63 protein-coding genes and 2 tRNA genes (2 of these 65 only partly in view) are annotated in these 57,134 nt (G+C 45.5%); 16 read left to right on the top strand and 49 right to left on the bottom strand.

Annotated features, from left to right (window positions below; all coding sequences use genetic code 11):
- Positions 1–1,550, top strand: partial view of a transglycosylase domain-containing protein gene (locus ACR1R9_RS05875; protein WP_433921524.1) — the end only. It extends 1,570 nt beyond the left edge of the window; 1,550 of the gene's 3,120 nt are visible here — the last part of the coding sequence; its start codon lies beyond the left edge, outside the window; the stop codon is at positions 1,548–1,550.
- A gap of 172 nt (positions 1,551–1,722) precedes the next feature.
- Here the strand turns inward: ACR1R9_RS05875 and acsA are convergent, their stop codons facing one another.
- On the bottom strand, positions 1,723–3,447 hold the full coding sequence (acsA, locus tag ACR1R9_RS05870) for an acetate--CoA ligase (RefSeq protein WP_099858262.1): 1,725 nt from the start codon (positions 3,445–3,447) through the stop codon (positions 1,723–1,725).
- 272 nt (positions 3,448–3,719) lie between these two features.
- On the opposite strand from acsA, the gene ACR1R9_RS05865 reads away from it, so the two are divergent.
- Entirely contained in the window at positions 3,720–4,352 is a 633-nt protein-coding gene (locus tag ACR1R9_RS05865; RefSeq protein ID WP_076288211.1) for a GNAT family N-acetyltransferase, read from the top strand.
- Positions 4,353–4,501: 149 nt separating this feature from the next.
- Here ACR1R9_RS05865 and ACR1R9_RS05860 read toward each other — a convergent pair whose 3' ends face one another.
- From ACR1R9_RS05860 to ACR1R9_RS05845, 4 genes are all read right to left on the bottom strand, one after another.
- Positions 4,502–5,197, bottom strand: a complete 696-nt coding sequence (locus ACR1R9_RS05860) for a 5'-methylthioadenosine/adenosylhomocysteine nucleosidase (protein WP_099858263.1) — start codon at positions 5,195–5,197, stop codon at positions 4,502–4,504.
- Between the two features lie 214 nt (positions 5,198–5,411).
- Positions 5,412–6,425, bottom strand: a complete 1,014-nt coding sequence (gene ccpA, locus ACR1R9_RS05855) for a catabolite control protein A (protein ID WP_024631149.1) — start codon at positions 6,423–6,425, stop codon at positions 5,412–5,414.
- A 92-nt stretch (positions 6,426–6,517) separates the two neighbouring features.
- Entirely contained in the window at positions 6,518–6,865 is a 348-nt protein-coding gene (ytxJ, locus tag ACR1R9_RS05850) for a bacillithiol system redox-active protein YtxJ (protein ID WP_076288209.1), read from the bottom strand.
- 122 nt (positions 6,866–6,987) lie between these two features.
- Entirely contained in the window at positions 6,988–7,395 is a 408-nt protein-coding gene (locus ACR1R9_RS05845; protein ID WP_143813570.1) for a hypothetical protein, read from the bottom strand.
- Between the two features lie 277 nt (positions 7,396–7,672).
- Between ACR1R9_RS05845 and ACR1R9_RS05840 the strand changes: the two genes are divergently transcribed.
- Positions 7,673–8,200, top strand: a complete 528-nt coding sequence (locus ACR1R9_RS05840) for a type 1 glutamine amidotransferase domain-containing protein (protein ID WP_076288207.1) — start codon at positions 7,673–7,675, stop codon at positions 8,198–8,200.
- Positions 8,201–8,314: 114 nt separating this feature from the next.
- Here the strand turns inward: ACR1R9_RS05840 and ptsP are convergent, their stop codons facing one another.
- The 4 genes from ptsP to aroA form a co-directional block, all read right to left on the bottom strand.
- Positions 8,315–10,075, bottom strand: coding sequence for a phosphoenolpyruvate--protein phosphotransferase (ptsP, locus tag ACR1R9_RS05835; protein ID WP_433921525.1), 1,761 nt, complete (start codon positions 10,073–10,075; stop codon positions 8,315–8,317).
- The gene (locus ACR1R9_RS05830; protein WP_063565571.1) at positions 10,072–11,952 is read right to left on the bottom strand and encodes a glucose PTS transporter subunit IIA; all 1,881 of its coding nucleotides are present in this window, start codon (positions 11,950–11,952) and stop codon (positions 10,072–10,074) included. Before ACR1R9_RS05830 ends, ptsP begins: the two co-directional genes overlap by 4 nt.
- 152 nt (positions 11,953–12,104) lie before the next feature.
- The gene (locus ACR1R9_RS05825; RefSeq protein WP_053784277.1) at positions 12,105–12,539 is read right to left on the bottom strand and encodes a CoA-binding protein; all 435 of its coding nucleotides are present in this window, start codon (positions 12,537–12,539) and stop codon (positions 12,105–12,107) included.
- A 36-nt stretch (positions 12,540–12,575) separates the two neighbouring features.
- On the bottom strand, positions 12,576–13,871 hold the full coding sequence (aroA, locus tag ACR1R9_RS05820) for a 3-phosphoshikimate 1-carboxyvinyltransferase (protein WP_099858265.1): 1,296 nt from the start codon (positions 13,869–13,871) through the stop codon (positions 12,576–12,578).
- A 164-nt stretch (positions 13,872–14,035) separates the two neighbouring features.
- Between aroA and ACR1R9_RS05815 the strand changes: the two genes are divergently transcribed.
- Positions 14,036–14,341 (top strand): rhodanese-like domain-containing protein, encoded by a 306-nt coding sequence (locus tag ACR1R9_RS05815; RefSeq protein ID WP_433921526.1) that lies wholly within the window; start codon positions 14,036–14,038, stop codon positions 14,339–14,341.
- Between the two features lie 286 nt (positions 14,342–14,627).
- On the opposite strand, the gene ACR1R9_RS05810 is transcribed toward ACR1R9_RS05815, so the two are convergent.
- The 4 genes from ACR1R9_RS05810 to ACR1R9_RS05795 all read right to left on the bottom strand — a co-directional run bounded on the left by ACR1R9_RS05810 (position 14,628) and on the right by ACR1R9_RS05795 (position 19,510).
- Positions 14,628–15,137, bottom strand: a complete 510-nt coding sequence (locus tag ACR1R9_RS05810; protein WP_256222175.1) for a shikimate kinase — start codon at positions 15,135–15,137, stop codon at positions 14,628–14,630.
- 378 nt (positions 15,138–15,515) lie between these two features.
- Entirely contained in the window at positions 15,516–16,925 is a 1,410-nt protein-coding gene (gene gndA / locus ACR1R9_RS05805) for an NADP-dependent phosphogluconate dehydrogenase (protein WP_064636561.1), read from the bottom strand.
- 170 nt (positions 16,926–17,095) lie between these two features.
- Positions 17,096–17,695: a hypothetical protein gene (locus ACR1R9_RS05800; protein ID WP_433921527.1), complete on the bottom strand. Its 600-nt coding sequence runs from the start codon at positions 17,693–17,695 to the stop codon at positions 17,096–17,098.
- A gap of 522 nt (positions 17,696–18,217) precedes the next feature.
- Positions 18,218–19,510, bottom strand: a complete 1,293-nt coding sequence (locus ACR1R9_RS05795) for an MFS transporter (protein ID WP_099858504.1) — start codon at positions 19,508–19,510, stop codon at positions 18,218–18,220.
- A gap of 294 nt (positions 19,511–19,804) precedes the next feature.
- On the opposite strand from ACR1R9_RS05795, the gene ACR1R9_RS05790 reads away from it, so the two are divergent.
- Positions 19,805–21,280: an aminotransferase class I/II-fold pyridoxal phosphate-dependent enzyme gene (locus ACR1R9_RS05790; RefSeq protein WP_063565751.1), complete on the top strand. Its 1,476-nt coding sequence runs from the start codon at positions 19,805–19,807 to the stop codon at positions 21,278–21,280.
- Between the two features lie 238 nt (positions 21,281–21,518).
- Here ACR1R9_RS05790 and ACR1R9_RS05785 read toward each other — a convergent pair whose 3' ends face one another.
- The 8 genes from ACR1R9_RS05785 to ACR1R9_RS05750 form a co-directional block, all read right to left on the bottom strand.
- A complete protein-coding gene (locus ACR1R9_RS05785; protein WP_063565566.1) occupies positions 21,519–21,836 on the bottom strand; it encodes a DUF1292 domain-containing protein in 318 nt (105 codons plus the stop codon).
- A 97-nt stretch (positions 21,837–21,933) separates the two neighbouring features.
- Positions 21,934–22,488, bottom strand: a complete 555-nt coding sequence (locus ACR1R9_RS05780) for a copper amine oxidase (protein ID WP_076288201.1) — start codon at positions 22,486–22,488, stop codon at positions 21,934–21,936.
- A 526-nt stretch (positions 22,489–23,014) separates the two neighbouring features.
- On the bottom strand, positions 23,015–23,755 hold the full coding sequence (locus ACR1R9_RS05775) for an SDR family oxidoreductase (RefSeq protein ID WP_433921530.1): 741 nt from the start codon (positions 23,753–23,755) through the stop codon (positions 23,015–23,017).
- Positions 23,756–23,761: 6 nt separating this feature from the next.
- Positions 23,762–24,376: a TetR/AcrR family transcriptional regulator gene (locus tag ACR1R9_RS05770; RefSeq protein WP_076288198.1), complete on the bottom strand. Its 615-nt coding sequence runs from the start codon at positions 24,374–24,376 to the stop codon at positions 23,762–23,764.
- Positions 24,377–24,559: 183 nt separating this feature from the next.
- Complete coding sequence (locus tag ACR1R9_RS05765; protein ID WP_433921531.1) at positions 24,560–24,739, bottom strand: hypothetical protein; 180 nt, start codon at positions 24,737–24,739, stop codon at positions 24,560–24,562.
- 86 nt (positions 24,740–24,825) lie between these two features.
- Positions 24,826–25,386: a YdhK family protein gene (locus ACR1R9_RS05760; protein ID WP_433921532.1), complete on the bottom strand. Its 561-nt coding sequence runs from the start codon at positions 25,384–25,386 to the stop codon at positions 24,826–24,828.
- Positions 25,387–25,623: 237 nt separating this feature from the next.
- On the bottom strand, positions 25,624–26,043 hold the full coding sequence (locus ACR1R9_RS05755; protein ID WP_064636540.1) for an organic hydroperoxide resistance protein: 420 nt from the start codon (positions 26,041–26,043) through the stop codon (positions 25,624–25,626).
- A 225-nt stretch (positions 26,044–26,268) separates the two neighbouring features.
- Entirely contained in the window at positions 26,269–27,465 is a 1,197-nt protein-coding gene (locus ACR1R9_RS05750) for an NADH-dependent flavin oxidoreductase (RefSeq protein WP_076288196.1), read from the bottom strand.
- A gap of 127 nt (positions 27,466–27,592) precedes the next feature.
- Between ACR1R9_RS05750 and ACR1R9_RS05745 the strand changes: the two genes are divergently transcribed.
- On the top strand, positions 27,593–27,928 hold the full coding sequence (locus ACR1R9_RS05745; RefSeq protein ID WP_433921533.1) for a winged helix-turn-helix transcriptional regulator: 336 nt from the start codon (positions 27,593–27,595) through the stop codon (positions 27,926–27,928).
- Between the two features lie 135 nt (positions 27,929–28,063).
- Here the strand turns inward: ACR1R9_RS05745 and ACR1R9_RS05740 are convergent.
- Positions 28,064–28,136: transfer RNA gene (locus tag ACR1R9_RS05740), tRNA-Val, on the bottom strand.
- 153 nt (positions 28,137–28,289) lie between these two features.
- Here ACR1R9_RS05740 and ACR1R9_RS05735 point away from each other — a divergent pair.
- The 3 genes from ACR1R9_RS05735 (at position 28,290) to ACR1R9_RS05725 (ending at position 29,562) form a co-directional block, all read left to right on the top strand.
- A complete protein-coding gene (locus tag ACR1R9_RS05735; RefSeq protein WP_326065849.1) occupies positions 28,290–28,535 on the top strand; it encodes a hypothetical protein in 246 nt (81 codons plus the stop codon).
- Between the two features lie 236 nt (positions 28,536–28,771).
- On the top strand, positions 28,772–29,215 hold the full coding sequence (locus ACR1R9_RS05730) for a GNAT family N-acetyltransferase (RefSeq protein ID WP_076288307.1): 444 nt from the start codon (positions 28,772–28,774) through the stop codon (positions 29,213–29,215).
- A gap of 110 nt (positions 29,216–29,325) precedes the next feature.
- Complete coding sequence (locus tag ACR1R9_RS05725) at positions 29,326–29,562, top strand: DUF3892 domain-containing protein (protein ID WP_076288193.1); 237 nt, start codon at positions 29,326–29,328, stop codon at positions 29,560–29,562.
- Between the two features lie 61 nt (positions 29,563–29,623).
- Here the strand turns inward: ACR1R9_RS05725 and ACR1R9_RS05720 are convergent, their stop codons facing one another.
- The 4 genes from ACR1R9_RS05720 to ACR1R9_RS05705 all read right to left on the bottom strand — a co-directional run bounded on the left by ACR1R9_RS05720 (position 29,624) and on the right by ACR1R9_RS05705 (position 30,952).
- On the bottom strand, positions 29,624–29,905 hold the full coding sequence (locus tag ACR1R9_RS05720; protein WP_076288192.1) for a hypothetical protein: 282 nt from the start codon (positions 29,903–29,905) through the stop codon (positions 29,624–29,626).
- A complete protein-coding gene (locus ACR1R9_RS05715; protein ID WP_076288191.1) occupies positions 29,899–30,111 on the bottom strand; it encodes a hypothetical protein in 213 nt (70 codons plus the stop codon). The genes ACR1R9_RS05720 and ACR1R9_RS05715 overlap by 7 nt, the downstream gene beginning before the upstream one ends.
- 169 nt (positions 30,112–30,280) lie before the next feature.
- A complete protein-coding gene (locus ACR1R9_RS05710) occupies positions 30,281–30,601 on the bottom strand; it encodes a DUF3889 domain-containing protein (protein ID WP_076288190.1) in 321 nt (106 codons plus the stop codon).
- Positions 30,602–30,655: 54 nt separating this feature from the next.
- Positions 30,656–30,952 (bottom strand): hypothetical protein, encoded by a 297-nt coding sequence (locus ACR1R9_RS05705; protein ID WP_433921534.1) that lies wholly within the window; start codon positions 30,950–30,952, stop codon positions 30,656–30,658.
- Between the two features lie 229 nt (positions 30,953–31,181).
- On the opposite strand from ACR1R9_RS05705, the gene ACR1R9_RS05700 reads away from it, so the two are divergent.
- Positions 31,182–32,084, top strand: a complete 903-nt coding sequence (locus ACR1R9_RS05700) for a manganese catalase family protein (protein WP_099858500.1) — start codon at positions 31,182–31,184, stop codon at positions 32,082–32,084.
- A gap of 111 nt (positions 32,085–32,195) precedes the next feature.
- Here the strand turns inward: ACR1R9_RS05700 and ACR1R9_RS05695 are convergent, their stop codons facing one another.
- The 4 genes from ACR1R9_RS05695 to ACR1R9_RS05680 form a co-directional block, all read right to left on the bottom strand.
- Positions 32,196–33,200 carry a VanZ family protein gene (locus tag ACR1R9_RS05695; protein WP_433921535.1) on the bottom strand — a complete coding sequence of 335 codons (1,005 nt, stop codon included), beginning with the start codon at positions 33,198–33,200 and terminating at the stop codon, positions 32,196–32,198.
- Between the two features lie 184 nt (positions 33,201–33,384).
- Entirely contained in the window at positions 33,385–33,771 is a 387-nt protein-coding gene (locus ACR1R9_RS05690) for a DUF5071 domain-containing protein (RefSeq protein ID WP_326101906.1), read from the bottom strand.
- A 41-nt stretch (positions 33,772–33,812) separates the two neighbouring features.
- On the bottom strand, positions 33,813–34,391 hold the full coding sequence (locus ACR1R9_RS05685; RefSeq protein ID WP_433921536.1) for a DUF3221 domain-containing protein: 579 nt from the start codon (positions 34,389–34,391) through the stop codon (positions 33,813–33,815).
- A 103-nt stretch (positions 34,392–34,494) separates the two neighbouring features.
- On the bottom strand, positions 34,495–34,815 hold the full coding sequence (locus ACR1R9_RS05680) for a hypothetical protein (protein ID WP_433921537.1): 321 nt from the start codon (positions 34,813–34,815) through the stop codon (positions 34,495–34,497).
- Positions 34,816–34,981: 166 nt separating this feature from the next.
- On the opposite strand from ACR1R9_RS05680, the gene ACR1R9_RS05675 reads away from it, so the two are divergent.
- The gene (locus tag ACR1R9_RS05675; RefSeq protein WP_433921538.1) at positions 34,982–35,131 is read left to right on the top strand and encodes a hypothetical protein; all 150 of its coding nucleotides are present in this window, start codon (positions 34,982–34,984) and stop codon (positions 35,129–35,131) included.
- Positions 35,132–35,255: 124 nt separating this feature from the next.
- On the opposite strand, the gene ACR1R9_RS05670 is transcribed toward ACR1R9_RS05675, so the two are convergent.
- The 4 genes from ACR1R9_RS05670 to ACR1R9_RS05655 all read right to left on the bottom strand — a co-directional run bounded on the left by ACR1R9_RS05670 (position 35,256) and on the right by ACR1R9_RS05655 (position 40,082).
- The gene (locus tag ACR1R9_RS05670) at positions 35,256–36,971 is read right to left on the bottom strand and encodes an ABC transporter ATP-binding protein (protein WP_433921539.1); all 1,716 of its coding nucleotides are present in this window, start codon (positions 36,969–36,971) and stop codon (positions 35,256–35,258) included.
- A gap of 44 nt (positions 36,972–37,015) precedes the next feature.
- Positions 37,016–38,047 carry a FecCD family ABC transporter permease gene (locus ACR1R9_RS05665; protein ID WP_024631187.1) on the bottom strand — a complete coding sequence of 344 codons (1,032 nt, stop codon included), beginning with the start codon at positions 38,045–38,047 and terminating at the stop codon, positions 37,016–37,018.
- Positions 38,048–38,049: 2 nt separating this feature from the next.
- Entirely contained in the window at positions 38,050–39,105 is a 1,056-nt protein-coding gene (locus ACR1R9_RS05660) for a FecCD family ABC transporter permease (RefSeq protein WP_063565538.1), read from the bottom strand.
- A gap of 239 nt (positions 39,106–39,344) precedes the next feature.
- Positions 39,345–40,082: a glycerophosphodiester phosphodiesterase gene (locus ACR1R9_RS05655; protein ID WP_099858493.1), complete on the bottom strand. Its 738-nt coding sequence runs from the start codon at positions 40,080–40,082 to the stop codon at positions 39,345–39,347.
- Positions 40,083–40,301: 219 nt separating this feature from the next.
- On the opposite strand from ACR1R9_RS05655, the gene ACR1R9_RS05650 reads away from it, so the two are divergent.
- Complete coding sequence (locus tag ACR1R9_RS05650; RefSeq protein WP_076288179.1) at positions 40,302–40,634, top strand: hypothetical protein; 333 nt, start codon at positions 40,302–40,304, stop codon at positions 40,632–40,634.
- Between the two features lie 172 nt (positions 40,635–40,806).
- Here ACR1R9_RS05650 and ACR1R9_RS05645 read toward each other — a convergent pair whose 3' ends face one another.
- From ACR1R9_RS05645 to ACR1R9_RS05625, 5 genes are all read right to left on the bottom strand, one after another.
- Complete coding sequence (locus ACR1R9_RS05645; RefSeq protein ID WP_211754062.1) at positions 40,807–40,938, bottom strand: YjcZ family sporulation protein; 132 nt, start codon at positions 40,936–40,938, stop codon at positions 40,807–40,809.
- Positions 40,939–41,036: 98 nt separating this feature from the next.
- Entirely contained in the window at positions 41,037–41,621 is a 585-nt protein-coding gene (locus ACR1R9_RS05640) for a TIGR00730 family Rossman fold protein (protein WP_076288178.1), read from the bottom strand.
- Between the two features lie 317 nt (positions 41,622–41,938).
- Complete coding sequence (locus ACR1R9_RS05635; protein WP_125477324.1) at positions 41,939–42,364, bottom strand: hypothetical protein; 426 nt, start codon at positions 42,362–42,364, stop codon at positions 41,939–41,941.
- Positions 42,365–42,378: 14 nt separating this feature from the next.
- Positions 42,379–43,047, bottom strand: a complete 669-nt coding sequence (gene ung / locus ACR1R9_RS05630) for a uracil-DNA glycosylase (RefSeq protein ID WP_076288306.1) — start codon at positions 43,045–43,047, stop codon at positions 42,379–42,381.
- A gap of 232 nt (positions 43,048–43,279) precedes the next feature.
- Complete coding sequence (locus ACR1R9_RS05625) at positions 43,280–44,500, bottom strand: MalY/PatB family protein (protein ID WP_433921540.1); 1,221 nt, start codon at positions 44,498–44,500, stop codon at positions 43,280–43,282.
- Positions 44,501–44,747: 247 nt separating this feature from the next.
- Between ACR1R9_RS05625 and ACR1R9_RS05620 the strand changes: the two genes are divergently transcribed.
- On the top strand, positions 44,748–45,455 hold the full coding sequence (locus ACR1R9_RS05620) for a helix-turn-helix domain-containing protein (protein WP_072735384.1): 708 nt from the start codon (positions 44,748–44,750) through the stop codon (positions 45,453–45,455).
- Between the two features lie 155 nt (positions 45,456–45,610).
- On the opposite strand, the gene ACR1R9_RS05615 is transcribed toward ACR1R9_RS05620, so the two are convergent.
- From ACR1R9_RS05615 to ACR1R9_RS05605, 3 genes are all read right to left on the bottom strand, one after another.
- A complete protein-coding gene (locus tag ACR1R9_RS05615; protein WP_433921541.1) occupies positions 45,611–48,532 on the bottom strand; it encodes an insulinase family protein in 2,922 nt (973 codons plus the stop codon).
- 279 nt (positions 48,533–48,811) lie between these two features.
- Positions 48,812–48,897: transfer RNA gene (locus ACR1R9_RS05610), tRNA-Leu, on the bottom strand.
- Positions 48,898–49,134: 237 nt separating this feature from the next.
- Positions 49,135–49,584, bottom strand: a complete 450-nt coding sequence (locus ACR1R9_RS05605) for a hypothetical protein (protein ID WP_433921542.1) — start codon at positions 49,582–49,584, stop codon at positions 49,135–49,137.
- 208 nt (positions 49,585–49,792) lie between these two features.
- Between ACR1R9_RS05605 and ACR1R9_RS05600 the strand changes: the two genes are divergently transcribed.
- On the top strand, positions 49,793–50,029 hold the full coding sequence (locus ACR1R9_RS05600) for a hypothetical protein (protein ID WP_099858489.1): 237 nt from the start codon (positions 49,793–49,795) through the stop codon (positions 50,027–50,029).
- Positions 50,030–50,206: 177 nt separating this feature from the next.
- On the opposite strand, the gene ACR1R9_RS05595 is transcribed toward ACR1R9_RS05600, so the two are convergent.
- On the bottom strand, positions 50,207–50,689 hold the full coding sequence (locus ACR1R9_RS05595; protein ID WP_083678812.1) for a NucA/NucB deoxyribonuclease domain-containing protein: 483 nt from the start codon (positions 50,687–50,689) through the stop codon (positions 50,207–50,209).
- 107 nt (positions 50,690–50,796) lie between these two features.
- On the bottom strand, positions 50,797–51,945 hold the full coding sequence (locus ACR1R9_RS05590) for an ATP-binding protein (protein ID WP_433921543.1): 1,149 nt from the start codon (positions 51,943–51,945) through the stop codon (positions 50,797–50,799).
- A gap of 298 nt (positions 51,946–52,243) precedes the next feature.
- On the opposite strand from ACR1R9_RS05590, the gene ACR1R9_RS05585 reads away from it, so the two are divergent.
- Together ACR1R9_RS05585 and ACR1R9_RS05580 are read left to right on the top strand one after the other, a co-directional pair.
- Positions 52,244–52,432 (top strand): DUF6199 family natural product biosynthesis protein, encoded by a 189-nt coding sequence (locus ACR1R9_RS05585; RefSeq protein WP_053784205.1) that lies wholly within the window; start codon positions 52,244–52,246, stop codon positions 52,430–52,432.
- 143 nt (positions 52,433–52,575) lie between these two features.
- Entirely contained in the window at positions 52,576–53,769 is a 1,194-nt protein-coding gene (locus ACR1R9_RS05580) for an MFS transporter (RefSeq protein ID WP_076288158.1), read from the top strand.
- An 80-nt stretch (positions 53,770–53,849) separates the two neighbouring features.
- Here ACR1R9_RS05580 and ACR1R9_RS05575 read toward each other — a convergent pair whose 3' ends face one another.
- The 5 genes from ACR1R9_RS05575 to ACR1R9_RS05555 form a co-directional block, all read right to left on the bottom strand.
- Positions 53,850–54,179 carry a DUF1904 family protein gene (locus tag ACR1R9_RS05575; protein ID WP_063567881.1) on the bottom strand — a complete coding sequence of 110 codons (330 nt, stop codon included), beginning with the start codon at positions 54,177–54,179 and terminating at the stop codon, positions 53,850–53,852.
- 171 nt (positions 54,180–54,350) lie between these two features.
- Positions 54,351–54,473 carry a sporulation protein YjcZ gene (locus ACR1R9_RS05570; RefSeq protein ID WP_083678795.1) on the bottom strand — a complete coding sequence of 41 codons (123 nt, stop codon included), beginning with the start codon at positions 54,471–54,473 and terminating at the stop codon, positions 54,351–54,353.
- 107 nt (positions 54,474–54,580) lie between these two features.
- A complete protein-coding gene (locus ACR1R9_RS05565) occupies positions 54,581–55,264 on the bottom strand; it encodes a hypothetical protein (RefSeq protein WP_433921544.1) in 684 nt (227 codons plus the stop codon).
- A gap of 172 nt (positions 55,265–55,436) precedes the next feature.
- Positions 55,437–55,607: a hypothetical protein gene (locus ACR1R9_RS05560; RefSeq protein ID WP_433921545.1), complete on the bottom strand. Its 171-nt coding sequence runs from the start codon at positions 55,605–55,607 to the stop codon at positions 55,437–55,439.
- An 87-nt stretch (positions 55,608–55,694) separates the two neighbouring features.
- A protein-coding gene (locus ACR1R9_RS05555; RefSeq protein WP_433921546.1) for a tetratricopeptide repeat protein crosses the window boundary here: on the bottom strand, positions 55,695–57,134 show its 3' portion. Its footprint extends 111 nt past the window's final position; 1,440 of the gene's 1,551 nt are visible here — the last part of the coding sequence; its start codon lies beyond the right edge, outside the window — the gene reads right to left on this strand; the stop codon is at positions 55,695–55,697.

Genomic DNA, 57,134 nt, shown 5'->3' with positions numbered 1-57,134 from the left:
AGCTTGGGATTACCACCATCCAGCCGATTGACTACCAAGCCCAGACTGGTGTACTTGGAGGACTTCAGTACGGTGTTACCGTTGAAGAGCTCACCAATGCCTATGGATCCATTGCCAACAATGGTGTGTACAATGATTCCTATATGATTAGCAAAATTGTAGACTCAAAAGGAAATATCGTATATAAACACGATGCAGAACCTGTTCAAGCTTTCTCAGAACAGACGGCTTACCTGATGACAGATATGCTTCGCACCGTTATTACGGAAGGTACAGCCGATAAAGTTCGTGAAAATTACAAGTACTCCAAGAGTGTGCCTATCGTAGGCAAAACGGGTTCAACTCAAAACTACGCCGATGTTTGGTTTGAAGGCTATACACCGGATGTCACGTTGGGTGTATGGGTTGGATACAAACAGCCGGTAAACACGCTGGAGACCAAATCACAGAAGAAACGTGCACAGCAGCTGTGGACGCAAATCATGAATCAAGTCATCGCTACAGACAAAGAGATGTTCGTAACAGATTCGTTCAAGAAACCATCCGGGATCGAGACACGAACTGTATCGGCTTATAGCGGCAAATTGCCAACATCTCTGACTGACAGATTTGTCACTGATATTTTCAATAGCAAATTTGTGCCGAAAGACAGCGATGATGGCGTCGCAAAAGCCAAATATATCACTTACAATGGTGTCAACTACATTCCGCGTGATGGAACACCTGGAGATATGACGAAAGAGAAAACGGTCGTTAAGCGCAAGAAACCGATCTCTGATCTCATCAAGGAACTACAAAGTGCATTCTCACGCATGAGTCGTCACGAATCACTTGCATATTACCTGCCGGAAGATGCCGATGCAGACATGCCGACACAGATCGATCCAAGAACCGATAACGGCAAAGCACCGGATGCACCAGGCAATGTGAGAATTTCCGTTGCCAATGGAAACGCCGTGATTACGTTTAATGCAACACCGGAAAGTGACGTGGTTGGTTATCGCCTGTATCGCTCAGTAAATGGCGCCGGATTCCAGAATCAGGGGCAGGTTGTCCTGACAGGTGAGTCCAGATCATTTACCGCATATGCACAGGGTGGAAACTTTGCGTTCTACGTCACAGCAGTAGATGTAGCGGGTCGTGAGTCTGCTCCTAGCGCAGCAGTTAGCAGTGCGGGAATGGTAGAACCTCCTGCAGATGAAGAAATAAATGAACCGATTAATGTTCCGGGAACAGTCGTTACACCGGAAGACTCTCAGAATGAGAATACCGCATCTACGGCTCCGGCTACACCGGGCCAAGTGAGCGTGTCAGCGCTCTCCCAAGGACTGCGCATTCAGTGGGCCTCCAATCCGGAATCGGATGGCGTTCAAAGTTATGCTGTATATTTTAGTGAAACAGGGGCAGCCCCTTACACCAAAATTGGCACAACTTCAGGTACCTCCATGGACTACGGAGTGCCTGCATCCACCAGTGGATGGTTCAAGGTATCCGCCAGCAACAGCATAGGCGAATCCGAGCCGTCCGGAGCCGTGCATTTCCAACCGTAATACAGAGTTACCATAGCTCCACTCTTAACCCCATTCTCGCATCATGAGGATGGGGTTTTGTTATTCGTGCATAATCCAAAGTAAAAAAGCCTGATCCGTAAGTGAGACACGGATCAGGCTTTTTATTGGAATCATGGGGCAAGCAGACACGTAGCATCTGCTGGTTTATACTTTAGTCTTCAATGGTCGATAGATCGCCTGTCGGCAGATCCAACTCCCAAGCTTTCAACACACGGCGCATAATCTTGCCGGAGCGGGTCTTGGGCAGTTTATCCTTGAACTCAATCTCACGCGGAGCGGCATGAGCAGACAAGCCTTCTTTTACAAATCGATAGATCTCTTCCTTCAGCTCCGGTGTCGGCTCATACCCCTCACGCAGTGCCACAAAGGCCTTAATGATCTCTCCGCGAGTTACATCCGGTTTGCCGATAACGCCCGCCTCTGCTACCGCAGGGTGCTCTACGAGCTTGCTCTCCACTTCAAAGGGGCCAATGCGTTCGCCTGAAGAGTTAATGACATCATCAATCCGGCCCTGGAACCAAAAGTAGCCATCTTCGTCCATATAAGCGGAATCACCGGATACATACCAGCCAGAAAGTCGGAAGTACTCCTCGTATTTGGCCGGATTATTCCAGATCTTCGCCATCATGGACGGCCAGGAAGTACGAATAGCCAGGTTACCCATACTGTATGGCGGCAGTTCCTGTCCTCGATCGTCAATAATGGCGGCTTCAATCCCCGGTAATGGACGACCCATGGAACCTGGTTTAATTGGCATGCCCGGGTAGTTACAGATTAACTGTCCACCCGTCTCCGTCATCCACCATGTATCATGAATTCGCTGTCCATAGGCTTTCCAGCCCCAACGGACCACCTCGGGATTAAGCGGTTCGCCAACAGACATGACGTGACGGAGACTGCTCAGATCATGCTGGGCAATGGTCTCTTCGCCCGCCCCCATCAACATTCGGAAAGCCGTCGGCGCACTGTACCATACGCTAACTTTATTTTTCTCAATGGTGCTGTACCAGTCTTGCGGACTGAAACGTCCTCCACGAATAACGTTGGTCACCCCATTCAACCAGGGTGCAAAGATCCCGTAGGATGTACCTGTGACCCAACCCGGATCAGCTGTGCACCAGTATACGTCATCCTCGCGCAAATCGAGTACAACCTTGCCGGTGTAATAATGCTGAATCATCGCATTCTGCACATGATATACACCTTTCGGTTTACCTGTAGAGCCGGATGTATAGTGAATCAGCAGACCGTCTTCGCGAGTCAGCCACTCCACTTCCATATCATCCGAAGCTGCCGACATCTCTGCATCAAAGTCGATGAGTCCTTCTTCCGTCTGTGGACCACCACCCACAACAAAGATATGCTTCAGTTCCGGCAACTCGGAACGTTTGATTCGTCCCAGCAATTGAGGGGTCGTCACCAGGGCTACAGCTCCGCTATCCTCCAGTCGGTCTTTCACCGCAGTTTCCATAAAGGCTTCAAATAGCGGACCTGCAACAGCCCCAACCTTCAATATGCCCAACAGACTAAAATAGAGCTCAGGACTGCGTGGCATAAAAATAAATACCCGATCACTTTTAGCAATGCCATATTTACGCAGGACGTTACCGAAGCGACTCGACTGCTCACTCAAGTCAGCAAACGTGTATGCCTCTTCACGCGAAGCATCACTGTATAATAGCGCCGTTCTCCCGCCTCTTCCTTCCAGCACATGACGATCTATCGCTTCATGCGCCATGTTGACTTTCCCGCTGGCGTGCCACGTAAAGTGCTTTTCAACCGATTCCCAATCAAACCGGCTTCGGGCCTCCGTGTAATCGCCCAGATTAGATTCAGACACAACCGTTTGCAGCATCTCACCATGTGCTTGACTCATGCTTGCCAGCCTCCTTCAACTCGACATTTCGATTCCCAATATGGGTCACTTCTGATTGCCTTTGTGTTGACTGAACTTCCAGTTAGCGCTTACATTAGTAGAGAGAACTTCTCATCATGTACTTGCCCAGGCCAAACCGATGAACCCAAACTGCAGTTGAATTGTGAACATTTTTTGTCTACGCAATTATAGCAAATCTTTTCAATCATCGTCTATGGCTTTTCAAATTTTTGGTTTTTTGCTATAAGTAGGGGGAGAGAGGAGCATGAACTATGGAGCATATTAAGGAGCATCATATGCGTTCCATCTTCAAGTCCGGCCACCGAATCATCATTGAGGGACCAGTTCAGGCCGAGACGATTACGCAGCTTGAATTTCATTCCGATCTGGATGCCTTCCGGCGCCCTTCGGAACAACAGGAGGCATTGGCCGAAATTGCCGCTTTGCCTGAAGGTCGAATCATCATTGCACGGGAGAATGAAACCATTGTCGGTTATGTGACTTTCCATTATGCAGATGAATGCGAACGTTGGTCGGAAGGCAATATGACCGATCTAATTGAGCTGGGCGCCATTGAGGTTGCGGATTCCTATCGCTCTCTCGGGATCGGGCGCGAAATGCTGCTCACCGCGTTTGAAAATGGACAGATGGAGAAATATATCATATTCACAACGGAATATTACTGGCATTGGGATTTGAAGGGCAGTGCCCTTTCCGTATGGGATTACCGCAAGATGATGGAAAAATTGATGCAAACCGTAGACATGACTTGGTACGCCACCGATGATCCCGAGATTTGTTCACATCCAGCGAACTGCCTCATGGTCCGCATTGGCAGCCAAGTACCCTTGGAATCGGAAGAACAGTTCGACCGCGTTCGATTCCGCCATCGGTTTATGTACTAATTACGAATTCGCATGAAAGATTCCGAATACGTATACATAGAAAAACCGCCTCTTCGCGAACAGGTTCATCATGGATGATCTGAAAGGAGGAAGCGGTTTTTGTTGTTTTTAAGCCTATACCATGCTCAACATGCGTATACCTTATGGGGTTACATATGTTCCAGCATATGTTCCACAATACGGTGAGAGCGCTGGGAAGACTCCACAGTAAACTCGGCAAAGTTCACATGTGCTGATCCATCTGCTTTGTCAGACATTGCGCGAAGTATAACGAACGGAACACGGTTCATGAAGCTTACTTGCGCTACGGCAGCTCCCTCCATCTCCGCACATGCCCCATTCATTTCGGTATACAGCATTTTCACCGTATCCTTGTTTGCAATGAATTGATCTCCTGACAGCACTTTGCCGATCAGATAGTTCGCTCCTTGCGCTTTGCAGGCTTCTTCAGCTAACGCAATAAGGGATGCTTCCGCCGGAAAGGCGGACGTCTCCTGGTAAGGAATAACCCCGCGCTCAAATCCAAGTGGAGTCACATCCATATCATGCTGTACACATTCGGACGAGATGACCATATCTCCAATGTTCAACTCCGGATTAACTGCACCCGCAACACCCGTGAAAATAATACGGTTAACCTGAAAACGATCAATTAAAATCTGTGTCGTCACAGCTGCATTTACTTTACCCACGCCTGATTTGCAGACCACAATCTGTTTACCCAGCCATTCACCTGCGACATAGGTAATACCGGTTTGTTTTACAGTCTCTAGTTGCTTCATACCAGCTAAGAGAAGTTCTACTTCCTCATCCATTGCACCAATGATACCGATCGTTTCACGCATGTTATGACCTCCTATATAGCATTCTGCATTCTTCATGTAAACCTGGACTCGTTTCCCTCCAAGTATGTTTTTAGTCTACGTCCAAAACCCATTCAGCACAAAAGCTCCGTTTCCGGAGCTTCCGTCATTCCACTATGTAGAGAGAATGCCTTCTCCCTTTCTTAAACCATTTCCATTTCAATCGGAAATGACGATGAATCATCCAAGCCTGTATTTAAACTACGTCTGCATGGCTTACAGACAGACGAAGAATCGTTTCATGCGGCAAAATAACCCGTGGGTTTTCCACATTTTCTTTCTTCATAAGCTTGGTCAGCAAACGCATTGCTACAGCGCCCAGGTCATACATCGGTTGAGCTACAGTAGTCAACTGAGGGCGGACCATGGAAGCCATACGAATGTTATCCACACTGATGATGGAGAAGTCATCCGGTACCTTCAGACCTTCATCCTGAATGCTGTGAATAGCACCAATTGCCATCTCATCTGTTGCAGCAAAGATTGCCGATGGTTTTTTCTTCAAACCGAGGAAATACTTCATCGCTTCCACACCAGACTCATAACGATAGTTACCAATGCGTACGAGATCCTCCTGATATTCCATACCTGCTGCTTCAAGCGCTTTCTTGTACCCTTGGAAACGAGCATAACCGTTGGCAGGATCTTGCAGTGTACCACTGATCATTGCGATTTCCTTGTGTCCATGACGGATCAACGTATTTACAGCGTCAAATGCCGCTGCTTCATGATCGATATCTACAGAAGGGTACGTGCCCTTCTCGTCACTTGTTGCACAGAGAACAATCGGCACAGCCGCTGATTGGAACGCCTGAATATGCTCGTCCGTCACAGTTCCACCCATGAAGAGCAGACCGTCCACTTGTTTCTCGAGCAACGTGTTAATTACACGAATTTCTTTTTCTTTCTTCTTATCCGCGTTACACAAAATAATGTTGTAGTGATACATATTCGCAATATCTTCAATTCCGCGGGCAATCTCTGCAAAGGTTGAGTTCGAAATGTCCGGAATAACGACCCCGACCGTGGTTGTCTTCTTGCTCGCCAAGCCTCTGGCTACCGCATTCGGACGATATCCCAACCGATCGATGGCTTCATATACTTTTTTGCGTGTCTGTGGCTTAACATTAGGGTTATTATTAACAACCCGTGATACCGTTGCCATAGAGACACCGGCCTCACGTGCCACATCATAAATGGTTACCGTCACAGTACTTCTCTCCATTACCAGTAAATTTTCATACCATTTTCATTAAGATTTATATTACGACAAATTTATGCATTAATCAATTAAAATAGGCTTTAGGACTCACGCAGTGCATTCGTGATTGTGGTTGAAGTAATATTCGAGTGGGAAGTATGCCATACAGGAATTCCCTTTTTGACTAGAATCGCCTGCGGAGATTCGTGCTTAACACCCAGCTTGTCCGCTGCTTCATTGGACACAGGGCGATCTTCCACTACATAAATGATACCGTATTTCACTTGTTCACTTGGACTATTTTGCAAATAATCGTTCATCTCCTGATAAGCATTCGCGCTGATCGGGCAGCGTGTACTGTGCTTAAACAGAAGCAAGGGTTGATCCTCGGTAGCCTCCACTGCGGAGTTTAGCTGTTCAATACTTGTCATTTTAGTCATGTCAGCCATTTGATATACATCCCCCTTTACCAGGATTACCGCTATGTTGAGCGTTTTCACTCTACGATATCTTAACAAAAAGCGGGCGAAAAAGCCAATTTTCATGAAAACAAGCATTTTGCACGTCAAAATTAGACAGCATTCGAGAAGTGCGCCTGCCATACAAAGCCGGATAATTGACCTAATCTGCGCTGTGTTGTCTCGATCCATTCTTGATCATTAGATTTTTGAGCATAGCCCATAATATCCAGCAGAAGGTTAATTCTCTCCTCCACAGCACGTTGCATCCGATGCTCCATCTCACGATCCGAAGCGTCCGGCCAGGCCAACAATTGTTCATGGAAGAGGTCCGCAAGTTCATTACGCGCTCCAAACGATACATCCTGTTTCGCTGGCTGTTCGCCGAGTGTACTGATGCACTCTTTCAAATCCGGCTTGACCGGCTGAAGAACCTCATAGGAAACACAGTCTGTACAAGCAAATACAGGTACGTTACGAATCTCCACCTTTTTGGCATATACCACCGTTCTTAATTCCAATTCCATTACATGTCCGCATCTGCACGTCTTACGCACAGTCATCACCTCATTCGTTCTATACTCTTATATAGATACCATTCGACCTATTTCCGCTCAAATCCTGCTATAAACCATAGGTTGCACAAATTACCACCGTCTCCAGAAGAAGGTTGTCGAATGTAGGCATTCATTGAGTTGTAATCGCTTCCCTTCTGGCGAGATTGCATGACGATGAAGTCACCATGAGAATCTGTTACAATAAAGACGCTATGTGCTAATTACCGCAAAAGGAGAGATGATGATGAGATTAACAGGCAAAAAAGTCATCGCCCTGGTCGATGAAGAATTCGAAGATCTAGAACTGTGGTATCCGGTGCATCGTGTCCGTGAAGAAGGTGCTGAGGTGCATCTCGCAGGAGAGAAAAAAGGCAAAACCTACATTGGTAAATATGGTGTTCCCGCCGAAGCGGAATACAGTTTTGATGAATTGGATAGTTCAAACTATGATGGTATTCTTGTACCCGGGGGCTGGGCACCAGACAAGCTTCGTCGCTACCCCAAAGTACTTGAGCTCGTCAAGGAAATGCATGCGGATCGTAAGCCGATTGGACAGATCTGTCACGCAGGCTGGGTACTGATATCCGCCAAAATACTGGACGGGGTTACGGTCACATCTACACCGGGTATCCGGGATGATATGGAAAATGCCGGAGCCATCTGGAAAGATGAAGCCGTTGTTGTGGATGGACACATCATTTCAGCTCGTCGTCCACCTGACCTTCCGCCATATGGCAAAGCATTCTGCGATGCACTTGCTGAAAAATAAAACAAAACCCCGCGCCAATGGCGTGGGGTTTTTATCGTTAAAATAAGACTTTTTTCCAAAATTGTACAAAAGTTAATATTTTCACTTAAAGGTATTTATTTGAAAATATCCCATTCAAGATGCATTCGATCCACTCTGTTCATCTGGACTGCCCATCGAATCATTGAAGACTTGTAGGCGCTCTTCGATGTCTGCACTTGTCCGCAGAGTGAAGCAATCATGGGCTGCCTCTTTGGCAGCCGCAGCCGTCGTATTCAATACCCTGTGCTTCACACGCAGCAAGGATTGTGGAGACATACTCAGATTGCTAATCCCCAGCTCCAGCCATAGGGGAATCGAACGCTCATCTCCTGCCATCTCTCCGCAAACACTGACATCAATGCCTGCCGTATGTGCCGCATCGACTGTTGCGCGAAGCATGCGAAGTACAGCCGGGTGATACGGATGGTACATATGTGCGATCTGCTCATTCATTCGATCGACAGCCAGTACATATTGTACTAGATCATTGGTACCTATGCTGAAGAAATCAGCTTCTTCGGCAAGCAAATCGGCGATCATCACCGCTGCCGGAACCTCAATCATGATGCCCACCTGAATATGCGAATCGTACGGCAATTTGCGCTCGTCCAGATCAGACATCGCTTCACGCAGGATTTCATTGGCCTCCTGAAGTTCTTCTACCGAAGAGATCATCGGATACATAATTTTGACATTGCCCGCAGCACTGGCCCGAAGAATGGCTGTGAGCTGTGTTTTGAACAGATCTTTACGGTCCAGACTGATCCGAATCGCACGATATCCCAAAAATGGATTATCTTCTTCTGGCAGTTCAAAATAGTCCAGCTGCTTGTCACCACCGATATCGAGCGTACGAATAACGACAGACTGACCAGCAGTTTTCTCAGCAACAAGACGATAGACCTCATACTGTTCCTGCTCACCCGGGAACGTAGCACGGTCCATGTATAGGAACTCTGTCCGGAACAACCCCACACCCTTTGCCCCATGTTTCAGCGCCATATCCAATTCCTTGACGGAACTGATGTTAGAAGCCAGATGCAGCACGGAACCATCTTTGGTTACGGCATCCACTGTTGCAAGTACCTGCAGCTGTTCTTTTTTCTTCAATTGTTTGCTACGAATCATCGTGTACCGTTCAATTGTCTTCCGATCCGGCTCCGTAAATACGAGGCCATTATCTCCGTCGACAACCAGCATATCTCCGGTCTCCACCGGCATGCCAAGACTCGCTTCCAAACCGGAAACGAGAGGAATGCCAAGAGCACGAGCCATAATTGCCGAATGTGATGTTTTGCCTCCGATAAGTGTCACAATGCCCAGCACGTGGCTTGGATTCAAATGCGCCAATTGAGAGGGAGACAGCTCTTTGGCCACGAGTATATAAGGCTGGGTATCCGATGGAAGCGTAATTTCCGGTGCACCCAGCAGATGCTTTAATAGACGGTTCCCCACGTCCTTGATGTCAATGGCCCGCTCCTTCATATACTCGTCTTCGAGCAGATCAAACATGGTGACAAAATGATCAATAGCCTCTTTGACGGCTACTTCTGCCGCTTTGTACTGCCGTTCAATAATGCCTCGAATTTCGTTCATGAATACCGGATCTTCCAGAATGGCCAGATGCGCATCAAAGATGCTGGACTCTTCAGGACCGACCACTTCCTTGAACTCGTTCTTGATATATTCAATCTCATCCTTGGATGTCCGTATGCCCTCGTACAGCCGTTCGAACTCTTGGGCGAGATCCACCGAATCCATCTTCTGATCCGGCAGATCCCATTCCCAACTGGGCAGGACAAATGCTTTGCCGATGGCTATGCCTGCAGCGCCGTTGATGCCTTGTATCTTCATTCTACCCCTCCAACGTTCCTGTCATAGAGCACCACGGACATAACGGATGCCTGACCTTTCTTAACTTGCTTAAATGGAGCAAAGCTCCATGATTTGACACGATCGGGATTCGTGATAACCATCGGTGTCGTCAGCGATGCCGCCTCCGCTCGCAATACAGCCAGGTCAAACTTGATTAACAACTGACCCGGCTCCACCGTATCCCCTTCCTGAACAAAGGCTTCAAAGTGGCCTTTCAGTTGGGATGTGTCAATACCGATATGCAACAGAACCTCAAGTCCCTCCCGGGTTGATATGCCCAGTGCGTGCATCGTCGGATACATGTGCATAATCGTTCCATATACGGGTGAGACCAGCTCTCCTTTTTCCGGAACAAAGGCTACTCCATCACCCACAAGCTTGGCTGCAAATATCTGATCCGGCACCTCTTCAATTGGCAGCATTTTGCCCTGCACAGGAGCACAGAACAGAACTTGTTGCAGATCCCGTTCGAGCAGCTTCGCAATCTCTTCCCGGATTAATTCCGAATAGGTGCCGAATACCACTTGTACGTTACCGCCACCCAGCTTAATGAGCCCTGCCGACCCCATACTCTTCATTGCACCTGTATCGATTAACCGATCATTATGCACGGTGAGTCGAAGTCGTGTAATACAGGCCTCTACCTGTACAATGTTTTCTTTCCCGCCCAATGCTTCCAAAATGAGAGGAGCTTGATAAGGAATGTTACCTACCCAATCTTCCAGCATGGACCCCTCTTCGCGTCCTGGAGTTGGAATCTTGAACGTACGAATCGCCCACCTAAACAGGAAATAATAGACCAACCCATATAGTATGCCAATCGGTATGAGCTTCCAAGCATTTTCCGATAGATGGAAATTGAGTATGTAGTCAATAATGCCAGCCGAGTAGGAGAATCCATGACGTATATCAAGCCAATAACTGATCCACATCGCAAGTCCTGACATGACTGCATGCACGATGAACAGATAAGGTGCCGCAAACAAAAAGGCAAACTCAATCTGCTCCGATACCCCTGTCAGAAAACAAACAAGTGCGGAAGTGAGAAATGTTTTTTTGATTTTCGGCTTCAGGTCTTCCCTTGCCTCCTGAATAATCGCAAAGGCAATCGCTGGAATCGCAAACATCATGATCGGGAATAACCCGGCCATAAAATACCCTGCTGTCGGATCACCCGCAAAAAATCGCGGCAAATCCCCTTGCACAATATTGCCGTCTGCTGTTTCATACGTCCCCAGTTGGAACCAGAACACATTGTTAAGCAGATGATGCAGGCCGAATGCCACCAGCACCCTGTACAAGACCCCATATATAAACAGCCCAAAACCGCCGAGACTGTATTCCCAGGTGGCGATGGCGTTCAATGCATGTTGTAGAATGGGTGCGATCCATAACATAAAGAAAGAGAACAGTGCCGAGCACAGCCCTACGATGAGCAAAACAAACCTTGAACCACCGAAAAATTGTAAGATTTCGGGCAGTTTAATACTTTTGAAGCGATTATGCGTCACCCCGGCAAGTGCACCGAGAATAATTCCGATTAAGGAAGCAGGTTGAACGGTGCCATCCCCGAAATTGCGAGTCACCTGATCATATATCACAATACCAGCCAGAGCAGCGAGTCCCGCTTGTCCGGCCTGGTTGGAGAGTCCCAGCGCTACACCGACAGCGAACAAATACGGCAAAAAATAAAAAATACCGTGTCCGGCCACGGTAGACACTTCACCAACAACTTTCAATCCCCAGGCGTCCCAGGGCAAACTGCCAACACTCAGCAAAATTGCGGCGGCGGGCAGGACCATTGTAGGCAGCATTACCGCTCGTCCGAGCTGCTGCAAGGATCCGAGCCAATTCATGGCGACCTCTCCTTTCTATCCTAGATGGTAAGCTTTACGCAACGTTTTGTCAAAGCAAAACAGTAACCTGTTGGTAATTTATTCTATATTCCAAGTATGTAACAGAAAAATCCCGTCAACTCGAGGTTAACGGGATTTTTAGTGATTGAGATTTAACCGCGTCCAGCACCGCGCAGAACGATGGAATCCTCTACCTTGATACAACGATTCGTTACCGCTGTCATGCCGTTCTCAGCAGCAATCTGTACGGCTTCATCACTATGGATACCAAGCTGAAGCCACAATACATTCGCTTTGATCGCCGCAGCTTCACGAGCCACATCGGCACAATATTCATCACGGCGGAATACATTCACGATATCTACCGGCTCAGGGATATCTGCAAGAGTCGCATATACCGTCTCCCCGAGAATCTCACCTTGTACCTGCGGATTTACCGGGATGATGCGATAACCTCTGCTTTGCATGGCTTCCGCTACCATATAGGAAGTGCGATCTGATTTGTCCGATAAGCCGACGACTGCGATGTTGCCTGCCTTGCGCAAAAGTTGTCCAATTTCTTCACGAGTAGGATTGTTAAATTCCATGTTCAAGCACCATCCTTTTCTGCTTAACGTGTTATTTTACTCTTTTACCCATTGAACCGAGGCGCCAAGCGCCTGCAAATGATCGAAATATTGCGGATAAGACTTGGCTACATGGTGTGCATCCCGGATACGAAGCGGTTCTTTGGAACGCAGACCGACAACGGTCAGTGCCATAATTACGCGATGATCGTAGTGAGCGTTAATCTCAACGCCGCCTTCGACGCCTTCCGGACGACCATGTACGATAATCTCGGCCTGACGTTCTTCTACGTTGGCTCCTGCCTTCCGCAGTTCGTTCAAATAATCCGTAATTCGGTCACATTCCTTGTAACGTAAGTTCTCTACATTATAGAACCGTGAGGTGCCTTCCGCAAACACTGCTGCCGCTACCATGGCCAAAACCGCGTCTGTCGCGGCATCTCCATCGAATTCCACGGCTTTCAAAGTACCGTTACCTTGCACGTGAACCACATCGTTCTCATGCGTCAACGGCACTTCCATCATGCGCAGAACGTCAACAATAGCACGCTCACCTTGTTTGCTCTGTTCCATCAATCGCAAAATTTTAACATCGGATTGAGTGACCGCCGCAGCCGCGAGGACAGCTGCTGAACCCGGATAGTCTCCTTGAACCGTATATGTTTGCGGTTTATAGGCTTGGCCGCCAGGTACGCGGAAGGACATGTAATCATCACTCGCATGAATGACGATACCCGCTTGCTCCAGTACTTCCAGCGTCTGACCAATAACCACTTTGGATTTCAAGTCATTCAATACTTCAATTGTGCTGTCTTCGGCCAGAAGCGGAGTTACAAACAGCAACGCGCTCAAATACTGGGAGCTGACAGAACCGGATACACGGATATGTCCACCCTTAGCCTGACCACCTTTAATCGTGATTGGCAAGCGTCCTTGTTCGTGCTGTACCTCAACACCGAGCTGACCAAGCGCATCGATCAGGTCATCATGTGGGCGTTTGCCAAGAGAATCCGGGTACGTGTTTACAAACGTCACCTCAGGACAAAGTGCCGTTACCCCCATTAGGAAACGCAGCACTGCACCTGCATTTCCTACATTTAATTCACGCACATCATGTGGATGGCTGCCAAAGCCCTGGATAACAATTTTGCTGTCATCTTCTTCAAGCACTGCTCCAAGATCGCGAATACATCTGCGCATAGCGTCACTATCTTCACTGTGAGCCGGGTAATGGATCGTACTCGTGCCTTCTGCCAGAGCAGCAGCTAGCAAGTAGCGTGTGGTGTAGTTTTTGGAAGACAAAGCTCCAATTTCCCCGTTCAGGGATGGGGTCGGTTTAACGATAACGTCCATGGATGAAATTCTCCTTCATTGATTATAATGTGCTTCGTTAGATGATCCTGTTACGTATTTGGCTCAGGATCCATGCGGTAATGCTGTACTGCCAAATTGACATTCCATACATCGCTTGGGTATCATTATAGGCGTTAAGTCCATACAGAAAAGAGGACCTGAATATGACACAAATTGCAGAAATTGAAACTTCTGAGCTACGCCGCCGTTTACTGGCGGGAGAGAAGCTGCAGATGATAGACGTCCGTGAGGACGATGAAGTCGCAAAAGGCATGATCGAGGGAGCGAAACACATCCCGCTTGGACAGATTCCGGACAGACTGTCCGAAATTCAAAAGTCCGGTGAAATTGTTTTGATCTGCCGCAGTGGATACCGTAGCGAACGTGCCTGTGAGTACTTACAGCAGCTCGGATATGATGGCTGCACCAATATGGTTGGCGGCATGCTGCAATGGCAAGAGGAAAACTAAGTAACATCAGGATCGAGGTTATATGGTCAGGATAGCTAGCTGCAATCAGCAGTTCTCCATAACCACCATGCATCATGCACCCTGATTCTTACCATCAGTCAAACGGGCCAATCGGCCCGTTTTTCACATCGATCTCTCACGATCATACATCCCCATTCACCACTTTAAATCCTTCAACATATCTTCTTCCACATACGGAATGTATCCCTCTCCAGGCATCGACCCTACACTCATTTGTACGTTCTATCCCTACTCTCACTGACGAGAAAATGAAATAATTACAAGCTTAGACGCGGTAATGCGCTAAAATTAAACGAGTCACTTCAGAAGCGGATAACTCGGTTGTATCCACCGTGTAATGCGCAAACCGATATGCGTCCTTCCGTTCCTGCATAATGGTCTGAATGCGTTCCTCCGCATTGCCTGCCAAGAGCGGACGGTTATCACAGCCGCTGACGCGTTCTACTATCACTGCAGGATCAGCTGTCAGGGCAACCACCCAGCCGTTTTTCGACATGACATCACAGTTGTCCGAACGTAGTACCACACCGCCTCCGGTCGCAATCACCTGCGCCTTTTTCTCTAACACCGAGCACAACATGCGACTCTCGGCATCGCGGAAATACGTTTCTCCCTTGCCTGTGAACAACTCTGGAATCGTACAGCCTTCCTCTTTTTCCACCGCGGCGTCCACATCAATCAGTCGGTAACCTAACTCGCGCGCGAGCATGTCAGCGACGGTTGATTTGCCAGTTCCCATCATGCCGATGAGAATAATATTGTTAGACTTGCTCAAGGTGTACACTCCTTTAATTCAAGCAATTCGTGAGCACTTTTGTCCTATCATAACACAGCCCTGCGGACGGGGGAAGGCCATAGTATGACTGGCTTCCCTCCAAACATCCGCAAACACTTCCAGATCATATCGAAGCACGTCCATGTACTTCAAACGATTTTAAAGAACTCAAATCAGCCTATTTTGGAAATATAGGCGATTTTAAAATTCTAACGAATCTCGATGTAGGACCAGCTTAAGTATACGTAAAAAAAAGAGACCTGGAGCTCATCGGTATATGTACCGACTCTCCAAGTCCCCTTTCCAAGCTTCTGTTCCAGCCAAAGTCCTTGATTCAGGACAATTTAGCCTAATTTCACGGACTTGCGTTATACACTACTATTCCATCCAGTTGTGGTGGAAGCTGCCTTCTTTGTCTAGACGTTTGAACGTATGAGCACCGAAGTAGTCACGTTGTGCTTGCAGCAGGTTCGCAGGCAAACGCTCTGTACGGTAGCTATCGTAGTAGGACAAGGCACTGGAGAACCCAGGAACCGGAACGCCTTGAGTTACCGCAGCAGCTACCACTTCACGCCACGCACCTTGGTAGGATTCTACAATGTTTTGGAAGTATGGATCCAGAAGCAGGTTTTTCAGTGCTGCATCTTTGTCATACGCTTCTTTAATGTTTTGCAGGAACTGCGAACGGATGATGCAGCCACCACGGAAGATCATAGCGATGTTGCCGTATTTCAGATCCCAACCGTACTCATCGGAAGCTGCACGCATTTGGGCAAAACCTTGTGCGTAGGATACGATTTTACTAGCAAACAGTGCTTTGCGAACATTTTCGATGAACGCTTTTTTGTCGCCGGAGAATGCTTCAACCGCAGGTCCGTTCAGAATTTTGCTCGCTGCCACACGCTCGTCTTTCATCGCAGAAAGGAAGCGGGAGAATACGGATTCCGTAATCATGGACAATGGTACGCCGAGATCCAGCGCGCTTTGGCTTGTCCATTTTCCTGTTCCTTTTTGTCCTGCTGCATCCAGAATGACATCAACCATTGGTTTGCCCGTTTCTGGATCGTATTTGGAGAAGATGTCTGCTGTGATTTCGATCAAGTAGCTGTCCAGCTCTCCCTGATTCCATTCTGTAAAGATGGCGTGAAGCTCTTCAACGGACACATTCAACACGGATTTGAGCAGGTGGTAAGCTTCACCAATCAGCTGCATATCTCCGTATTCGATACCGTTATGCACCATTTTTACATAGTGTCCGGCACCATCTGGTCCGATATATGTACAACAAGGATCGTCACCGACTTTGGCCGAAATGGCTGTCAGGATCGGTTCAACCAGCTTGTACGCACTCTCTTGTCCACCTGGCATAATTGCAGGGCCTTTCAGAGCGCCTTCTTCCCCACCGGATACACCTGTACCGATGAAGCGAATGCCTTTGTCTTCCAGCTCTTTGCTGCGACGTTGTGTGTCAGGGAAGTATGCGTTACCGCCATCAATGATGATGTCGCCCTCATCCAAATGAGGAAGCAGTTGTTCAATGGTAGCGTCGGTTGCATAACCAGCTTGTACCATGATCAGGATTTTGCGCGGGGATTCCAGGGATGCCACAAACTCTTCAATAGAGAATGTGCCTGTCAGGTTTTTACCTTCGGCTTCTTTCAGAAGATCGTTGGTTTTCTCCGGGGAACGGTTAAATACCGATACCGTGAAACCTCTGCTTTCAATGTTAAGGGCCAAATTTTTGCCCATTACTGCAAGTCCAATGACACCGATCTGTTGTTTCGCCATCTGGTCCTCCATCCTTTGCTCCAATTAATTTTATTGAATGAATTCTCAACAATACCCCCATTTTAACGGTTTTACGCATAGAAGTGAACCCCGGACCATGGTCGCACAGCGAGAAAACACCCCAATTACCTGAGGTGTTCATCGTATTTTCATAAATACAGCGTTATATTTCAGCCTTCCAGCATCAACATGTACCCTGACAGCTGCTTTAAGACTTTACGACAGGCATCTGCTTTTTCGATATTATCCGTCTGAATGGCGGCATGCAGACGCTCCAGTTCATCATCTACTTCCATGCGCAGCAGCATGAGTCGCTCCTCACCTTCGCGCGAGAGGAACATTTCTTCCATCTCTTCCGCCGTCGGCGCAGGTTCCTTTTGAAAAATAACACGCTGTTTGAACCCGGATACTTCAACGAGACGAATGACTTCACCGAACAAAATATTTTCCACGGTCATCTGCTGATCCTTAAAGCGTTTCACAACGGCATGCCCACGTGTATCCCCAATCAGCTTCTCTAACCATTCCGCAAGTTTTGCATCCTTAATAATATAATCTCCCGTCATTTTGTAATTCCCACTGCGCGTCTGTTGAAAACGGAGCTTTACCAGCTTGCGTCCGGTGCGGACTGACAGAATAAAAAAGGATTCGTCCTCGCTCCAATATAGTGAATACCCCTCACCAATAAGGTCTTTGATCAAATTTTGGATATGCCGACGGTTGAACCGCAGCTCCAGATTGCAATATTCAACTTCATAACTCTTATTCACGGCACTCCCTCCATCTGTACCGGAGATGCTCCGGCCATCTTCTTCAATCGCTTCTACTCAATCGGCTTACCCTATTTTATACTTCATTTTATGTAAGGGTACTTGGTTATTTGACTATTTTTCACCGATTGATCCGGAGGATCGCAGCTTTCCGCAGATGCACAGGGGCAAGCCCCCGTTTTTTCATGATATAACGGACGCGAAATGGAGGTATGCAGAGGTCATGTGCGGACTGCGAGTTGATCGGGATGATCCGCTGGCTGCAGATCGGGACAAGTTCCTGGAAACAGTTCGTTCAAGGTTCAAAACACTGCTGCCGCTCTACAAGATGTCTATGTCTTAAGCAGACATGGAGTACCGTGAACAGTTAGCTCCCGAAGTTGACTACTACGGCGGTCAGAATAATCTTCACGTCGTTAGCTAAATAGATGGACTATGCTACATAAAAAGGGAGTTCCACAACTTGTACGGTTGCCGGAACTCCCTTTTCTTATTAGATCAACCTCACCAGGCTTCATCGCATCATTTAGCAGGAGCTGTACGATACGGTTTACGGGATAACACATAGTGCACAACGGCAAGTCCAGCCATAACGACAGCACTTCCGATAAATGGAGCAGGATGACTAATGTGATCCCACAGCAGTCCGGATACAATCGGTCCTACGACCATGCCTGATCCCTGAAGGGTCAGGAAGAAACCCCAGATCGCTCCGCGTTCTCCTTTGGGAATCAATGTGGCTACAAATGCATTCCAGGCCGGGAGAATCATCGCATAGCTGACACCAACCAGCATGACGATGCCGAACACAACAGGAATAGACGTAATGGAAGAAAAAGCAAACAGACTTGCTGCTGCCATTAAAAAACCGATGTTCAGGAACGGTGCCGTGCCAAACCGGTCTACCATTTTCCCTACAGGCAGCAGTGCAATGACCGTAATCCCGCCACCGGCTATCAACAACAAGCTGTACAGGTTGGGCGAGATGTGCAGATCTGTGCGAGTGTATAGCGTAATCACAGGACTGAGCAGACCAATAACAAAGGACTGCATGAACAGTGCAGGATATACGAGCGGATTCACGTTAAGTGTACTGCGTACCCGTTGCAATGTGCCCTGGACACTGTTTTTGAGTCGGATGAAAGGCGTAAGAATATTCGGTTTAGCCGGATATTTCATATCTGTCCGCTTAGTCTCACTTTCCGCATGCTCACCCTCAACAACGACACGTCCGGGCAGAATCAAAGCGACCAGAATGACCAGAATTGCAACACCCATCAACACTAGGAAAATGGTGCGATAATCGTGATGCGTCCGTTCCAATAGCCAGTTCATGCCGATCGGCCCAAGTCCAGTTCCTCCAAGTGCCGCCATCTCCAGCGCACCCATGGCTGTACCGTTCTTGTTCTGCGGCCCCGACATCGCGGTCACGCCCGTCATGGCGCAAGGCCAAAGGGGTGACGTACCAACTCCAAGAATGAGACAAGCCATGGCAAGGCCAAATGCACTTTTGAAAAAGATAATCATGATTACAGCTACTAATGTACAAATTAGGGCCGTCACCATTGTAGCGCGGAACCCGATCCGTTCTGCTGCCCAGCCAGAGGGAGCCCTGAACAGATTATCTCCCAAATATTGAAGGGCAAAGGCCACACCTATTACGCCAGCGGACAAGCCCAGAATATTGTCCATATACACGGGCAAAATAGCGACCAGCAGAGCACCCTTGATGATTTCAACTAGAAAAAGCGTTAGCCACATGGCGATAAAGAAAGGTGATCGAAGGATTTTGGCTGGTTTTGTATTAGTTTGCATTCTTTTTCCCCTTTCGATGCTTGCTTGCCCATCTCCTATCCTTACTGTAACCCTCGGGGATGTGTCCAAATCTCAGCAATTCGAAAAATTGTCAAGCAATATTGCTTGCATTCGGTTCTTAATTTGCTATACTCAAATTTGTTTGAGATTACAAAATGATAAGTTATCAGCGAAGCTGAACTAAATCCGTGATCGCAAGAAAAACATCCGCTACATGCGGTCTGTCTTCATAGAATTTACGTCGAAAGACGTTTTTCTTACAAATTATAATTAGGAAAGGTTGTGACAGCACTGATGGATCACCGCCGTACGCCGCTGTTTACCGCTTTAAAAAATCACGCGGCACTCAATCCGGTGCAATTTCATATTCCGGGACATAAAAAAGGATTGGGAACGGACACCGAATTTCGTGAATTTATCGGCGATAATGCCCTCTCCATAGATTTGATTAACATCGCACCGCTAGATGATTTGCATCAGCCAACCGGTGTCATTGAGGAAGCGCAGATTCTGGCAGCCGATGCCTTCGGAGCCGATTATACCTATTTTAGTGTACAAGGCACAAGCAGTGCCATCATGACCATGATTCTGTCCGTATGTGAACCGGGTGACAAGATTATTGTGCCCCGTAATGTGCATAAATCGGTCATGTCTGCCATCATTTTCTCAGGAGCGAAACCCGTGTTCGTCTCTCCAGCGCAGGATGCCAATCTAGGAATCGATCACGGTGTCACTACAGGCGCGATCCGACGTGCCCTTGAGCGTCATCCCGATGCCAAGGCATTGCTCGTCATTAACCCAACGTACTTCGGTGTATGTACCGATCTAAAAGAAATTGTTGAACTGGCGCATAGCTATCAGGTCCCAGTACTTGTGGATGAAGCGCATGGCGTACTCATTCATTTCCATGAAGATCTGCCGCTCTCAGCCATGGCCGCCGGGGCTGATATGGCTGCGACGAGTGTACACAAGCTGGGTGGTTCGATGACTCAGAGTTCTGTACTCAATCTGAACACGAAGAATGGCTATGTGAATCCGCAACGTGTACAAACTATTTTGAGTATGTTGACTTCAACGTCGACTTCCTACATCCTTCTGGCTTCGCTCGACACGTCGAGACGTAATCTGGCTCTGAATGGCCATCAGATGGCACAGAAAGCCATTGATTTGGCTGAGTTTGCAAGACGCTCCATTAATGATATGGACGGACTGTATTGCTTCGGCAGAGAGCTGCTGGGCACAGAGGCTACCTTTAATTACGACCCAACCAAAGTAACCATTCATGTTCGCCACCTTGGAATTACAGGTTACGAAACAGAGAACTGGCTACGTGAGCATTACAAAATCGAGGTAGAGCTCAGTGATATGTATAATATTCTGTGCCTCATCACGCCGGGAGATACGGATGACTCCGTAGAAATCTTGCTGAACGCCCTGCAAGATCTATCCCGTACGTATTATCAAGTGAATCCAGCCCACGAGCTGGTGGTTAAGGTTCCAGATGTACCACAGCTGATGCTGACTCCTCGTGATGCGTTCTATGGTGATACCGAAGTCATTCCTTTCAAGGAATCCGCTGGCCGGATTATTTCGGAATTCATCTACGTATATCCACCAGGAATTCCGATTCTGCTGCCAGGTGAGGTTATCACTCAGGAGAACATCGACTACATCATTGATCATGTTGAAGTTGGACTGCCTGTAAAAGGACCTGAAGATCGTAGCGTAACCAATGTAAAAGTCATTGTGGAAGCAGATGCGATTTTCTAGAACAGCCACCTCTTCATGAGGTTGATCGATCTAAGGACCAAGCGGGATGCTTGGTCCTTTTTATTTTTTTCTCCACACAGACTTGTCCTGTCTTGTGTTATGATCGCTGTCTTATTTGCATTTTCCCACCTATTCCACTGTCCCTATGGCAAGAAAAAACAACATTTACACCTAATAAAAAGCAAACAAAAGGCCCCCTATGATCAAGGAGCCTTCTTGCTTTATTCCAAAAGGATGACTATTCTTGGCTTGCAACGAGTTCGTTGTACGCCGCTTCAACACGGGTCCACTCTTCTTCGTCTTCAATATTGTAGAGCACCATTTCCTCGTCTTCTTCTTCCATACGCAGAATGATGCCGTCAGCTTCAGGATTGTTACGTTCCAGCAGGAGCGCATAAACATGCTTCTCCACGTCAAACGTCTCCACCAGAACCATTTCCACGTCATTTCCGTTCTCGTCTGTCAGTGTCAGAAGAACTTCTTCATGCTCGTGGTCGTGGTCGTGGTCTTGACCGCATCCGCAGGCATCGCCGTGTTCATGTGTGTGATCGCTCATTGATATACCTCGCTTTATAAATAGAAATTGTGTAACCTTGCATATCGTAACATGTTCAATGGTCCAGGTCAATTTAACCGCCAAGGTTATTTTTGCTTCAATCGTTCAGCGCGGTAATGATTTTCTCGGCTGCCAGCACATAATTACTATTTGCATTTTCTTTAATATAAAAACCGACTTGGTACTTGCCAGCCCGGCTGAAATCATACGTAAAATCGTACGTTCGGAACCAGAAGTTATCCTTCTGAGTCTTGAGCTCTTGAGACTGAATATCCTTAACCTCACCACTTGGATTGGTAATCGTCACCTTCACGGCAGCTATATCCGTCGTCAAACTGTCGACTTGTGAGAACACATTAAATTTCAACTTACCCACGTTTACGTTGCCAAACACGGTATCTCCCTTGAAGAGAAAAATATGTACATTCGGTTTGATAACCGTTACTCTCTTGTTTGTGCTATCCCATCTGGCGATTCCGCCCGCTTCCCTTACAGGTACATAGGTCGTTCCGTCAATCAGATAACCACCGTCAGCTGCTTCCTTGCCGTTAATGAGAACCCGAATCTTCTCGTTCACTGAATCTGCAAACAATAAAGACCCGCCGAGCAAGGAGAATACTGTGACACACAGCAAAATTCTTTTCCATTTCATTCCGTCAATATTCCCTCCCCTGCTGCTAGCTGTTGTACATTTATACTGCAGGTTCATCCACAAAGTTGCGCTGTTTTTCATCATTTTTCATTTTTTATCCAGAATATTTTCCACCCCTTGGAACGATCAAAAAGAGGCGTTCCTTGTTAAAGGACGCCCCTATAGTATAGTTGTTGGCAATACGTAATTATACGAACTTCTTCTGGGTCAATTTTATTATGCTGCTAACTACGAAGTATGACGAGTTAATATACAAGGTACGCCCTTGCCCACAGCTCCATCGGTTCGCATCCGTGCTGCATAATCCATTCCTCGTGTACAGGGGGTCTTGCAACGCTCACATACATCCGAAGTAACCAATTTCATGGATACACGAAGTTTGTCACTCTTTAACGCGGGAGCTTTTTTTCCCTTTGCTTTTGCCATCCCGGATTCCCCATTTCCCCAATTGCTTGCTGATGTAATGCATCATATGGGGATTCGCCCGGTTGTGTGTCAAAAGGGGGAAACTTCGTGCATGATATCCTTAAATGAAACCGCCGTTTGCACGTAGCGTCTGTCCTGTAACCCATTGCGATTCTTCACTGACGAGGAATGAGATCACATTTGCAATGTCTTCCGGTTCACCCAGACGACCAAATGCATTCATTTTACGCATTCCTTCGAGCTGCTGCTCCGTCTTCCCAACAGAAAACAATTCGGTATTCACGGGACCTGGTGCAACAGCATTAATAGTGATTTGTCTGGAGCCAAATTCCTTCGCAAGCTGACGAGTAATCTGTTCAACTGCTCCTTTGGTACCTGCGTACACGCTGTATCCCGGAAACATCTGTCCAGTTACAGAAGTGGAGAAGTTAACGATTCGGCCCTGTTCCTCCATGTGTTTCAACGCTTGCTGACAAGCAAAAAATGTACCTTTTACATTAATCGCAAACTGCTGATCGAATTCTTCCTCAGTCACATCTGCCAAAGGAGTTGTCTTCATGATGCCTGCATTGTTGATCAGAATATCGATTTTTCCAAGCTGGTTAATCGTTTCGGAAAATAAACGCTCCACATCTTCCTTCCGGGCAAGGTCAGCCTGAACGGTAATGGCACGAACTCCTTTTTGGCGAGCAATATCTGCAACCTGCTCTGCTTTGTCGGGGCTACTCGTGTAGTTAATGACGACATCCGCGCCCATTTCAGCGAGTTGCTCAGCTATAGCACGTCCGATCCCCCGGGATGAGCCTGTTACAACGGCCACTTTACCTGTTAGCTTTTTCATTTACAATTACTCCCTCTCTTGTTCCAAATGTAATAATCCCTTTTCGATCAACAACCACACCTGTGCAAATTCCGCATCAATTGTAGGGCTTTGCCATTCATAGGCATGTGCCGGATGATGAAAACGAGCTGTAGCTTGAAGGATCGCAGTTGCAACCACATCTGGTTTGTTAAATTGGAAATGATTCTCCTGCTGGATAATCTCACTCAGATGACGTACAAGATGTTGCACATGTTTAGCGATAATATCTGCGGATTCCTGGGTTACCCGTGCGTACATTTCAAACAACTCTGCATCGGATTCGGCATAATGACGTTTACGAGCGATTAACACTTCTATATATACTTTCAAATGACGTGTTCCCTCACCGTTGTAACTCTGATCCTTAGCTATGGCCGTCAAAGGCGCGATAATCTCATCTTCGAGCCATTGTGCGGTCACGCCTTCAAGTAATTCTTTCTTGCTTTTATAGTGCCTGTAAATCGTACCGTGACTAACTCCAAGCAATTTAGCGACATCCGTAACAGATGTTTTGGCAACACCGAAGCGCCGGAGAGTTTCCTGCGTTGCTGCGATAATTTGTTCCTTGGTTAAAAATTCAGAAGTTTTGTCTTTATCCATATGATTAAGATGGTTGCACCATCCTCAAGTCACCTCCGTTGAAATTAGATTAACATAACGAATAACAAATGACAAATGATTATTTTTGTCATTTGTTATTCTTGATAATTTTATATGTACGAGCGTAAAAAAAAGAGCCCATTTAATATGGCCCTTATCCAAAGTTTTAATGTTTCTCTTTTTCTAGAACACGAATTTAAACAATACGAAGATCACCGCAAGTATCCCACCGAGAATTAGCCAATTGCTGATTTCCCACCAAATACTTTTCCCTCCGGTTAAAAGCTGTTGTTCATTTTCTTCATGACGCTGTTTGTGTGTATGTGATTCGGAGGCATGGGGCGGCTTGCTGAAGTCCATCATATACATTCCCCTTTCCAGCAACTTTAATCTTATTGTTCCAGTATAACCCATAATTGAGTGAGAATTTGATTATTCTTTAAAAAGTATTATTGAATAGACAATTCTTCTTCTGTGACCCATTTATGATTTTTCACCGGATCTCCGCCTGTGGTCGGGGTGTAATCAACCATATATACCGTCGTTTGCTCAGCGGAGTCAATCGTTGCCTTAGCCCCTTTCATTCCTGGCATGTGGTCAGCGTTCAGCACAACCTCTGCTCCTGCTGCATACGGTTGATCCGTATGGTCCTGAATCTCCTCTTGGATGACCCATTTATGATTTTTCACAGTGTCTCCCCCTGTGGTTGGTGTGTACGAGACTGCATAGGCTGTTGTCTCATAGGCTCCCACAATGGTCGCTTCTGCACCCTTCATTCCAGCCATATGGTCCGTACTCATCACGGCCTTGCTGCCCAAAGGATATGTTGGATTTTTCTTTTCCTGAAGCCCTTCCGGTAATTCTCCCGAATCCGAGTGGTGCATCTCTCCTGTGCTCGCTGTATGACTGTTACTACTGCTATTATCCTGCCCAGCATTTTTGCCACATCCACTTAACATCAGACTGCTCGTGATCACCGTAGTCAGCAATATCATTGCATACTTTTTCATGAGTTGCACTCCTTTGAACTTTCGTTTTCTACTCTTATAATATACCCCATATGGGTATATTTCAATCGTGATCGATTTCTTTATCTATTTTTGTATATCGCAAAAAGAATTAAAAACATATCAAAAAACCTCCGATTTCTCGGAGGCCTTCAGTATGTTGAACATTATTTTAGAAAGATGCTTCAGACTTCAATAGTGAAGTCCAGAACAAAACCGTTTTATTCGCCCTGGCAAAGATTAGGCTAGTCCCACGGTAACATTAACGTTCCCTTTGATGCCTTTGGAATATGGGCAGTAGTCATGAGCAAGTTTGACAAATTTCTGTGCTGTCTCTTCATCCAGACCCTCAATTTTAACTTCAAGTTCAACTTCCAGCTTCACACCATTATCCGTAGGGTCCGTTACTAGCATAACTGTAGCCGATACTGTGCTTCTCTCAATTTCGACTTTGTGTTTCTTCAACTGAAACTCCAGCGCTGAATTAAAGCAAGCACTGTATCCTGCTGCAAACAATTGCTCGGGATTCGTAGCTGTCGTTACTTTGCCTCCCAGTTCAGGCGGGGCAGCGACATCAAGCATAAATACGTTATCCGGCGATTGCACAATCCCTTGACGTCCACCTGTATTGATAACTGTAGTTTCGTATAATGTTTTCATGAGTATTGTCTCCTCTGTATGTTTAAATTTTATTTTGTAAAGATGATATCTCTTTTTATTTTGCTAACAATTAGATTGTACACAATTTAATTGTGTTTGTAAATCATTATTATTAAATAAAAAAAACAACCATTCCCTCATGTAAAAGCAGGAAATGGTTGCTCCGGAATTAATAAATAACTATTAATGATCCGAAAGTTGAATCTATCTAATTTAGTTTAACTTTTACATTTTCTTTTCAAAACCCTCCATCGGTGCAAGTGAATTCTGGTAGTCAGTCCCTTTCTGACTGTCGGTAGTAAAGTGCATGACCTCCCGAAACGAACCTTCCAGATAAGTCTGCATTGCCAAAGGGATACGCAGTTCATCCATATCAGACGGAGAAATTTGGTAACGAATGCTGCCAAGGTCCCCTGCTTTTACCTTCTGTACCCATTTCGGCTCGCGAATCAATTCCCGTCCGAGTGCAGCCAAAGTTGCCCCGGCGTTGATAACTTCTTCTGCGTCTTCCGGCCGCTCAATCGATCCGATACCGATCAGAGGTTTTTTGTGATCCAAAACCCGGACGAATTTAGTTAAGATCGGCTCTTTGTCATCGGGGTGATTTAATGATGTTCGTTTGTAACTTCCCATCGACAGATGAATGTAATCAACTCGCGTGTCTGTCAGAGCCTGGGCAAACGCCAAGGAGTCCTTGAGCTGGATGCCCGGCATATGAATTTCTTCCGGTGAAATCCGATAACCGAGGATGAAAGGTTTATCCGCATGGGCATCGATAACCGATGCAACCTCCTGAATGACTGCCAGCGGAAATCGCATACGATTTTCAAAGCTGCCACCCCACTGATCGGATCGTTGATTGGAATTGACGGAGAAAAATTGCTGCAACAGATACGTATTGGCCCCGTGAAGCTCTACTCCGTCAAAACCAGCTTGTATGGCCCGCAAGGTTGCCCTGCCGAAGTCCTTAATAATGCTTTCGATTTCCTCAGGTGTTAATTCACGCGGCGTCTCCGAGCCGATTGGATGTGCGGCAGCGATTGCACTCGCACTGGTGGGTTGAACACCTCTTAGCGTTTTGGAGTTCGTTTTGCGCCCTGCATGAAAGATTTGCACAATGGCTTTCGTTCCGTCTTTCTGAATGGCCCTTGCAATTTTGGACAGTCCTTTGATTGTAGAATCACTTGCGATGGATAGCTCACCTTCGAAGCCTTTTCCCCCTTCAGTTACGTATGCAACACCCGTAATGATCATACCAGGGCCACCAGCCCGTTCGGCATAATAATCGACTTCATCATTGGTAATTGAACCGTCGAAGAAACTGGACATCGTTGTCATCGGTGCCATGACCACTCTATTTTTTAGCGTAAAACCATTCGCAAATGTATAAGGCTGCAAGAAATTACGATTACTATTTTCCATATATATTCTCTCCCTTTATTAGGCTTGTTCGCCCTTGTCTCTGTTTCATGAGTTATTGTATAGTAGGGTGAAAAAAGAGTATAGTATGCACTTAAAAGGTAGATACTATCTAAAAGGAGAGTGGAATATGGAAACTGCTGAGGAAGTAAACGTTAAACCATTTTCACATGCCATGTCCTTGATCGGCGGAAAATGGAAAATGCATATCTTGTTTTGGTTATGGAAAAAAGAAACATTGCGATATGGAGAATTGAAAAGAGCCTTGGAAGGCATTACGCATAAAATGCTAAGCTCTCAGCTAAAAGAATTAGAGGCCGACCAATTAATTATCCGTACAGAGTATCCACAATTACCGCCAAAAGTAGAATACTCTTTGTCTCGTGAAGGATTAACGCTGATGCCTGTGCTGGAAATTCTCTGCGATTGGGGTAAACAGAATCTTGCTGATTTGCATAAGAGTTAGTGAACGTAGCGCAGCGAAGTATATAGCTTATTTCTTTTAATTTTCGTTCCCAATTGTCCCCCAAGACTTCATCATGTCATCTCAAAAAAACTAAACAAAAGAAAAAAGCCCTTGCTGCGCAAGGACTTTTTGTTATGATCTGTAGTGGGCTCGAACCACTGACCCCTACCCTGTCAAGATAGTGCTCTCCCAGCTGAGCTAACAGATCATGATATCTAATTGTTCTCCAATCAAGTAACAGTATCATACCAAGTAACCGTGTTCATTGTCAATCGTTATATTGGTAATATTTTATTCGAATTGGTGCACAATAAAGGAAAGATTACCATTTTGATGACGAGGTGACTTCCATATGAGGAACATGAAAGAACGTAAACTGCGTTTATTTATCATAGCCAAAAACTTAGCCTGTTTGATTGCGCTTGTTGCATTAATATACGTTTCTGTCGGTTGTAGTTTAGAACGGGATGAACACACTGTACAATTCCAACAGTTGAAAGTACCCAATGAGGTTAATGATGACCTGCCCGTTTGGCTGGATGTGTATTCCAAGTCTGTTGTGCATGACGTTTACTCCCCACAAGGCAATGTTGAAGTCTTACCCTGAGGAACATGATGTCGCATTTCACTCATCTTCGTCCCACTTTTTGGAATATGCCTTCTTGGTCACATAATATAACAAAGCAATCATTCCGGCCGACATCAAAAGTGTGATTGCCATCACTCCCGCCATACCCATGGTTCGCACCTCCTCTCCCAGTATGTTCCAGACTTAACTATACAGGAAAAGCATTTTTTTGTATAATTCAGTCTGATAGCGTAGAGCAGAAAGAAGGTATGGAATTGGCAGCTGAGATTAGTTATGTAACAACTGAAGAACAACTCCAGAAAGCACTGGATATTCGTAATAATGTTTTTGTAATCGAGCAGCAGGTACCTGCTGACATTGAGATTGATCAATATGATATTATCAGTCCTGATGTGCATCACGTATTGTTGAGTAAAGATGGACAGGCTGTAGCCACGGGGCGCCTGATCTATTACACCAAGGATACCGCCAAGATGCAGCGCATCGCTGTACTCAAATCTCATCGTGCGTTCGGTTATGGACGTGTGTTGCTGTTAGCCATGGAAGAACGGGCACGTGAATTGGGATTAGCCTACTCTGTTTTGGACGCGCAATGCCAGGCGCAGAAGTTCTATGAAAAGCTCGGATATGAAGTGATTTCGGAAGAGCCTTTTTATGATGCAGACATTCTGCATGTTCGTATGCAAAAGAGCTTGTAGATATCCTCTGCGTGCGATATGAAGTTATGTTATGCATACTTTTTTTTGATCCGGACAGGCTAAAGAGGTAACCAGATTCCTATTTGGTCAGATAAGGAGAGTGTGACATCATGGATCAAACGACACGCGAAAGCTTCACAGCAGTTCAAAAAAATGGTGACGGCGATCTGACTGCGTTCCAAACTTCATCTGGACGTGTGCTGGATTACCAACAGGCACTGGCAGAAGTAAAAGCAGGAGCAATTGCAGGTGTGAACGTCTTTAAAGGCAAAGACGGCGAAATGTACATTCGCGGCGACGCAGACGGCGACCCAACCAATAACCTTGATCAACTTCCTATCTTCTAATAGATGTTACGATGCCTAACAAGGCGCCAATCCGGCATTCCGGGTTGGCGTTTTTTACGTTTTAATATTCGGTAAAATATTTCACGGCATCGCCAGCAGGCTGGCTTTTGCGAATGGGTTGTGGTGCCTGCTCCCATGCTTGCAAAATGAGTATACCTTCGAGCGTAGACTTGTTCTCCCATACAATATGCTGCCTGCGCTCAAGCTCCAGCAGTGACTCATGAATGAACGCCTTGCTTCTTCCCGTCTTATTCTCCAGCTCATCCATTCGTGGCACTCTGCGCCGCTGGCCTGCATAATTCACAATTATACGCAAAATTTTGCGTTCAAAATCATTCAGCATATTTCTTCCTTCCCTTCCTTATGGAGTACGGGACGCCATGCCAGAATACCTTGTTCCAGAAATGTTCGGGGTGACCCCTCTTTTCCTGCGGATGCTCTAATCTTCCCTTCCCGTACACTGTTGATTCGAATCTGCCGCTGTGTAATATGCCCTGCACGATCCATGTAGACGAGCTCCACCATCTGACCAATATATTTCCCTAGCATAATCATCCCTCCAATAAGAACATGTGTTTGTTTTATTATTATATGCGAACATAAGTTCTTTATTCAACAACTAAAAAAAGGATTTTTTTGAAACAAAAAAACCAGACTCACTCCCTTTCATAGGGAAGTCTGGTTCCTATCCTGCCTTGCTATGCAGATCATCTTCAGTTTAACGTCGATCCGATTCCGTGAATTGTACTTTTTTCAGCTGCTGGGTAGACGGGTTAAAATCAACATTCACAAATACAGCAAATTGTTTACCGTCTTTATTACGTACCCATAACTTGAACTGTTCACGGGACTGGTCTGCTGTTAACGAAGTGCGTCCAATATGTTTGTAATCCAAAATGTCCACGTTGTACTTGGTTTGTGTTTCTTTCACTGCAATGATTCCCCACTTCGCATAATCCGGAATCGCAGTTGCTGAACTGGTTGTTAGTCCACTTAAACTTAGTACCACTGTCATTAGGGCTACGATGAGCATTCTCATTTCATTCACTCCTTGGGGCAATGTTTACGTTAGCCTGCCCTGTAGAAGTTTATTTTACACCAGTAGACGAATGATAAACGTAATCGGCTGCTGGAGCGATTGAATCGTACTGATCGCCATCTTATACCGTTCTATTGGTGATTTGAAGCTTATCCCCCAGTCACCATCCAATAAAAGATTTCGCGTTGGTGGATCTTCCAGCTTTTCCAAACCGTACTTTTCTATCAGCTTGTCTTTTCTTTGTTGATCCAACTCACTCGAATAATTTGCATATGCTGCCGTCACATCGCTACATCCAAAAACGACAAGCAGGAGGACACCCCATCCCACCATAATCCAACTTTTGCGCACTCTCAGTTTCTCCTTCATTAATTCAGATAATGACTACCATACTTAACTTCATTCGTCCTGATTGTACATAAATAACACGGGATTGGAAATAACAAATGTAGACTCAATTACATACGCCTTAAGCCTCATTTGCAAAATTATGGGTTTAGCGTATTCGATAAACGTGTAATAGGCCATGACAGCATCACTTCATTATTCTGAGCAATCATTTCGAGGAGGTTACACCCGAATGTTCAAACGTATGGATGAAATCGCAATTGAAATCCCCAATGTCGAGAGACCGGACCCGAATGCAGCGGCAGCAATACAAGAATTGCTGGGTGGTAAATTCGGAGAGATGTCAACGTTGAACAATTACCTCTATCAATCGTTTAATTTTCGTTCCAAAGAAAAATTGAAACCCTTCTACGATCTGGTGATGAGTATCACCGCGGAAGAATTAGGTCATGTAGAGCTTGTGTCTCATGGCATTAACAAGTGCCTCAGAGGTTCCACTGAGTACAAAGAGCCTGACGATACACCACTTAGTTCCGTGAAGGATGCGCGTCTCTCCTATCATTTCCTGGCTGGCGCACAGGGAGCAATGCCTTTCGACTCCATGGGCAATCCCTGGACAGGAGCCAATGTCTTCAACAGCGGTAATCTGGTTGAAGATCTGCTGCATAACTTTTTCCTCGAATGCGGAGCACGTACACATAAAATGAAAGTTTATGAAATGACCGATCACCCTGCAGCCCGGGCAGTTGTTGGCTATTTGCTGGTACGTGGTGGTGTGCATGTGGTCGCTTATGCTAAAGCGCTTGAAATCGCAACCGGAGTGAATGTAACCAAATTGGTGCCGATTCCATCCCTGAGCAACAAATCCTTTAACGAAGCGTGGAAATACGAAGAAAAAGGCCTACACACCAAGCTGTATACCTATAGTGATAAAGACTTTACTGCGATCAGTCAGATCTGGAAAGGGACACACCCTGAAGATGGACAACCGCTGGAAGTCATTCAAGGCGTCCCTGAAGGATACCCGATTCCGGAAGCTCCTGCAGTGGAAGAAGAATTCGCACCAGGTATATCGCAGGAAGACTTCCAGGAAATTGCACGTCGTCTGAAGATGGCAGGAAATATTGCGGATTAAGGAAGCTTTATTGTAGTGGATGTATTAGTTGTTGTTGATATGGCATGAAAATGGATTAAGCCCTCGGATCTTGCTGCTTCAGTGGCAGGATCGAGGGCTATTATTGATATATTAAAACATGGATTTAATGCTGTTGATGAACTTTTGCCCTGTGTTTGACTCTGTCAGTGTAATGTCCCACATCACTATATTGGTCACCGGATTTGAACCATCGGATATTACTTTTATAGTCAGTTCATTAACTCCCTTTAACGGAGTTTGAAAAGAGTCAGGATGGTTCTCCCCACTGTTTGCTGATACAACCAAAGAATAAATTTCTGTGCCATCGGCGATAAAGCTTACTGTTATAGTCTCATGGCTTGCTCTTCGGACAACATCGTCCGGTATAGCGAAATAACCTTTCATATTTTTGTATTTTTGATTTAAGAGATATGAAAACTCATTCGTTTTTTGTTTTTCTCTACTGTACAGATTGATTTGAGGCTCGACATTGGTTTGGCCTACTTTAAAACTGGAGAGTTCTTCATCCCATACTACAGCCCCATCGCTCGAAACAATTTCATTCAGTGCAACACTTTTTCCGTCAACATTATCTAAATAATGATTGAGGCCGCCAACAACAGTGATCGTACTTATTGAAAAAATAATCGCTGTCAGGAAGATTCGAATAAGTCCTTTTAATGTATTCCGATGATGCTTTACTATCCGCTGTGCTCCATATCCAACGGCAGCCCCTAAAGTATTAATCAGGATATCGTCTATGTCAAACGCACCTAAACGGGAAATCATTTGCAATGTCTCTAACATCGTAATGCAGAGAATGAATATGCTGATAAAGCGAATAAACCCACAGCGAAAGAGGAGCGGAATGACCATCCCGAAGGGGATGAATGCTACAAAGTTCCCCATTTCAAAAAACCATATCTTAAAATCTCTCCCCATTGGAAAATGTAAAGGAATTCCTTCAGGGGTTAAGCTGTATCGCCAGCCCTGATCAGGACTGGCCGAGCTTCTATCGAAGCCCAGGAATAAGAAATACAATGTTAAACAAGTATACAAAGATAACAATACAATGATGAATTTTCTTGACTTTCCTTGATACAAAATAAAAATCACACCTTCTTTTTTTCAATAAACTTCCACATCATCAAATCATTCCACGCTACAATCTGCAGGACTCACGTTGCTCCTTGATTTCTTGGTAACCCTGAGAGGTTGTGCCGTTCAAGGTTGTTTGCACTGCTGCTTCGTATGAACTATTCTGAATCACAAAATGAAAAATACGCTTCTTATTGGCTTGTTATTGTATTTTTTCCAGCAATGGTACTATAACCTCATCCAATTCCTCAAACATCTCATCCTCTGTAGGATTTTTCAAAATTCTTTCCAAATCAACCTTCAAAACTATTAGATATCGCGAAGGCAATCTTCTGATTAAACCAGTAAGCATAAAATATTCCCACTGTGGATCTTTGGTTTTAAATACATTTTGAATATGAGGAATAAGTTCTTCTCCAAATCTTAAAAGTAAATCTTCTACGGATCTGGCAATGGGCCAATTCCCATCTTGCAACCACTCCATAAGCTCAGGAATGATATCTCTCAACTCTTCATTACTTAATTCACTTAACTTACGCACCGCTTCATAATCATGTTTGTCGCGGGGAAGCCATTCTCTAACATTCAGACCTATCTCCTCTTTTCATCCAACATTGAATTCCTAGATCCTTACTCCTGCTCCGATACTGGCTCAATGTCTTCTACTTTTACTTCAATCTGATCCTGAGTATCCGTCGTTGACATTGCATCTCGCATACGAATGGTCCATGTTCCTATATGCTTATCGAAATCAACATTCTCAATTACAGGAATACGTACTTGCTCTCCGTCTAATGAGTACAATCCAGCCCGGATGGCATCCTCCTCACTCATATGAGCTCCATCTGGATTGGCCGGGCAAGATACAGCAATCGTTTCCGCTCTGGCCTGCCCGGGATAGGGCTGATTTTCCGGGCTGCCATCCGTCCAAATCTCAACATAGGAGCCGATCTGCGGATTAGGCGCATTGGAGAACCATTTTGCCGGATAATACCGACTTTCTCCTTTGTTCGCACCGAAGTCTTCATATGCAGGATCAACCACTAGAATGGAATTGCCTTCGCGGGCAACCACATAACCAGTGAATCCATCTTCACTTGGTGTATTCACTTGAGTTTGCACTGAATTACAATCGATATGTCTTGAACATCCAGTAAGGCATACGATCAGGATTGAGAGCGATATCAGTACTTGACGAAGATGGGACATATGTAAATCCCCCTTATTTAAACCTATTTCTAATTTCAACGTTCAATATATGCTTATAGTTGCATGCAAACTTACGTTTATCATAAACATGAGGGCAACAAAATCACTTCTTTCTGTACTGCTTATACCCATACCTTCCCCAGATCACTAATGCCACACATAATAAAATTGCACAGTATCCCCAGGTAAAAAACAGAGCGAGCCCCAAGCCGATATTAGCCCCTATATAGCCTCCACGTAACTCCGTATATAACGCATAACCCAATGGGACGCTGCCTACAACAAAAAGTCCGATGAACCACCCGCCCCAACGTTTGAAAACAGATCCCCCTCTATCTCTATCTTTGGAATTCTTTTGTACGCCTTGAACCAGGATAATCAGCAATAAAATCAATACTAACCAGGTTATGAAAATATAAAACATAGCGATTGTCTCCTCTCTTCACTTTCTTCTATTTTTGTACAAAGGTTTTCCGCCTGTTTGTCCATTGTACTGCCATCCCGCTTTCGATAAACTGATCACATTCGAACTAAATTGATAATGATTATCATTATCCAATAAGTAACCAGTTACGGGAGGAATTCAAACGATGAAAGCAACACGTAAGCTCGGTACCCTTACACTCATGATTACCCTGATTGGAGCACTGTTATCAGCCTGTGGTAGCCAAGCAGAACCATCCACTACAACCGCTGAAGCAGACTCAGTTGAATCCACCACCTCAACTCAAGCTCAGTAACGTAATATTAGAAAGTAGAAAAACGCCTTCGTCTTACTCAGGATCATGAGTAGACGAAGGCGTTTTTTTTAGTTCATATACAGCTTCATATCAAGAGTTAGAGTTCATAAACGCTCAGTTACGTTCAGGCACCAAACTGTGCATAATGCAGACGGCTGTATACTCCACCCGCTTGAAGCAACTCCTCATGTCTGCCCTGCTCCGTGATCCCCTGTTCGGCAACAACAATAATACGATCCGCATTTTTGATCGTAGCCAATCTGTGGGCAATAACCAGGGTAGTCCGTCCTTCGGACAATTCCGCAAGGGATTGCTGGATCGCCGCTTCTGTCTCCGTATCCAGTGCAGATGTAGCTTCGTCCAAAATTAGAATTGGAGGATTCTTCAGGAACATACGCGCAATGGACAAGCGCTGTTTCTGTCCGCCGGACAGTTTCACACCGCGTTCACCAATTAACGTATCCATTCCTTCCGGCATGGAAGTAATCAGTGTTTCCATCTGAGCACGACGAGCTGCCATCCAGATTTCTTCTTCTGTTGCATCCAGCTTGCCATACGCAATATTCTCACGAACTGTTCCATCGAACAGGAACACGTCCTGCTGAACAATTCCGATCTGACTGCGCAATGAATCCAGCGTCATGTCTTGAATCTCCTGACCATCGATCGTGATGCGACCTTCCAGCACATCATAGAAACGAGGCAGCAGACTACAAAGCGTTGTTTTCCCTGCACCAGATGGTCCTACAAGGGCCACGGTTTCGCCGGCGTGAATATTCAGTTCAATCCCTTTAAGAACAGGCTCCTGATCCGAATAGCCAAAGGTCACCTGCTCATATCGAATATCTCCACGCAGATGAGATACTGTAGTGGCACCCGGACGATCTTCAACGTCCGGCTCCATATCGAGCAATTCCGTATAACGTTTGAAACCTGCAATCCCTTTTGGATACGTCTCAATAACGGAATTGATCTTCTGAATGGGTGTAAGAAACACATTGGACAGCATAATAAATGCAATAAACTGACCGTAGCTCATACTTCCATTAATAACAAACCATGTGCCACATACCAGTACAAAGAGGGATACCAGCTTCATCAGCATATAACTGATGGAAGAGTTCCAAGCCATGATTTTGTACGCGATCAGTTTGGTCTGACGGAAACGGCTGTTGTTTACAGCGAATTGTGCTTTTTCATGCTCTTCATTAGCAAAAGCCTGAACCACGCGAATACCACTTACATTGTTTTCTACACGTGCATTGAAATCTGCTATATCCCCAAACATTCGGCTAAATGCCTTGGACATCTTGCTGCCAAAATACAAGGATAGATAAATAATGAGCGGTACGATAATAAATGTTAACACGGCCAGATTTCCGTTAATGCTCATCATGATGCTGAATGCACCGATCAGCGTCATTACTGCGATAAATACATCCTCCGGACCATGATGGGCAATCTCGCCAATATCCATGAGGTCATTGGTCATACGAGAGACTAGGTGTCCGGTTTTGGTATTGTCAAAGAAACGGAATGATAACTTCTGTACGTGATTAAAGAGCGCTTTACGCATATCGGTCTCTATGTTAATACCAAGCTTATGTCCCCAGTATGTAACAACAAAGTTGAGGAACGAGTTTAATAGATAGATCGCGAGCAGGGCAAGACATGCCCATAATATCCAGTCCCAGCGTCCCCCTGGCAAAAGGTCATCCACGACTCTATTAACTGCCAGCGGAAAGGCAAGTTCCAGCAGAGCTACGAAAATCGCGCAGCTAAAGTCCAGAATGAACAGCTTTTTGTAAGGCCTGTAATAGGCAAAGAAACGGCGAAGCATGGACTGAAGCCCTCCTTATAGCAACCATACCACATGATTGCTTTCTATTTCGTTTTGCTCAAGAGATACAGGAAGTACGGGGCACCAATGATGGCAACCAGAATACCTGCTGGAATCTCTGAAGGCTGCAAAATTACGCGTCCCAGCGTATCTGCAACAAGCACGAGCAATGATCCGACTAATGCAGATGCAGGCAAAAGGAACTGATGTTTTGGTCCCACGAGACGACGTGCCAGGTGTGGGCCGATTAGACCCACAAAACCAATACCGCCACTGACGGATACACATGATCCGGCCAGTCCCACGGCAGCAGCCAGCAGTATCAGTCTTTCACGCTCCACCGGTGCGCCGAGACCACTCGCTGTTTGATCACCCAGGTTCAGTACATTGAGCACACGGGCTTTATACAGAACAAGCGGCACAAGGACAATGAGAAACGGCAACAACGCCGTTACGAATTTCCAGTTGGAACCCCAGATGCTACCTGCCATCCAGGTGGCCACAAATTGATACTTCTCCGGACTGAGCCGAAGTGTTAGTACGATCATGGCTGAGCTGATTCCTGCCGCTACACCAATCCCTGTAAGCAACATGCGCGTAGGCATGAGACCTTCTCCCTTTTTGTAAGAGAGCACATAAATCAAAAATGCAGCAAACGTTGCACCGATCAGAGCCAGGATTGGCAGCAAAAATACGGGAGCCGCCGTTGTTGTCGGGAAGAAGGAAACAAACAACATAACAACCAATCCGGCTCCAGCGTTGATACCGAGAATTCCTGGATCAGCCAGAGGATTTCGGGATACCCCCTGTAGAATACAACCGGATAGCGCAAGTCCCGCACCAACCAGAACTGAAATGACGATACGCGGCAAACGGAATTCAAACAAGATCAGTTCCTGCTTAGCAGTCCCACCGCCAAACAAGGTCCGCATAACCTCAAGCGGAGAAAGCCGAGTGAACCCTGTATTCATACTGATAATAAAAGCCGTAATAATCAACGCACCAAGCACAATCATGACAATGGTGCTTTTTGTTCTCTTTTTGCGTTCTGCTCCAACCAGAGTTGAGGATTCCATCGTTACAGAGTCCTCCTTTCTTTACGCGCCAGATAGAGGAAGAAAGGTACCCCAATTAGGGCAACCAAGGCGCCAATTGGCGTCTCATATGGCGGGTTAATCATACGTGCAGCCAGATCCGCGAATACGAGCAGCAGACTGCCCATCACTGCGGAACATGGAATAATCCAGCGATAATCGACACCAACCAATTTACGTGTGAGATGGGGAATGATAAGACCTACAAAACCAACAGCACCCACCACGGACACGGCTGTACCCGCGAGGATCAGTACAACAATCAGACCAACCAGCTTGATCAAGCCAGTACGTTGACCCAATCCAACGGCGATATCTTCTCCCAAGCTAAGCAGCGTAATGGAACGAGAGATAATAATCCCTGCAATAAGCGCCGCCAAAACCCAAGGGAACATGACCTCTAACTGGGACCACTTCGTCCCGGCTACACCGCCAGCTGTCCAGAAAGCGAGGTCTTGTCCAATTTTGAAATACAGTGCAATCCCTTCACTGAGTGCTGATAACATCGCAGACACTGCCGCCCCCGCCAGAACGAGCCGGAGAGGTGTAAGTCCGGATTTAGAAGCTGCACCGAAACCGTAGACCAACAGAACCCCAAGTCCTGCACCAACGAAGGAGTACAGAATGATATACATATATGGCATGCCTGGGAAAAAGGCAAAGCAGACAGCAAGCGCAAATCCCGCGCCAGCATTCAGTCCGAGCAAACCGGAATCTGCCAGCGGGTTTCGGGTCATCCCCTGCATAATCGCACCGGCTACAGCGAAGCAGGCACCGACCATCGCTCCGCCAAGAATACGCGGTAACCGAATCTCCCATATGATCTGATGCGGAGTCAGTTCAGGATTAAAGTTGAAAATGGCCTCCCATACAACGCCCAGCTTAATATCTGCGGCCCCAAACGAAATGGATAACGCCATACCCAGCGCGAGCAGCAGAATCCCCCCGGTCAGGATCAATGTGGCAGCCCAGGGACGAGTGTGGATTTTGGCTGTCGGTGATTCCGTAGGTTGACTTGCCGGTGAAACTTTCGAACTCATATGCCCCCACCCTTGTTATGAGTGGTGTAGACAAATCCTATGTACATAACATTCACCTCTCTATTAATACAAAACTGATATTGATATTGATTCTCATTCCCATAGACCATTGTATGTCAACTAACTGTCGCTGGCAATGGACAAATGGGACATGTTTATTGCATAAATGAATTTTTGTACTAAAAAAAGCTGCATGGAGTATAAGAACTCCAATGCAGCACCTTGGTTATTAAAATGAATTAACGACTATGCACCGCAATCAATGCTGCCAAGACATCAGGCACATCCGTAATGATTCCCATTACACCCATGTCGATCAGTTCCTGCATCTGGGCAGGATCATTCACCGTGAACGGATGTGTTGCAATTTCCTGAGCCAGTGCAGCAGCAACTTCTTCTTGTGTTACAGCCAGCTTGTAGGGATGCAGAGCAGAAGCTTCCAGTTTGGCCGCATAATCATATGGGCGGTACAGCTTTTCCATATATAGAATTGCTGTGCGAATTTCCGGGGCAAGACGTTTGCATCTCACTAACGAAGCATGATTGAAGCTGGACAGAATAACCTGTTGTTCCATGTCCCAATCCCGAATCGCTTGTATCAACTTTTCTTCCATTCCTTTATAACTAACAATACCATTTTTCAATTCCAGGTTAAGTAAAATGTCTTTTCCCCGAACCAGATCAAATAATTCTTCCAAAGATGGAATGCGTTCTCCAGCAAAATCGGCATGGAACCAAGCTCCTGCGTCAAGAGTACGCAATTCTTCAATTGATTTATCCTTGACCCAGCCTTCTGCTCCAGCAGTGCGACTTAACGTCTCATCATGTATCAGTACAAGTCTACCATCACTGGAAAGCTGGACATCTGTTTCAATGCCTGTTGCTCCAAGCTGCAAGCTGCGTTCAAAGGCCACCATCGTATTCTCGGGACATACGGCGGATGCTCCCCTATGGGCAATATTTTCAAATCTTTTCATTCCAGCGCCTCCTGAGTTCAACATTAACTCTATGATTATCACTATAAACGCAGTTTGTCATACCTGTATTAACAGAGCGTTTAATTGTATGCTCTGTCCGTGTATAGGGCAACATCTTGGGGGCTGGGGATTCACTCATTTTGTGAACTCAATCTGTAACGCAGACATAATATAGTATCAGTCATAGACAACTGCACTCCGCTGTAAGGAGGTCGCCCATTGAAACCCCTAACGAAGAATAGATCTGTATCTTCCCAATCTTCCTCCAAAAAAGCTCCCTTACCCAGAATTTCTGCCAAAAGCAGATCCGGCAAACCCAGCAGCAAAACAAGAACGCCCCCCGGACCACGCCAATACATGAAAAAGGCATCCGTTCGAGGGCTGTCTGTTCCCGACAAAACAAGTAATCAATCATCTGTTATTAATGAACAGAGTCAACTGGATAAGTTGGCTTTTATCGCTGCCATCCTTGCTCTTATTGCGGCTGCTATTGGACTATACATTGCCTGGAGAACACTCAGTTTGCCGGGTGATACTGTGGTAACGGTCTAACCTCTCTTGCCCTGCTCTGTCTCTCTTTTCCCTAGAGGCGGAGTTCTTTTTTTGCAGACAAAAAAACCGTTCCCCTGAGACGCCGACCGTACCGACGTCTCTTTGGAAAGGCCATTTCTTCACCGGGCATTGCTTCAGCAACTATGTCACCGTCCCGGAATGGCTGACCGAATTACAGTACGAATGTACGAGAGATGATAACGAGCAGGATGAACAACACCAGAATCGCGCCTGTTGATGTCCATGCTCCACCGCCAAAGCCGCCGTATCCGTAACCGTAACCTGTGCCTTTGATTTCGCTCATGAGTGACACTCCCCTCTTTTAAGAAAGTACACTATAGACTATGTTTGGAGAGGGAACTTGCTTGGGCACATCGGAAAGTTTTCCGCTGGAGCGGGTAGTTACTTATCCTGAAGCTGAGACCACTTCTGGGTCAATTGTGCCGGAATATAGGAGGACATCCGGTTCAACAGTTCAGCCGGATCAGATTCAAGACTCCATAGACTGAGATGTGAAGTATTGGAGAATCCTTCATGCACGCTGTGCTCAACCATTTTCATCAACGGCTCATAATATCCGTTTACATTTAACAAACCGACGGGTTTACGATGAATGCCAATTTGTGCCCAGCAAAGAACCTCAAATAGTTCTTCAAATGTACCCATACCACCAGGAAGAGCCACAAATCCGTCGGATAGTTCAGCCATCGTTGCCTTGCGTTCATGCATCGTTCCCACTTCAATCAGCTGCGTAAGACCTCCATGTACGACCTCTCCTCGGAACAATCCAGTTGGCATGACACCAATTACTTCTCCACCTTGCTCCAGAGCAGCATCCGCGACTGCACCCATTAATCCCATACATGAACCGCCATAGACGAGTGCGTACCCATTATCGGCGATCTGTTTACCCAATTTAATAGCCTGCTGTGTGTAATCGGGGTGATTTCCCGGGTTGGAGCCTGCAAAAACACATATACGTTTCAATGGGTTTCACTCCTTCTCATGATCTTTTAGATTGAACTTAAGAATATTTACACTTGCCACTTCGATGACACCCTCTACGTTCTCGTATAAATGTTTAGTTCAATTTATCTATTTTAATAATATATAACATGAATGTTATGGGTATGTACAACAGGTTAACAGAACCAATAGACAAAAAAACACCCGACCGTTTGCAGCCGGCCGGGCTCCCATAATTAGTACACATCATTTAGAAGGGGTTGTTAATGTTTACTATAAAGGTCGAACATTAAATCCATATGATCTTTGCATGAAATGAATATTAAATATCAGTGGACTTATCGTATTCCACGACGTGAGCGTACCACAAACATATGCTTGTCCTTGCGAAGTATCCGGCCGTCTGCAAGCTCAACCTGATCATCATCATGACGTATAATCGTGGTGGATAATGCTACAATTTTGGCCCGACGCCAAATCATAACCTGTGATTTGAAATAGATGGCATTTTCAAATTGCACGGCCTTTTTCATCACATATCCAACCTTATGCACCTCGGATCGCGCTTTTTTCAAGGGAAGGCTCTCTTCAGGCAGAGGCCGGATCATTGCGATATTGTCGAACGATACCTTGATCCGCTTGGGTCCGATTCGTACACAATCCGCTTCTTCATCCCACTCGACCAGCGTTCCTTTCAGTGGCTCTCGTATGCCGGTTGCACGATATACGGCTACTTTCCGTCCTACCCAATGTCGCAATGCCATCGCCCCCCGTTTGTCTAGTTTTCCGGTATCGTCCAATCAATCGGTTCAATACCTTTGGAGGTCAAAAATTCATTGGCTTTGGAAAAAGGACGACTGCCCAGGAAACCACGATGTGCTGCAAGCGGACTTGGATGCGTAGACTCCAACACCAGGTGTTTATCCCGGTTAATGAATGCCCCTTTCTTCTGGGCATGACTGCCCCAAAGCATAAATACCATCGGTTCTGAACGTTCATTCAATGCCCGGATAACAGCGTCTGTAAACGTCTGCCATCCCAGTCCCTGATGGGAGTTTGGCTGTCCTTCCCGTACCGTCAGAACCGCATTAAGCAGCAGCACGCCCTGCTCTGCCCAATGAACCAGCGATCCGTGATTCGGAATCGGCAGCCCCAGATCCGCGTGAAGTTCCTTATATATATTTTTCAAAGAAGGAGGAATGCGCACCCCCGGTCTGACCGAGAAACTTAACCCTTGAGCTTGACCTGCTCCGTGATAAGGGTCCTGACCGATTATAACAGCCTTGACCTTATGATACGGGGTCAGTTTAAGAGCCGAGAACAAATCTTCCTTGGGTGGAAAAATGGTCTGTGTTTTGTACTCGGCGGCGAGTGCATAACGAATGTTGTTGAAATACTCGGCTTCAGTCTCTTCCTGAAGTACCGTGTCCCAATCATTTTCAAACATATGTAAAGGCTCCCTTCCCTGATGAATACATATCCGTGCAGTCCACATAACGAACTGCCACCTGCGTGAGCCGCATCCTACGACTCATAGACTATCCACCATTTTAACATAACCGGGGACAGCAGACCAGAAGTGTACATCAGGGGATAGGTTACCTGTATAACTAACGTTATCTCAGAGTGACAATGGAATAGCTAACGCTGCAAATTGATGCGCTTTGATTCTGTACTTTTCAGACTTGAACGGGTACGCCTTCATCTTTATTGATCAATAGAGTGCTTATTCTTCTAAGTCCCTCTTCAAGAACCGAACGCGGACATGCCAAGTTTAGACGGATACACCCGCCTCCATTAGCTACAAACATATGCCCATCTTCAAGTAATACCCCCGCTTGTTCAGCGAAAAATAAAGGCAGGTTTACATTTGAGGGGATGTATGCCGTAATATCAATCCATGCCAGATACGTAGCCTCCGGAACACGAAAGACTGCCTGTGGCAGATAACGCTTCACATATTGATCCACAACGGCAAAATTGCCATCGAGATACGTTTTCAACTGCTTCAGCCATTCGTCGCCATGTTCGTAAGCCGCTTGAGTCGCAGCAATGCTCAGCGGATTTTTGAATCCATAATGCCGTTTCTGCCAGATCGTTCGAAGTCCTTCATTTGCAATAATCACGTTGGAGAACATTAGGCCCGCCATGTTGAACGTTTTGCTTGGAGACATACAGGTAATGATTCGATCCGTATCCGGGAACAGCTTGGCAAGAGGTGTATGCTTCTTACCTGTACGCAGCAAATCACAGTGAATTTCATCCGATATTACCCACACGTTATGGTTCAGACAGATCTCACCCACACGTTGTAACTCTTCTGTTGACCATACGCGTCCAGACGGATTATGCGGATTGCAAAAAATACATAACGTGACTTGTTCATCACTGGCTTTGGCTTCAAAATCTGCAAAGTCTATTGAATAATGTCCCTGCTCGTTGATCAAATCTGAGCAAACTAGTTCAAGATGATTATGCTCTGCAGCCGATTTAAAATAACCATAGGAGGGTGTCACAATCAACACCTTTTCATTCGGTTTGCAAATATATTCAACTAATTCATATAGAGCAGGAATGATCCCATGTGATGTCTCCAGATACTCTTTGGGAAAAGACCAGTCGTAGTATCTGTTCATCCAGTTGGAGACAGCTTCGTAGTATGCCGGATCGAACACCTGGGAGTACCCCATAATTTTCCGGTCCAAACGTTCTTTAACTGCTTCCCGTATTTCGGGAGGTGTGGCAAACTCCATATCTGCAATCCACATGCGAATAAACTCTTCATCCTTAAAGGGAAATTTCATATCTTCTGTTGCATTAAAAATATATTGACGGAAACCATCCGTATTCATGGCATTGGTTCCTGTGCGATCAATAATCTCATCAAAATCATATTTCATAGCCTTCTGCGCCTCTTTCTCTCTGTTCTCCATCCTGGGATGAGGTTCTGGTAGTCACATTATTTCATGGCTTAGAAGTTACATCAAACATAATACAATCTATTCAGAAGAAACAAATTGATCTTAATGTTTCTTCTGAATAGGTATTTCCATGAAAAAAGTGTTATATTTTTCGTATAGATTGATTTTACCAAGGGGTTTCACCTTTTCTCATATTCTTAAGAAACTTAAAAGAAGGAGATCCGATATGAACACCATCAACAAAGAAGTGGGCAAGAAAATCCGTAATTTTCGCAAATGGAAAGGATTAACGGTTCAGCAGCTGGCGGATCAGATTCACAAAAGTAAAGCTACTCTGTCCAAATATGAGAGCGGTGATATTACACTTGATGTGGTCACGCTGCATCAAATTGCTGATTCATTGAACATTCAGGTGGAGCAGCTGCTGTATATCGAGCCCAAGCAAGCCTCTCCCCTCATGAATACCGTACCGTCCAGCTTTTTCAAAAATTCCACACGGTTTTATTCGTATTTTTATGATGGGCGCAATAACAGCCTCATCCGTTGTGTCATTGACATGATGGCACAGTCGGACGCGAATCGTTATCGAACTGTGATGTATATGAACGTCAAGAATTTTGAGAATTATCAGGAATGCGAAAATATGTATTGGGGCCACACCGAGCATTACGACACACTCACCACGCTCATTCTAAAAAATCAGGCTACACCGCTGGAGAATCTGTATATTAACATCCTGGCATCTTTTCAGGAATCCGAGAAAAAGTGGGGGTTGATGGCAGGCGTTTCCTTCCGTCCCTTTATGCCCATCGCTTTGAAAATGCTATTCTCTCGAACACCCTTGCCTGAGAACCAGGAGTTATATAACGAACTGAAAATGTCTAAGGAAGATCTGCGCACGTTAAAGATCTATAATATGCTAGCCGTCACCTAAATTTTCAACAGATGCTGATCCATCAGAGTGGATTAGAAGAGAACCGCCTGTATAACAAGAAAAGGGCGACAGTTATAAGCTATTACAGCTCATAAAAGCGCCCTTTGGGATCAGATGTTTATTACTTCACACTTTGACTTGGATGCATCATTCAATTAATTCTTGATCAAATCAAGGGTTTCGTCAAATAATTGCTTCTGGTCCTCAATCTTGTTTTCATTACCGATAACACAGCGCTGCTGCTGTTCCAATATGGCGGATACCACTTCCGCAAAACCTACAATGTCACTTTCTGTTGTGCTTAGCACTTCATCCCGTTCTTTCTGAAGATCGGCTTCGGTGACATTAGACAGGTAACATTCCAGAGAGAATGATCCTTCGCCATAAGGCGTTCTTGGTGTATCGAGGTCCTGGATGGCGCCAATGATATATCTCGTCATTTCCCGTGTATCTGCTTTGAAATCCTTCAGGTACTGCGGCATCTCTTCATATACTTTGTATGTTTTTTCGAGATTCGGGTCACGGTACGATGCTACATAACTGTCTCCGTTACGTCTGAAACCTGACATGCAGCCGTATGCTCCGCCTTTGGCTCTGATATTATTCCACAAGTAATCCAAAGATAGAATCCCCTGCAAGACACGCAGCGAGCCGGTGTACGAATACCCTTTATCGATAAAATTACCTGTTTGAACGACATATTGGACTTCAGATGGAGATCTGAATCCTTCTTTGTGATGCACAGGTGTAAATGCCTCTTTTTCTTTGGCAACGTCCTGGGTGAACAGCTTCGCTTTCAAATCGGATACCTGTTTCTCCAAGCCCGCATACCCCTGATCATCTGCAGTGTAACTTACAAGCAAGTTTTCCGGTCTGAAAATAAAGCTAGTCAACGATTGAAGGCTGGTCGACAGTTCTTCTTTTCTTGCCTCAAAGTTCGCTTGAAGCTCCTCAAGCCACTGGTAAAAGGTGATGCCGCTAACCGCTTCCCTGAAGTTTGCGACAGCCGAATGTTTAGAGGTAGAACGACCAATTCCCGCTGAATGCCCTCCGCTGATCAGATTGCGCTGCAAGTTGCCTTTCAACTGGGCAATAATTTCATATAAACGCTTCGAATCATCAAATTTGGACGTAAACACAATTTCTTTGATCATGTCAAAAGCAAATCCAAGTTTGTCATACAGTACTTTGGCGTTGAATTCATACGTAGCCTTGAAATCACGGTGCTCATGCGCGTTTGCATACGTACCGATGCCACTATGAATACCCCCGGAATGAATGTGAATTTCATTCGACAATTCATTAAATGAGAAATTCTGAGTGTCGACGTAACCGAGCACACTTTTCAGCAATCCAACATACGGCAGCAAACGCCGTGGGACTTCCTTAATATCGAACAACAGTCTCAGATAACCGATTCCATTCGTATAGATGTTATGGTGCAGTACCGTTGTACCTTCGACCTGATTTACCGTCTGATACAGCGTGGATGCTTTCGGTTCAATATCCTCTATCGACAACGTCGGAATCACCTGCTGTTGTTCCTTGGTTGACGGTGCATTCTGGTACTCGGCGAGAGCCTCGGTTCTCTGAATGAGCTGCTGAATCTCTTCCTGACTCAGTCCCGCCTGAACTGATTTCAGATGTGCTTTCAGTGCTTCCTCTTTGCGTGCGTTCAATCCTTTATCCGGCGTGACAGCAACGAAAGAAGTATGTGTATTTTTCAATAAATACGTATCAATCAACTTCTCAAAGTAACCCTCGGTCATCTTCGTTCTGAGCTCGACGAATACGTCATTTGCTTCCAAATGAGTAAATGGCGCATCGACATCATACAGCCAGCTTTGCAATGAGGAGAAACCGTAGATTAATCCTTTGGGCATTCTTCCATAATCCGCTTCGCGGTGGTTGAACTCATAGGAATTGATACCTGCGAGCAGCGCTTTTGGATCAAAACCTTCCTTCACCACACGCTCAAGCACCTCTTTTACCGTCCCCAGAAAATCTTCTTTGCTTGCCAGATTACTCTTCTTCAATCCAACGGTAAACACGGGCTGATACAGGCTGTCATCATACGTACCATACACATCTTTTGCAATGCCCTTATCCAGCAAAGCCTGCTTTAAAACCGCTCCTGGAGCGTTAAGCAGTGCATACAGCAAAATTTGAAACGAGATGTTTAATTCCTTGTCCAGACTTGTTCCAATAACCGCATTATAGGTCAAAAAGCTGTTATCCACTTCTGATTCGGTACTTCCGGCAGAATATGTCTTAATTGCGTCCACTCTTTGTCCGAATGCAGGCTGGAGCTGAATGGCAGAATCAATCTCAATTCGATCATACTCACTCAGATAGTTTTCATCTAACCACTGCAATTTCTCTTCCATATCCATATCCCCATACAAATAGATGAAGCTATTGGACGGATGATAATATCTGGAGTGGAAATCCAGCAAGCCTTGATAAGTCAGATCGGGAATGGCATCAGGAAATCCGCCTGATTCACAGGAATATGTAGTATCCGGGAAAAGTGAATTCAGGACTTCTCTGCGCACAATCCGTTCCGGGGAAGAAAACGCACCCTTCATCTCGTTATATACAACGCCGTTATAGGTTAGCTCATCTTCAGCTGAGGTCAGGTTGTAATTCCAACCCTCCTGCAAAAATATTTTTTCATTATCATAAATATTTGTGTGGAGTACCGCATCCAGATAAATATCCATCAGGTTATGGAAGTCATGATCATTCCGGCTTGCAATCGGATAAATCGTTTTATCTGGATATGTCATCGCATTCAGAAATGTATTAAGAGAACCCTTTAGCAATTCAACAAAGGAATCCTTAGCCGGAAATTTCTTGGAGCCACAAAGTACGGAATGCTCTAGAATGTGAGCTACACCTGTATTGTCTTCCGGAGGAGTACGGAAACCGATACTGAACACTTTATTATCATCCTGATTGGATAAGAGTACAATTTTGGCTCCGGATTTCTGATGTTCCAGGAGATACGCATCTGACTTCAACTCTTCGATTCTGCGTTCCTGCAGCACCTTATAGGGCTTAAGCTGTTTCAACATGGGTCGAGTCCTCCGTCCATTAAATTGTTTAGTTTGGTATGCAACCTTGAGTTCTTCAAGTTCAAAGTTAAAGGTAATTTATGCCTACGGATAGTATACACTATCGTTGCATGTCTTCCTAACGGGCAGCACCACAGATGTCATCTGATATGTATTATCGTTTTTTAATGTTTATGAACTGAATGGTACAGCAGAAAGTCATAAACATTAAAATTTTCAAACAAAAAAAGATCGCATGAACAACTTGTTTAACAAGTGTCATGCGATCTTTTCTTAGGATGCCGAGGACCGGGATCGAACCGGTACGGTAGTCACCTACCGCAGGATTTTAAGTCCTGTGCGTCTGCCAATTCCGCCACCCCGGCATGGGTATGTATTTCTTGGCGACAAGAAATATCTTACCATGAAATTTATAGCTTTGCAATACCTTAACATAAAATAATCCAAAAAAAATGAAACAGGCACTGCCAGCGTTAGCGAGCAGTGCCTAGAAAGTTCGAGTTGCGGTCCCGAACTTTCTTTAAACCATCTATATTAAGGGAGGTGTGAAATAAGAATACCTCCCCAACATTAAAGAAACCTAAAATCAGGCTTAAATTAAACTAAAAAAGAAGAATAGGTGCAATTCGGGCCGCCTCTTCCTCGCTGCATTCCACAACTACCAGGATATGCCCCTGTACCAGCCAATCTTCATAGTAATTAGCATCCTCTTCGGAGACACCTGCTTCGGTTAAGGTAAGCACCAGATCATCCGTCTCACTTCCAATCTCGTTGCCTGCAAGTTTGCGTACCGCTTTTCCAATAGCCATCGTCTGATCCATCCGCTTGCCCAGACTAGCCAGTACCCCTTTAAGCACGCCTAAAGCTCCATCTGTTCCTGCACCCTTCAGAGGCAGCGGCAAACCAGTTTTCTCACTTACCATTTCGAGATTGACCTGTTCTTTGGCTACCGCGCCCAAATATTTATCTGCTATGCCTTCCTCTTTCAATTTATTCAGCATGATAATGGCTTCGTGCTCCGTGCGTACAAGTCCGATCAGCAATTGTGTCATTATGCGTCCCCCTCCTTTTACCCTTATATAACCCCTGGCTGCTTCTTCAAAAACGGAAAACATGTAATAAGTCCTTACACCTATGTAAAATATAATTTCTGATCTGGAAATCTATACCTAGTTCTGATAGACTAGATAAAGAAGACAAATTAACCATTGAAATTATTGACATATCGAATTACTATTCCATAACCAGGAGCAATGACATATGAAAAAAGAGGTAGAAATTGCCATTCGGCGCAAACAACAAATTATTGTCCGTAATACAAGTGGGCAAACGGTAACTGGATTTCCGGAACGTACAGCCGATGCTTCCATTCTTTCCTTACGGACCGTCCACGGAAGCCTGTGGATTCCATTCGACGAAGTGGAACAAGTCACTCGTTTGTTAACTATCCGCTCTCATCATTTAAGTGGAATGCAGTTGTGTACGGCTGATCTGTAAACAGAGAACAAGTACTTCATGTATTTATACGTGAACTAGACGTGTTTATTTCGTCATTCATAAAATAAAACCAGACGCATCAACGTCTGGTTTTATTTTGCCTTTTACGGTATGCCACACTCTTTCAAAGCCCCAGGGCATATCTGTATCGATTACTTTCACATTCACAGCGTGTCGTTATTTCACCACAAACTTTACTCGAGTTCCATCCGGATATGTACTTAGTTGGTTTCCCACCCATGAGCCTGCACCACGATTATCTTTGGGACTAATATATTGGATATCCGCACCCGCTCCGCCTTCTGCACACATCGCCATAGGCCATTCATCCCGATCTTTCCCCTTCTTGACCGGAACACCTTTGAGAGATAAATCCCGATTACCTTCAGCTCCACTGCGATCAATGGTGCATACATCCGAATGTCCTGCCTTGATTGCTGTCTTGATATGATTGGCCGTTTCAGGATAGCGCTCTGCCGGGAATGTGATAGTATGATCTACACTCCCCTTGCTTCCCCCAAATTGGGACGGTATGTCCAGAGACCATTCTCCCCCAACCCATGCATAGAGAGCTACCATTAACATGGCCACCAGCGTCAATATCTGTTTTTTAAATCGTTGCCTGCCCTTGCTCTTTCTGCTTCTGCGTCTTTTACTCATGCTGTTTCTCCCCCATTCAACACTTGCATTATACCAGAACGCCAGTTCGCTAAACAATATAAAAAACATAAAAAAACAGCCGACACTTCACGGCTGTTCTGCATAAACTATCCCACGTTAGGAATCGCCTGTTGTCGAAGTAAAGGCAAGGTTACCTCAAACTTCGTTCCTTTTCCCTCGATACTCTCCACCGAAATTTGACCGTCCATCAATTCGAGCAACTCTTTGCAGATGGTGAGTCCAAGTCCGCTGCCGCCAAATTTGCGTGCATGAGAGATGTCTGTCTGCGTGAATGCTTCAAACAATTGATTGATTTTATTGTCCGCAATACCAATTCCGGTGTCTTGTACAGTGAATACCAGAATAACGGTATCTCCTCGCCGCTCCTCAACATCCATCTGTAATTGCACTTCACCTTGTTCCGTGAATTTAATGGCGTTACTGAGCAGGTTATCCAACACTTGTCGGAGACGCAGAGGATCACCCGTGAGTACATCAGGAGTAGTCAGATCCGCATGACAGAGCAAACGAATTTGTTTATTCTGCGCCGCAGGTTCATGCGTTTTAATAATCTGTTGAATCAGCTTCAGCGGCTGAAATTCAATTTGTTCCACTCTCATTTTCCCTCTGCCCAGCTTGGCCATATCAAGACTATTGTTGACAATGTTCAGAAGAGCCTCCCCTGACTGACGCGCAAGCTCCAGGTACTCTTTCTGCTCCTCACTGTTGTCACCCATGCCGACAAGTTCGATCATGCCCATAATCCCGTTCAGCGGTGTGCGAAGTTCATGGTTTAACTTCCCAATGAACTCCAGCTGTCCCCTACTGTTCATTTCTGTCAGCGAAGCTGCCATCCGCAACTGCTGCTCAGCATATTTCCGCTCTGAAATATCGTATTGAATCCCTACAAAAAACAAACATTCCCCTGAATCATCGAAAATAGGATCAATATTCAGTTCATTCCAGAATTTCTGTCCATGCTTCGTATAGTTCAGAATCTCCGTCTTGATTGACTGCTTCTTATTCAACGCTTCGCGGATATGCTGTACGGTTTCCGGGTCCGTATCCGGCCCTTGCAGGAACCGACAATTCTGTCCAATCGACTCTTCTGCACTATATCCGGTTAATTCACTAAAATATTCATTTACATACATTAGCGGAAAATCAGGCAAGGTGGCATCGACTACGGTCACGGAAGATTTAATTTTAGAGATAATAAATTCCCATTGTATAGCGAGTTGATTGTATTTAGTCATGCTTCCTCCTTCATCTCACCAAACTTTGTTGTATTCATACTCCTTATTCAGCTATCGATAACCCGATGGTATGTGATTATATAAAAACAATATAATTAATTGTAACATAGTTATTCAAGTCATGTGTTCCTTGGGTAATATCTGATAAATACATTCACAAATACTTATCATGTCATCAGGAGGGTCACTTATGAAATTCCTATTAATCGTCATTATTATTATTTTGCTTGTTTTCTTTTTCACAAGACGTAAACGTTAATTTTAATCCGGTCATGTAAATGAGGAAGGAAGATCGGGTATGCGAACCCTCTTTTTTATATTCATGACACTTTGTATCATTAATCTGTGCTTCCCGAAATTTGGCTGGTACTTGCGTTATGGCTGGATTTCCCGGGGAGAAGCTGAGCCCAGCAGACCATATATGGCGATGACCAGAATGACCAGTCTGTTGATGCTGCTTATCGCTTTTACGCTCGTTGTGGCTTGAATTATAGAAATCAGAATGGCAGCTGTCTCTTGGGACAGCTGCTTTTTGCTGCTTCAATGACGGGAAAATGACAACTTTGTTTGTGGTGCGTTTGCAACGATCCCCGTAATATATAATTATCGTTGTGGAAAGGACACCTTAGCATGAACATCGCATTTTATCCATATTGGGCTGCCAAAACGCTGCTTTCTCTCATTAATGTTATATATATCATGGTTATCACGACGTTTATTTACGGTCAGACCGGGTCTGTCCTTTACGCTGCGTTGTTTCCGTTCATTCAAATGTCAGCGCGTATCGTCGCAGGGTTTACTGCACCACTGCTTGTGAACCGTTTCGCATTCTCCAAGCTGATTATTAGCATTCCTTTAGCCAAAACTTTGATGATTACCGGAATCGCCATTGCATTTACCGATCTCACTGCACACATTCCTCTCCTGCTTGTGGGAACAGCGATCCTCTCGTTCCTGGATGGATGGGAATCTCCATTAATAAACACATTAACTCCACGATTGGTTCAAGGAGAAGATCTGGTGAAGGCGAATAGTTTTCTCTCGTTCTCTACTCAGACCGTGACGATCATTGGATATGCGATGACAGGATTCATCGTGATGCACTGGGGCGCTTCACAAACATTCTGGGCGGCTACAAGCTTATCCTGGGCTGTCCTGCTGCTAATGATTACGATCAGTTCACTTACCCACGATATTCAGGAGAAAGTCGAGAAATCCACTTCCAGATGGGATGTATTAAGGGAAGGTTGGCTTATTCTTTGGAAAAATCGGTCGTTGCGCCTGATAACGTTCATGGACCTGGTTGAAGGACTTGCTGGCTCCATCTGGATCGGCGCTATCACGCTTGCTTTTGTGAAAGAAGCTTTGGGCCAAGAGGAAGGTTGGTGGGGACTTATCAACTCCAGCTATTCTGCCGGCACCATTCTCGGGGGGATTTTGGCCATTGCCCTGGCCTCTCGTATACAGAAGCACCTGATCTCCAGTATGGCCATAGGTTCTCTTCTCTTCAGCTTGCTGACCATCGCATACGGTTTAAACAGTCTTCCTTGGCTTGCTCTGGTATTGTGTGTGCTTATGGGTCCTGTTTATCAGATCCGCGATATTGCACAGCAAACTGCTTTTCAGAGTAGTGTGCCCGTCGAATTTTTGTCCAAGGTATACGCAGCGCATGGGATTGTTCTATCCACTGCCATGAGCATATCTACGGTAGTCTTCGGTCTGATCGCTGACCAAATGGGGGTTCGGCTGGTGTATTTGATTGGCGGTGCCTTATTCATCATTTCCTCCCTTTGCTCTTTCCGGTTAAATCGAATAAAAGAGTAAATGATTGAATCAAAAAAAGACGAGCACACATCTGCTCGTCTCCGCTGCTTCCGAATATCATCGGAGCAGCCATTTTATTCTCAATCCAATCGGTAATCTGTCAACGGTTTGCCCTGTTTATAATACAACGCTGGTGACAGTATATTAAAGAAAATATGAACATCAGGCAAATCCGCTTCTTCCAAAATAACCTGCATTGAGGAAGCAATCCGATTATGAATCTCCTGATCACGTTGGAACATCAAGATCTCTACTGAAGCCGGAGAAGGAGTAAGGGCTTGTACGTCATGACGTTCTGCCTTCATTCTCTCCCGCGGAATATTGGTAATCAACGCAAATTGCTCCGTGATGCGGGGTACAACTTCCTCCAGTTGGGGTCCTGTGAATCCTTTAAAACGAATAAACGGCATTGCTATCCCTTCAATCTCTATTATTAGTCTCTTATGTGATTTTAAGCACATTGTTTTCGGTTGTCAAATCTCTTTCATCATATCATTTTTTTCATAGAAACTCAGAAAAGCCCCGCTGAAGTCTCAGCGGAGCATACACGTAACCAGGATCTCACTTTGTTCTACAGTGGCTTACAGCCAGAAAGATTTAGTGATGATTACGAGCAGGATGAAGAGTACGAGAATTGCGCTTGTGGAAGTCCATCCGCCAAATCCACCAACATTGCCGCCACAACCGTATCCAACTTGACTCATTTGATTGGCCTCCTTTAAATTTCAAGGTATGCCATAACATATGTCGATTCGAATAAGAATGACCGGGCTATACGGCAAGCTAACCGGCCCAATCATTGTGTATTCTGTCAGTTGAATGATGCCAAAGGAATGACTTGAATGTTCACATGATTTCCTGATACTTCACGATAGAGGTCTGCAGTATTTTGCTTCTCCAGGACAATCAAACGAGTACGCGTATCGTTTCTGGACGCCAAGACCACTTGACCATCCGGGGCAATGCAATAGGCGATTGGTATTGAAATTTCACTGTCACGATATGAACCGTCCGCATGACTGGTCCCCATAACAATGCATTGATTTTGTATCGCCATCCGCCGTGCTTCTTCAATCCACTCTATATACTGCTCTTCGCTGAACATTCCCACACCAATGGAATGCATAATGATATCCACTCTGCCAATATTCTCATTGCGAAATCCTTGCAGCACCAGTTCGTCACATAACAATGTGCTTATGGTCCAGTCCTGTTCCTTAACAACCTCAGCAGCGGTATACTTGGCTTTCTCCAATACAGTCTCCCCAGCTTTATTAATGATGATCGCACGGTCCTTGGGACGTTCATCCAACCTGCGATGACCTGACACAATCATCGTTCCATATACAGCCGCCAGGCGGCTAGCCTCTTCCACATTCTGATTCAAATAGCCCTCAGGAAAGAGTAACACATCCACTTCTGGATGTTGTTTCAATTCCGCTTCCAGCTGCAGCAATTGTTGTTCCAACCTGGGTTGTCCAATAATAATCTTCAACGTTTATCCCCCATTCATGAAAAAAACCGGTTCATACCTGCATCAGGTACGAAACCGGCTTAAAGGCTGCTGTACAGGCAGGAATCCTGCTCATCACACTTCGCTTCAAGAGTAATTGTCTTTGGAATAACGCTAATCTAACAATTACTTTTACAGTTTAAATGATATGTAGTTAGGAGTTTCTGTGTTCAATTCTATCATAAATCTCCTGCCCGTCATAACCTCGATCTGTAGCTATATCCTTAGTCAACAGTATAACATCAGCGGTCGCAGCTGAATTTGCACCCAGCACTCCCAGAACTGCCAATAATGGATAGAATAGAATGGTCAGAACCTTCTTCATATACTCATCTCCTCTTCCGTATACAGGAAATTTTTGTGTAATCATCCTAATAATACGATGAAGAGAAGTAAGTTTCAATCTTTATAGTCATTCGAAGCTTTCCAACAAATCCATCGCCTCTTCATGATCAGGTTCCAAAGCCAGTACTTTCCGCGTGTAAGCCAGTGTTTCTTCTTCCAGTTCAAGTTCATAACAACACACGGCCAAGTCATACAGCACCGCTGAGTCCTGTTTACTCGAATCAGCATCTAACGACAGCTCCAGAAACCGCTTGGCGTCCTCATACATGTACATCCCATATAACAACTGACCTGCAAGGAATGCCACATCTCCTAGCCGCTCCATTACATAATATGAAGACCACATGATGTGGATTCCAGACTGAATATCAAGCATTTCCTCATCGCTTGCATCCGGTAGAAGGTTCGAAATTCGGTTGGCACTATGAATCAAAAACTCAGCATCATATCCGCCCAGACGCCAGAACGGTATAATCTGCTTCAGTTCCATTCGCTCTACCTGATGATCCATCCATTCTTTCATACTAAAGAAATCATCGGGTCCAAAACGTTCAACAAATCGGTGATACGCCAGCCGTGTGTTCACGTACCCTAACGGTTCGTCCACCATCAACATACATCCAACGTTCAGATCCTTGTAATGATGTGTTGTAAAGCGAGTGTGGGCTCCTTGCCCTTCCAATACATATTGAATGGCATGATAATTCGCCGTTAAAGAAAAACTCCCATGAAGTACGAATTCAGGCGGCTCAGCAAACTTCCAGTTGTCCAGTCGATGGTCCCCTTTGTCCGCAGTAATCAACACATATCCCGACTCAGATAACTTGTTTAATCGTTCGAGACAGGACAGACCGATTGCCGGGAACATAATGTGCGAATCCTCCAACTCTTCCTTGTACAGAGCGATAAGCCCTTGATAGGGATAGTCTTCTGCACTGTACTCAGGTGCACGGCGGTATTCATAACTCAGTATCATGTTTTGCAGTAACTCGGCAGGCTCCGAATGAAGAGGAGATTTTGGAGATTGGACGAGTACGTCACACTCATATATCTCACCCTCACCGACATAAATTAATTCCTGTGGAATGCTGTCAAAAAAGTAATTGGCAATCAACAGCAAAGGTTGCTTCAGATCGCCTGGTCGAATAACTGTATCCGCCACTACCAGATCCAACTCAGTGTCCTGTATCGCGTCAAAACGTGCAAAATCCAGTATTCCTTGGTCAATAAAGGATTGCATAGACGGATGCTCTCTCCAGCCCAATACATTATCTTCGACCAGATCGGTCATTACATATCGAAAAGCAGGCAGCTCCACGCCTGCAAAATCTTTCAACTCTGTCAGTTTGAGCAGAATTTGGTGAGCCAAGCGGCCTACGCCCGCTCCAAGTTCCAGAATGATCACCGTCTCAGCCGTCTTTCCTTTGTTGGCGAGATCTTGAAGAAAACCAAAAATCATCTCTGCATACGCCGTTGCAATCATGGGGTTACTCGTAATATATTGCGG

The sequence above is a fragment of the Paenibacillus taichungensis genome, from assembly GCF_050994985.1.
GTDB lineage: Bacteria > Bacillota > Bacilli > Paenibacillales > Paenibacillaceae > Paenibacillus > Paenibacillus taichungensis.
The sequence above is the reverse complement of the archived record's forward strand: the minus strand, read 5'-3'. Positions and strand labels throughout refer to the sequence as shown.

Coding starts and splice junctions, on each gene's coding strand:
- acsA (WP_099858262.1), bottom strand. CDS start 3,447: ATGAGTCAAGCACATGGTGAGATGCTGCAAACGGTTGTGTCTGAATCT.
- ACR1R9_RS05865 (WP_076288211.1), top strand. CDS start 3,720: ATGGAGCATATTAAGGAGCATCATATGCGTTCCATCTTCAAGTCCGGC.
- ACR1R9_RS05860 (WP_099858263.1), bottom strand. CDS start 5,197: ATGCGTGAAACGATCGGTATCATTGGTGCAATGGATGAGGAAGTAGAA.
- ytxJ (WP_076288209.1), bottom strand. CDS start 6,865: ATGGCTGACATGACTAAAATGACAAGTATTGAACAGCTAAACTCCGCA.
- ACR1R9_RS05840 (WP_076288207.1), top strand. CDS start 7,673: ATGATGAGATTAACAGGCAAAAAAGTCATCGCCCTGGTCGATGAAGAA.
- ptsP (WP_433921525.1), bottom strand. CDS start 10,075: ATGAAGATACAAGGCATCAACGGCGCTGCAGGCATAGCCATCGGCAAA.
- ACR1R9_RS05830 (WP_063565571.1), bottom strand. CDS start 11,952: ATGAATTGGCTCGGATCCTTGCAGCAGCTCGGACGAGCGGTAATGCTG.
- ACR1R9_RS05825 (WP_053784277.1), bottom strand. CDS start 12,539: ATGGAATTTAACAATCCTACTCGTGAAGAAATTGGACAACTTTTGCGC.
- aroA (WP_099858265.1), bottom strand. CDS start 13,871: ATGGACGTTATCGTTAAACCGACCCCATCCCTGAACGGGGAAATTGGA.
- ACR1R9_RS05815 (WP_433921526.1), top strand. CDS start 14,036: ATGACACAAATTGCAGAAATTGAAACTTCTGAGCTACGCCGCCGTTTA.
- gndA (WP_064636561.1), bottom strand. CDS start 16,925: ATGGCGAAACAACAGATCGGTGTCATTGGACTTGCAGTAATGGGCAAA.
- ACR1R9_RS05795 (WP_099858504.1), bottom strand. CDS start 19,510: ATGCAAACTAATACAAAACCAGCCAAAATCCTTCGATCACCTTTCTTT.
- ACR1R9_RS05790 (WP_063565751.1), top strand. CDS start 19,805: ATGGATCACCGCCGTACGCCGCTGTTTACCGCTTTAAAAAATCACGCG.
- ACR1R9_RS05785 (WP_063565566.1), bottom strand. CDS start 21,836: ATGAGCGATCACACACATGAACACGGCGATGCCTGCGGATGCGGTCAA.
- ACR1R9_RS05780 (WP_076288201.1), bottom strand. CDS start 22,488: ATGAAATGGAAAAGAATTTTGCTGTGTGTCACAGTATTCTCCTTGCTC.
- ACR1R9_RS05775 (WP_433921530.1), bottom strand. CDS start 23,755: ATGAAAAAGCTAACAGGTAAAGTGGCCGTTGTAACAGGCTCATCCCGG.
- ACR1R9_RS05770 (WP_076288198.1), bottom strand. CDS start 24,376: ATGGATAAAGACAAAACTTCTGAATTTTTAACCAAGGAACAAATTATC.
- ACR1R9_RS05765 (WP_433921531.1), bottom strand. CDS start 24,739: ATGATGGACTTCAGCAAGCCGCCCCATGCCTCCGAATCACATACACAC.
- ACR1R9_RS05760 (WP_433921532.1), bottom strand. CDS start 25,386: ATGAAAAAGTATGCAATGATATTGCTGACTACGGTGATCACGAGCAGT.
- ACR1R9_RS05755 (WP_064636540.1), bottom strand. CDS start 26,043: ATGAAAACATTATACGAAACTACAGTTATCAATACAGGTGGACGTCAA.
- ACR1R9_RS05750 (WP_076288196.1), bottom strand. CDS start 27,465: ATGGAAAATAGTAATCGTAATTTCTTGCAGCCTTATACATTTGCGAAT.
- ACR1R9_RS05745 (WP_433921533.1), top strand. CDS start 27,593: ATGGAAACTGCTGAGGAAGTAAACGTTAAACCATTTTCACATGCCATG.
- ACR1R9_RS05735 (WP_326065849.1), top strand. CDS start 28,290: ATGAAAGAACGTAAACTGCGTTTATTTATCATAGCCAAAAACTTAGCC.
- ACR1R9_RS05725 (WP_076288193.1), top strand. CDS start 29,326: ATGGATCAAACGACACGCGAAAGCTTCACAGCAGTTCAAAAAAATGGT.
- ACR1R9_RS05720 (WP_076288192.1), bottom strand. CDS start 29,905: ATGCTGAATGATTTTGAACGCAAAATTTTGCGTATAATTGTGAATTAT.
- ACR1R9_RS05715 (WP_076288191.1), bottom strand. CDS start 30,111: ATGCTAGGGAAATATATTGGTCAGATGGTGGAGCTCGTCTACATGGAT.
- ACR1R9_RS05710 (WP_076288190.1), bottom strand. CDS start 30,601: ATGAGAATGCTCATCGTAGCCCTAATGACAGTGGTACTAAGTTTAAGT.
- ACR1R9_RS05700 (WP_099858500.1), top strand. CDS start 31,182: ATGTTCAAACGTATGGATGAAATCGCAATTGAAATCCCCAATGTCGAG.
- ACR1R9_RS05685 (WP_433921536.1), bottom strand. CDS start 34,391: ATGTCCCATCTTCGTCAAGTACTGATATCGCTCTCAATCCTGATCGTA.
- ACR1R9_RS05680 (WP_433921537.1), bottom strand. CDS start 34,815: ATGTTTTATATTTTCATAACCTGGTTAGTATTGATTTTATTGCTGATT.
- ACR1R9_RS05675 (WP_433921538.1), top strand. CDS start 34,982: ATGAAAGCAACACGTAAGCTCGGTACCCTTACACTCATGATTACCCTG.
- ACR1R9_RS05670 (WP_433921539.1), bottom strand. CDS start 36,971: ATGCTTCGCCGTTTCTTTGCCTATTACAGGCCTTACAAAAAGCTGTTC.
- ACR1R9_RS05665 (WP_024631187.1), bottom strand. CDS start 38,047: ATGGAATCCTCAACTCTGGTTGGAGCAGAACGCAAAAAGAGAACAAAA.
- ACR1R9_RS05660 (WP_063565538.1), bottom strand. CDS start 39,105: ATGAGTTCGAAAGTTTCACCGGCAAGTCAACCTACGGAATCACCGACA.
- ACR1R9_RS05655 (WP_099858493.1), bottom strand. CDS start 40,082: ATGAAAAGATTTGAAAATATTGCCCATAGGGGAGCATCCGCCGTATGT.
- ACR1R9_RS05645 (WP_211754062.1), bottom strand. CDS start 40,938: ATGAGCGAAATCAAAGGCACAGGTTACGGTTACGGATACGGCGGCTTT.
- ACR1R9_RS05635 (WP_125477324.1), bottom strand. CDS start 42,364: ATGGCATTGCGACATTGGGTAGGACGGAAAGTAGCCGTATATCGTGCA.
- ung (WP_076288306.1), bottom strand. CDS start 43,047: ATGTTTGAAAATGATTGGGACACGGTACTTCAGGAAGAGACTGAAGCC.
- ACR1R9_RS05625 (WP_433921540.1), bottom strand. CDS start 44,500: ATGAAATATGATTTTGATGAGATTATTGATCGCACAGGAACCAATGCC.
- ACR1R9_RS05620 (WP_072735384.1), top strand. CDS start 44,748: ATGAACACCATCAACAAAGAAGTGGGCAAGAAAATCCGTAATTTTCGC.
- ACR1R9_RS05615 (WP_433921541.1), bottom strand. CDS start 48,532: ATGTTGAAACAGCTTAAGCCCTATAAGGTGCTGCAGGAACGCAGAATC.
- ACR1R9_RS05605 (WP_433921542.1), bottom strand. CDS start 49,584: ATGACACAATTGCTGATCGGACTTGTACGCACGGAGCACGAAGCCATT.
- ACR1R9_RS05600 (WP_099858489.1), top strand. CDS start 49,793: ATGAAAAAAGAGGTAGAAATTGCCATTCGGCGCAAACAACAAATTATT.
- ACR1R9_RS05595 (WP_083678812.1), bottom strand. CDS start 50,689: ATGAGTAAAAGACGCAGAAGCAGAAAGAGCAAGGGCAGGCAACGATTT.
- ACR1R9_RS05590 (WP_433921543.1), bottom strand. CDS start 51,945: ATGACTAAATACAATCAACTCGCTATACAATGGGAATTTATTATCTCT.
- ACR1R9_RS05585 (WP_053784205.1), top strand. CDS start 52,244: ATGCGAACCCTCTTTTTTATATTCATGACACTTTGTATCATTAATCTG.
- ACR1R9_RS05580 (WP_076288158.1), top strand. CDS start 52,576: ATGAACATCGCATTTTATCCATATTGGGCTGCCAAAACGCTGCTTTCT.
- ACR1R9_RS05575 (WP_063567881.1), bottom strand. CDS start 54,179: ATGCCGTTTATTCGTTTTAAAGGATTCACAGGACCCCAACTGGAGGAA.
- ACR1R9_RS05570 (WP_083678795.1), bottom strand. CDS start 54,473: ATGAGTCAAGTTGGATACGGTTGTGGCGGCAATGTTGGTGGATTTGGC.
- ACR1R9_RS05560 (WP_433921545.1), bottom strand. CDS start 55,607: ATGAAGAAGGTTCTGACCATTCTATTCTATCCATTATTGGCAGTTCTG.